The following is a 55,831-nucleotide window of genomic DNA, read 5'->3' on the forward strand; positions in this document are numbered from 1 at the left end:
GGCACTACCGGAAGAGGGGTTGGTAGTGCCGGCCGCTGGCCGGCAACCCAGGCGCCGCCGGGCAGCCCTGCGCCGTACGCGCTAGACTGTTGGTCTTTCTGCCCTTTTTCGCCCCAGACTCATGTCCGAGCACACCCCCGCCAGCCCCGAGACCCCCGCCGACAGCCACGAAAAGCGCGATTTCATCCGCCAGATCGTGCGCGAGGACCTGGCCAGCGGAAAGCACCAGGCGATCAAGACCCGCTTCCCGCCCGAGCCGAACGGCTACCTGCACATCGGCCACGCCAAGTCGATCTGCCTGAACTTCGGCATCGCCGGTGAGTTCAGCGGTGTCTGCAACCTGCGCTTCGACGACACCAACCCGGCCAAGGAAGACCCGGAATACGTGGCCGCGATCCAGGACGACGTGCGCTGGTTGGGCTTCGAGTGGAACGAGCTGCGCCACGCCTCGGACTACTTCCAGACCTACTACCTGGCCGCCGAGAAGCTGATCGAACAGGGCAAGGCCTATGTCTGCGACCTGTCGGCCGAGGAAGTGCGCGCCTACCGCGGCACCCTGACCGAGCCGGGCCGCCCGTCGCCGTGGCGCGACCGCAGCGTCGAGGAGAACCTGGACCTGTTCCGCCGCATGCGCGCCGGTGAGTTCCCGGATGGTGCGCGCACCCTGCGCGCCAAGATCGACATGGCCAGCGGCAACATCAACCTGCGCGATCCGGCCCTGTACCGCATCAAGCACGTCGAGCACCAGAACACCGGCAACGCGTGGCCGATCTACCCGATGTACGACTTCGCGCACGCGCTGGGCGATTCCATCGAAGGCATCACCCATTCGCTGTGCACGCTGGAGTTCGAAGACCACCGCCCGCTGTACGACTGGTGCGTGGACAACGTCGATTTCGCCCACGACGATGCGCTGACCCAGCCGCTGGTCGACGCCGGCCTGCCGCGCGAAGCCGCCAAGCCGCGCCAGATCGAGTTCTCGCGCCTGAACATCAACTACACGGTGATGAGCAAGCGCAAGTTGATGGCGCTGGTCACCGAACAGCTGGTGGACGGCTGGGAAGACCCGCGCATGCCGACCCTGCAGGGCCTGCGCCGCCGTGGCTATACCCCGGCCGCGATGCGCCTGTTCGCCGAACGCGTGGGCATCAGCAAGCAGAATTCGCTGATCGACTTCAGCGTGCTGGAAGGCGCGCTGCGCGAAGACCTGGACAGCGCCGCGCCGCGCCGCATGGCCGTGGTCGACCCGGTCAAGCTGGTGCTGAGCAACCTGCCCGAAGGCCACGAAGAGCAGCTGACCTTCAGCAACCATCCGAAGGACGAAAGCTTCGGCAGCCGCCAAGTGCCGTTCGCACGCGAAGTGTGGATCGATCGCGAGGACTTCGCCGAAGTGCCGCCGAAGGGCTGGAAGCGCCTGGTTCCGGGTGGCGAAGTACGCCTGCGCGGCGCCGGCATCATCCGCTGCGATGAAGTGATCAAGGATGCCGACGGCACCATCACCGAGCTGCGCGGCTGGCTGGATCCGGAATCGCGCCCGGGCATGGAAGGCGCCAACCGCAAGGTCAAGGGCACCATCCACTGGGTCAGCGCCGTGCATGGCGTGCCGGCCGAAATCCGCCTGTACGACCGCCTGTTCTCGGTGCCGAACCCGGACGACGAATCGGAAGGCAAGACCTACCGCGATTACCTCAACCCGGAATCGCGCCGCACCGTCACCGGCTATGTCGAGCCGGCCGCGGCCAGCGCCGCCCCGGAGCAGTCGTTCCAGTTCGAACGTACCGGCTACTTCGTTGCCGACCGCCGCGACCACGCCGAGGCCAAGCCGGTGTTCAACCGCAGCGTGACCCTGCGCGACACCTGGTCGGCCTGAGGACCTGCGCGGGCGCCAGCACGGCGCCCGCACGCCCGCGACGATGATCACCGCCCTGTCTGCCCTGCTCTGGTTCATCTCGCAGCATCCGCTGCTGACGTTCTTTGCAGCGATGGTGCTGGCCGGGCTGGTCTCGTGGTGGCGCCGCTTCCCGGGTTACGCCATCGTGGTGTTCCCGCTGGCGATGCTCAACATCTTCCTAGGCAGCTTCCTCAACGCCACCTTCCTCAATGCAGTGGGCGAGCGTGGTGAAGCGGTGATCGTCAAGGCCGAGGAAACCAACTCCACCCTCAACGAGCAGTACATCTGGCGCTACGAAGCGGTGCTGCGTACCGCCGAGGGCCGTGACGTGGAGGTCGTGTTCCATACCAACACCGCCTCACTGTGGCCACTGGAGAACGCGATCCGCATTCCGGCGCAGAACCAGCCGTTCGTGGTGAAGTACACCCCGGGCTTCCCGCGCAACTTCGTCATCCTCACCAACGAATCGCCGCACGGCATCGCCCAGGCCCGGGCCAGCGCACGCGAGCGGGTGGAGGTGGCGGCACGCAAGCTGCATTTCAGCCCGGGCAATGCAGAGTTCCGCGAAGACTATCGCCTCGAGCTGGACACCTGGCTGCGTGATCATGGCAACGATCCGCAGCAGCAGTCCGACGCGCAGCGCTATCGCGCCGAACGCGAAGCACTTGACCACTAGCACCAGGCCCGGCCTGGATGTTCCACCCGATCCATCCACAGGCCTGACATGACCACGACGTCCACCGCCCTTCTCCCGCTGCTGCAGCAGGTGCTGCAGGAAAACGGCATCGCCTGCCGCGTCGACGGCAGCGCACTGCTGCTGGACAGCGGCCTGCGACTGACCCCGCATGCGATGGCTGCGCACGAACGGGACAACGGTGGCTGGCAGACCTCTACCGTCATCGAGATCCAGCACCCGCTGCTGTTCGCCGATGGCCTGTTCGAGTACCAGCACGCCAATGGCGCCGATGAGCACGCTTCGCTGCTGTCCGGCCTGCAGACCTGGACCCGGGTGGACCTGGCAACCCTGCAGACCGCCGTCGGCGCCGCAGGCGCGCAGGGCCTGCCGATGATGGGCCTGTCCTATCCGGCCGAGGACGAGGGTGAGGATCACCAGCGCACCGTGGTGCTGGGACCACTGGCCCACTACCGCGCGCAGGAGGTGGATGAAACCACCTGCAGCGAAGACGACCACGGTTCCTGCCCCTGCTGCCTGTTCACCCGCAGCATCGATGCCTTCGACGAGCTGCTGAGGGCGCGTCAGTTCCTGGCCATCCGCCTGTTCGCCTCGCGCGATGCCGAGGGCTGGTGCGAGGCCGATTGCCGGGTCAACGGCCACGACTTCGCCGCCGCCCTTCCCCTGCTGCGCGCCTACGCGGCCAGCTGGCCAAAGGCCGGCCTGGAGTTCCGCAAGCAGTACGTGGTGATCCGCACCGGCTCGCCGGGCTGACCCCTCGCCACACCCGGTACAGGCCGGTGCGGCTACACTGCGCGCCGGTTTCCCAAGCAACCGCACTTTCTTCCATCCCACACGAGGCACCCCCGCGATGCTGTACGCGCAAGTCCACCTGACCCTTCCCGCCTGGATCCACGACCAGATCGACCTGGATCGTCGATATCCGGGCGATGAGGCCAAGGTCGCGCTGGCGATCGAGCTGTCGCGGCTGAACGTCGAGCACGCCAGTGGCGGCCCTTTCGGTGCGGTGGTGTTCGGCCCGGATGACAAGGTGATCGCTGCCGGCGTGAACCGGGTGATGCCGCACGCGACCTCGCTGGCACACGCCGAGAACATGGCCTACATGCTGGCCCAGCAGCGCCTGCAGACCCCGCGCCTGAACGCGGTGCTGTCGCCGGTCACCCTGGCCACCAGTTCGCAGCCGTGTTGCCAGTGCTACGGCGCCACGGTGTGGGCCGGCATCGACCGCCTGCTGATCGGCGCCAACTCGGCCGACGTCGAGGAGCTGACCCCGTTCGACGAAGGCCCGCTGCCGGCCGACTGGGTCGGTGAACTGAACAAGCGCGGCATCGAAGTGGTGCAGGGCCTGAACCGGGACGCCGCACGCAGCGTGCTGCGCGCCTATGGGGAAAGCGATGGCGCCCGTTACTGAGGCCGGCATCGGCCTGCTGTGCCTGTGCCGGCAGGGCTTCGAGCCCGAGCTGGCCGGCGAGCTGCAGTTCCGCGCGGGCGAAGCCGGTTTCGCCGGCTATGCGCGCACCCAGCGCAATGACGGCTATGTGCTTTTCATGTGCGACGAAGCCGCTGCATTGGCACCGCGCCTGCGCTGGCGCGAGCTGATCTTCGCGCGGCAGAAGCTGGTGGTGCTGGCCGAGCTGCCGCAGCTGGATCCGGCCGACCGCATCACGCCGATGCTGGAGGTGCTGGCCGATGCGCCGCGCTTCGGCGACCTGTGGGTGGAGCATCCCGACTCGGATGCGGGCAAGCCGCTGTCCGGCCTGGCACGTGCCTTCGGCAATGCACTGCGCCCGGCGCTGCGCAAGGCCGGCAAGCTGACCGACAAGCCGAACAACCACCTGCCACGCCTGCACGTGGTGTTCGTCGATGGCACCCACGCCTTCGTCTGCGTGGCCGACCCGGCCGACAGCGCGCCGTGGGCGCTGGGCATTCCGCGCCTGAAGCTGCTGCCCGAAGCGCCCTCGCGTTCGGCGCTGAAGCTGGACGAGGCGCTGTTGACCCTGCTGACGCCGGAAGAGCGCGAGGCACTGGCCAAGCCTGGCATGCGTGCGGCCGACCTCGGTGCTGCACCGGGCGGCTGGACCTGGGTGCTGACCCGCCAGCACATGCACGTACTGAGCATCGACAACGGCCCGCTGCGCCAGCACGTGCTGGACACTGGCCTGGTCGAGCACCTGCGCGCCGACGGCTTCCACTGGCACCCGGAGCAGCCGCTGGACTGGATGGTCTGCGACATGGTCGAGCAGCCGCGCCGCGTGGCCGAGCGCATGGCGACCTGGTTCCGCGAAGGCTGGTGCCGGCATGCGATCTTCAACCTGAAACTGCCGATGAAGAAGCGTTGGGACGAGACCCGGCTGTGCCTGGACCTGTTCCAGGACCAGGCCGGCAAGCCGCTGGTGGTGCGCGCCAAGCAGCTGTACCACGACCGCGAAGAGATCACCGTACTGGCTTCGCCGCTGCGCTGAGGCCATCGTGCCCGCCGGGCATGGCCCGGCGCTACCGAGGGATGCAACCATGCGATACCGCTCGACTCCACTACTGATCGCCTTGCTGGCGGCGGCGCCTGCCCTTGCCCAGCAGTTGCCGCATACACCGGCGCAGAGCCAACCGCTGGGCCCGACCGGTGGTACGATCCGCCAGCAACCGCTGGGCGCAGGCCGGGTCACCGGCAGCGTGGAGATAGCGCAGCCGGCCGGCGAGGCACAGGTGACGGTACGTTCGCTGGAGCCGAGCAGCGTGGTTGGCCAGTACCGCATCCGTTTCAGCGAGCTGGACGTGAACGGCGATGGCTTCATCAGCCGCGAAGAAGCACAGGCCAACCCGGCGTTGGCCGACGAGTTCAACGCGCTGGACCGCAAGCACCGCGGCAAGCTTGACCGTGCCGACCTGGCGGGTTGGCTGGTCGATTGATCCACTGTCGCGATCTTCATCCACGCATGGCGTGGATCTACTGACGCCGGGCACACGACCCTCTCTCGGTAGGTGCCAACCTAGGTTGGCACCTGCCAGAGCGGCCTGTACTCCGATCAGACGCCGGCGGCGCGCTTCCAGAACGCCTGCACCAGAGGCGGCCACTTGCCCACGCAGCCCAGCGCGCGGCCGCGGGCCAGGGTCAGGTGCATCTCGTCGTTGGAGAACAAGCGGTTGATCGCATCGAAGCTGTAGGCGGCGATGTGATTGTCGCTGCGACGTTCGCGGGCCCAGCGCTGCAGCCGCTGCGGTGACAGGCGCGGCTGGCCACGGCGCGCAGCCGAAGGCGCCAGCCACTGCTGCAGGGCGGCGACGTCGCGCAGCCCCAGGTTCACGCCCTGCCCCGCCAGCGGATGCACCACGTGCGCGGCATCGCCCAGTGCCAGCACGCGGCCGGCCACGTAGTGCCGGGCCAACTGCCGGCGCAGCGGGAACGCGGCGCGCGGGGACGCCAATCGCAGTTCACCCAGGCGGGCGGCGAAGGCGCGGGTCAGTTCGCGGTTGAATGCCGTCTCGTCCAGGGCCAGCACGCGAGCGGCCTCGTCTTCGGGCAGCGTCCAGACAATCGAGCTGCGGCGCTCGGCCACCGGCAGCAGCGCCAGCGGCCCGGTCGGCAGGAAGCGCTGCCAGGCCGTGGCCTGGTTCGGCAGCTCGCTGTCCACGTAGGCCACCACGCCACGCTGGTGGTAGTCATGCCGCTCGACCTCGATCCCGGCCAGCTGGCGCAGGGTCGATTCGGCGCCATCGGCGGCCACGGCCAATGCGGCTTCCAGGCGGCGCCCATCGTCCAGGCGCAGGCGAACACTCTCTTCATCCTGCTCCAGCGCTTCCACCCGCGCCGGGCAGTGCAGCTGCACGCCGGCCGCCGTCAGCGCGGCCCACAGGCGATCCTGCAGCAGGCCGTTCTCGACGATGTAGCCCAGTTCGCTGCGACCGAAACGATCGGCATCGAACAGCAGATCCTCACCGCCGGCCGCATCCCACACCTGCATGCGCCGGTACGGCCAAGCGCGGGCCTGCGCGATCGCCGGCCACACGCCGAGGCGCTGCAACAGCTGCACATTGTCGGCGGCAAAGGCGAACACCCGCAGGTCCGGCTGTGCGGCCTGCCACGGCGCTGGCTCGCGGCCTTCGACCAGTGCAACAGAGAGACCGGCATCGGCCAGCGCCAAGGCACAGGCCGCACCGACCACGCCGCCGCCGACGATCGCCACGTCCAGTCGCGCGCGCCGGTTCATGCGGCGTCTCCACGGCACAGGCGCGGCACCTCGCCGCGGAAGCCCATCGCGCCACCGACCAGCATCGACTGCACCGAGGCGCGCTGTGCGGCCACCAGGCCCAGGCTGCGCAGCGGCCGCAACAGCGGCGCCGGGTTGCTGGTCAGGCGTGCCAGCCCACCGGAGAACGCCACTGTCTGCCGGCGATCTTCCTCGCGGCGCGCGACATACGCCTGCAGCAGCGCATCGCTGCCGGCATCGTCGTTTGAATCCTCCAGCAGTTCAGCCAGGGTCAGCGCATCGCGCAGGCCCAGGTTGAAGCCCTGCGCACCCAACGGGTGGATGGTCTGTGCGGCATTGCCGAGCAGTACCGCGCGCTCTCCGGCCAGCGCGCGCGCCAGCACCTGGATCAGCGGGTAAGCACTGCGCGGGCCCGATTCCAGCAGGCGACCGGCACGCCAACCGATCGCATGCTGCAGCCGCTGCAGCCATGCCGCATCGTCCAGCGCCGTCACCGCATCCGCCTGATCGCGGGCAACGCCGTGCACGGTGCCGAAGTGGCGGTCGCCACGCGGCAGCAGCGCGGTCGGGCCGGTATCGGTGAAGCGCTCCCACGCCGTACCGTCGGGCGCGCGCTGGCTGCGCACGCGGGCGACAAACAGCGTCTGCTGGAAATCATGGCGGTCGACCTCGATGCCCAGCGCATCGCGCACGCCACTGGGGGTGCCATCGGCACCGACCACCAGCCGGGCCAGCAGCAGGCGTTCGCCCGCCTCGTCGGCCACCCGCACCTGGCGGTAGCCATCGACCACCTCGCCCAGGCCCAGGAATCGCATCGGCCGGTAACGGCGCAGTCGCGGCAGCTCCTGCAGCCGTGCCTCCAGGGCCTGGCCGAAATCGCGCGCCACCACCACCTGCCCGAACCACGGCCGGTCGTAGTCGGCGGCGTCGAGCTGGACCCGGCCGAAATCGCCGGCGCGGCTGACATGGATACGCCGGATCGGGCCCGGCGCCATCGCCAGCTTCTGCATCACGCCCAGCGCGGTCAACGCGTTGACGGTGGCCGCAGCGAAACTGAGATTGCGCTGGTCGAACACCGCCGGCAGTTCGCCGGCCGGGCTGGCCTCAAGCAGGCCCACGTCACGGCCCAGGCGCTCCAGGGCAATGGCCAGGCTGGCGCCGACCAGCCCGCCCCCGACGATCAGCACGTCATGTCGTTCACTCATGCGTTCATGATACGCGCTCGTCCCGTCTGTACGCCGAACGGCGGGCTCTGCGCCAAGCTGCGGGGCGGGCTAGAATGAAACCTGAATCCGCTCCGGGCCCGCCGCCATGTCCGACACCGTCAACCGCGCCTTCGTCCTGTCCGTGCTGGTCCTGCTGCTGGCGGCGACGCGCGTCAACCACTTCGCGGCGATCCCCGATGCTTCCTGGGCGGTGTTTTTCATCGGCGGCTTCTACCTGGCGCGCTGGACACGCTGGGCGTTCCCGCTGCTGATGGTGTTCGCGGTGCTGGTCGACTGGATCGTGATCCGCAGCAGTGGCCTGGATTTCTGGCAGCACTACTGCGTCTCGCCGGGCTACTGGTTGCTGCTGCCGGCCTATTTCTCACTGTGGGCCGGCGGCATGCTGCTGGGCCGCAACTACCAGAGCGCACGCTGGCCAGTCCTGGCCAAGGGCGCCCTGCTGCTGGTCGCTTCGGTGGCGGTCTGCCACCTGCTGGCGCAGGGAGGCTTCTACTGGACCAGCCGCAACGTGGCCGAACCGACCCTGGCTGGCTGGGCGCAGAACTATGTGCAGTGGTTCGGGCCCTACCTGCGCACCACGGCGATCTATGTGGCGCTGGCCGCCGCCCTGCAGCTGGCCGTGGAGCAGGTGTTGAAGCTCCAGCAGGCCCGCCGCGACATCCGCCACTGAGCCGCCGCATGGGTCATCGCCTCTCGCGTATCTATACCCGCACCGGCGACGATGGCAGCACCGGCCTCGGCGACGGCCAGCGCGTGGCCAAGGATGACGCCCGGGTCGCGTCCTACGGCACCGTCGACGAGGCCAATGCCGCACTCGGCCTGTTGCTGGCAGCCCCACTGCCCGACGACGTGCGCGCCCTGGTCGTGCACCTGCAGCACCAGCTGTTCGACCTCGGCGCCGAGCTCTGCATCCCCGGCCACGCCGCGATCCACGCGGCCGATGTCTCGGCGCTGGAGCAGCAGCTGGACCACTACAACGGCGGCCTGCCGATGCTGAAGGAGTTCATCCTTCCGGCCGGCGGCGAGGCGGCCGCACGCTGCCACCTGGCACGCACCATCGTCCGCCGCGCCGAGCGCGAGACGGTCACCCTGGCGCGCCACGAAAGCGTTCGCAGCGAGGCACTGCAATACCTCAACCGGTTGTCGGACCTGCTGTTCGTGCTGGCGCGGGTACTGGCCCGCGCCGATGGCCAGGGCGAGGCGCTGTGGCAACCACAGCACCGCCAGCGCTGAGTCGGCACGATGCTGGTCTATACCCATCCGTCCTGCCTGCTGCATGACCCCGGTCCCGGCCATCCTGAATGTCCGCAACGCCTGCAATCGGTGCTTGATGCGCTGCATGCGGCCTTTCCCGGCCAGCTCGAATGGCGTGAAGCGCCGCCGGCCAAGTTCGGCGAACTGACCCGCGTCCACGACAGTGCGCTGCTCGACCTGGTGCTGCAGCCGCAGACCGCGCCGCTGCGGCAGCTGGACATGGACACCTGGACCTCACCGGGTTCGGCCAGTGCCGCGGTGCATGCGGCCGGCGCCGGCGTGGCCGCGGTCGATGCGGTGATGCTGGGCCAGGACCCGCTGGCGTTCTGCGCGGTACGCCCACCCGGCCACCATGCCACCAGCAGCGCCGCGATGGGCTTCTGCCTGCTCAACAACATCGCCATCGCCGCCGCCTACGCCCGTGACCGCCACGGCCTGGAACGGATCGCGGTGGTCGACTTCGACGTGCACCACGGCAACGGCACCCAGGACATCTTCCAGCACGACGCCCGGGTCTCGTACTACAGCACCCACCAGGCTGGCCTGTTCCCCAATTCCGGGCTGCGCCGTGACCGCGGCGCCGGTAACCTGATGAACATCCTGCTGCCCCCCGGCAGCGGCGGTTTCCGCTTCCGCAATGTCTGGGCCGACGAGATGCTGCCGGCCATCGATGACTTCCGCCCGCAGCTGCTGCTGATCTCGGCCGGCTTCGACGCCCATCTTCGCGACCCGCAGGCCGACCTGATGCTGGAAACCGACGATTTCGCCTGGATCACCCGCGAGCTGCATGCGTTGGCACGGCGCCACGCGGCGGGCCGGGTGGTCTCGATGCTGGAGGGTGGCTACGACCTGCAAGCCCTTGCCGAGTGCAGCGTGGCCCATGTCCAGGCGCTGATCTCACCGGCAGCCGGCGGTGCTGCCGGATGAACCCGAACCGGCAGGCTTCGACGCCCTTCATTGCCCCTATGCAAGGGATGGGGCAAGCTACCGTTCGTTTTCGCCCGAATCCGAACCGCGTGCGCCGAGCCCTCCGCCTGCTTCCCCTGCCCCTGAGCATCGCCATCAGCCTACCGGTGATGGCCGATGAAAAGCCGCTCAACTGGGGCCTGTGCCCGGCCACCGACGTCATTCCTGCGTTCACCGACGCCCCGACCCCGCTTCCCGGCCAGGACAAGGCCAGCGCCGCCGCCGCGCGCGAGCAGCAGCCGACCGACATCGAGGGTGACCAGCTGCTGGGCACCACCACCGTGCCGCAATACGAGGGCAACGTGGCGCTGCGCCGTGGCGACCAGTTCGTCGGCACCGACAAGCTCAGCTTCGATACCGAAACCGGCAACTACATCGCCGACGGCAACGTGCGCTACCAGGACGGGTCGATCCGGATGGTCGCCAAGCGTGCCGAGGGCAACCAGGAAAGCGACACCCACAAGATCACCGACATCAAGTACCAGCTGGTGTCGCGCCGCGGCAACGGCGACGCCGAGTCGGTCGACCTGCAGGGTGCGGTCGGCCAGATGCACCGCTCCACCTACACCACCTGCGACCCCTCGCAGCCGGTGTGGAAGCTGTCGGCGCCGCAGATCGAAGTGGACAACGACGAAGGCTTCGGCACCGCGCGCAACGCCGTGCTGCGCATCGGCAAGGTGCCGGTGCTGTGGGCACCGTACTTCAAGTTCCCGATCGACGACCGCCGCAAGACCGGCCTGCTGTTCCCGCAGCTGGGCATGTCCGGGCGCAACGGCGTGGACTATGCGCAGCCGATCTACTTCAACCTGGCGCCGAACTACGACGATACGCTGACCCCGCGCTACATGAGCCGGCGCGGCATCCTGCTCGACAACGAGTTCCGCTACCTCTACAACGGCGGCCGGGGCGAGGTGTTGACCTCTTTCATCCCCAACGACAAGCTGCGTGATCGTGATCGCGGCCGGGTGATGTTCGCCGGTTATCACAACGTGGACAGCCACTGGCAGGCCCGCGCCAACCTGGCCTGGGTCAGCGACGAGCGCTATGTCGAGGACTTCGCCAACCGCCTGGTCGGCGTGACCGCGTCGAACCTGCAGAGCACGGTCGGCCTGTACGGCACCGGCAAGAACTGGACGGCCGGGATCATGGCCGACCGCTGGCAGCTGACCGACTACACCCTCGACGAGCGCGCGCTGCCCTACAACCGCCAGCCGCGCCTGTACTTCAACTGGGACAAGCCGGTCCGTTCATGGCTGGAAACGGGCATCTACGCCGAAGCCGTGCGCTTCACCCACGACGACATCAACTTCAAGAACGCCGTCGGCACCGGCGACGATCTGCAGTACACGCGGACGGGCCAGCAGCTCACCTCCGGCGTTGGTGTCAGCGGTGGTTCGCGACTGGACGTGAAGCCGTATGTGTCGTTCCCGATCAGCGGCGCGGCCTGGTATGTGACCCCGACCCTGGCCTACCGTTACACCGCCTACCAGCTTGACCGCGGGCTGGTCGACGGCGTCAACGGCATCCAGGCCCAGATCCTGCGCTCGCAGGACATCGACCCGACCACGGCCACGCCCGAGCAGCTGCGCGGCAATACCTCGCCCAGCCGCAGCCTGCCGATCGGCAGCATCGACGCTGGCCTGTTCTTCGACCGCGAAACCAGCATCCGCGGAAAGACGTTCCTGCAGACCCTGGAGCCGCGCCTGTTCTACCTGCGCACGCCGTACCGCAACCAGGACGAGCTGCCGATCTTCGATACGCGTGACTTCACCTTCAGCTGGGGCCAGCTGTTCCGCGATTCGCGCTATACCGGCGCCGACCGCCAGAACGACGCCAACCAGCTGACCCTGGCGCTGAGTACCCGCTTCATCGACCAGACCACCGGCAAGGAGCGCTTCTCTGCCTCGATCGGCCAGATCCAGTACTTCGATGAGTCGCGAGTGACCGTCACCCCCGGCGGTGAACCGGTGGAGAAGGGCAAGTCGGCCTGGATCGCCGACGGCAACTACATGATCAACGACCGCTGGACCCTGGGCGCCACCTACCAGTGGGATCCGAAGTACAAGCGCGAGGATCTGGCCAGCGTCCGCGCCCGCTACCTGATGCCCAACGATGGCGTGGTCAACCTGAGCTACCGTTACCGCATCAATGCCGGCGCCCTGCCCGGTGCGAACAAGCACGATCGGACCCTGCTGGAGCAGGCCGACCTGTCGTTCCTGTACCCGCTGAATGCGCGCTGGAGCCTGGTCGGCCGCTATTACTACTCGCTGCAGGACAAGGAACCGCTGGAAATCATCGCCGGCGTCCAGTGGGACAGCTGCTGCCTGGCCGTGCGTGCGGTCGCCCGCCGCTACGTGCGCAACCGCGAAGGCCAAATGAACAATGCCATCCAGGTGGAGTTCGTCCTGAAGGGCCTGAGCTCCATCGGCCAGGACACGGACCGTACGCTGCGCCGTGCTATCCTCGGCTACAACCGCGACGACCTCTATCTGGTGCCGCCCAGCAACACCGGGGCGACCCGGGATGACTACGATCCGAATCTGATCCCATGACCAAGCGCTTCCCCGTTCTTCTCGCCTCACTGCTGGCGGTGTCCAGCGTGTCCGCCCCCCTGCAGGTCCTTGCCCAGCAGGCGCAGGCGCTTGACCGCATTGCCGCTGTCGTCGATGAGGACGTCATCCTGCAGAGCGAACTCCAGCGTGCAATCGCCAACATCAAGGCGCAGTACGCCGGCCGTGAGAACCAGCTGCCGCCGGAAGACGTCCTGAGCCGCCAGGTGCTCGAGCGCCTGGTGCTGGTCAAGCTGCAGGTGGCCCGCGCGCAGAGCAGCGGCATCCGCGTCGGCGACCAGGAGCTGAACCAGGCGATGAATACCATCGCCCAGCAGAACGGTTCGAACCTGGACGCCCTGCGCCAGCGCCTGGCCCATGACGGCATCGATTTCAACGATTTCCGTGCGTCGGTGCGTGACGAGATCACCGTGCAGCGCCTGCGCCAGAGCTTTGCGCAGAGCCGCATCAGTGTCAGCGAGGGCGAAGTCGATGCCGCGCTGAAGCAGCAGGCCACGGCCGGCAACCAGTACCATCTGGCGCACATCCTGGTCGCCGTGCCCGACGGCGCCAATGCCGACCAGATCGCCACCGGCCAGAAGAAGGCCGACGGCGTGAAGTCGCTGCTGGACAAGGGCGAGCTGGACTTCAATGCGGCCGCCGTACGCTATTCGGACAGCCCCAACGCGCTGGAAGGCGGCGACCTGGGCTGGCGCAGCCTGGATGAAATCCCGCAGGCGTTCGCGCAGATGATGGAAAAGATGAAGCCGGGCGAAGTGGTCGGCCCGATCCGCGGCCCCAGCGGCTTCCAGCTGCTGAAGCTGGTGGAAGTGCGCGATGCCAGCGCGGCTGCCGGCGCCAGCACCGTTACCGAGTACCACGGCCGCCACATCCTGGTGCGCGTGGACGACCACCAGACCGACGCAGCCGCCAAGGCCAAGATCGATACCCTGCGTGCCCGCATCGCCGGTGGCGCGGACTTCGAGACCGTTGCCAAGGAGTCCTCCGAGGACAACAACAGCAAGGGCCAGGGCGGCGATCTGGGCTGGTTCCCGGCCGACGCGTTCGGTCCGGCGTTTGGCCAGCAGGTTTCCGGCCTCCAGGATGGCGGCGTCAGCCAGCCGTTCCGTACCGATGCCGGTTGGCACATCGTGCAGCGCGTGGCCACCCGCCAGACCGACGTGACCAACGATAACCAGCGCGCCCAGGTCCGCGAGACCATCGGCCGCCGCAAGCTGGAGGACGAGTACAACCGCTTCCTGCAGGAACTGCGCGGCGAAGCCTACGTCAGCTTCCGCAGCGGCGACCGCGCGGAAAACACCGCCACGCCGCCGCAGTCCTGACCGATGCGCCCCGAGCTCGCTCTGGTACCGGGCGAGCCCGCCGGGATCGGTCCGGAACTGTGTGTCCGCCTGGTCCAGCAGCCGCGTGAAGATTGCCGGCTGCTGGCATTCGCCGACCCGGATACCCTGCGCGCGGCTGCGGCCGCGCTGAACCTGCCCCTGCAATTGCTGCCCGAGGACGCCGAAGCGCGCGTCCCCGGAGATCTGCGCCTGCGCGTGGTCGCCAATGCCGTGCCCAGCCGGTTTGGCCAGGCCGAGCCGGGCAATGCCCACGCCGTCATCGGCGCCCTGCTCGGCGCCGGCCAGGCCTGCCTGTCCGGTGAACTGCACGGCGTGGTGACCGGCCCGGTGCACAAGGCGGTCATCAACGAAGGCGGCATCGCCTACAGCGGCACCACCGAACTGCTGGCCGACCAGGCCGGGGTGAGCGTGGTGATGATGCTGGCCAACCCCATCGTGCGCGTGGCCCTGGCCACCACCCACCTGCCCCTGCGCGCGGTGGCCGATGCGATCACCGCCCCCGGCCTGGAACACACCCTGCGCACCGTGCACGCCGCGCTGCGCCGCGAGTTCGGCCTGCCTGCGCCGCGCATCGCCGTACTTGGCCTGAACCCACACGCCGGTGAAGACGGCCACCTGGGCCGCGAGGAGCTGGACCTGATCATCCCGCTGCTGCAGCGCCTGCGCGCAGACGGCATGGACCTGGTCGGGCCGCTGCCGGCCGACACCGCCTTCCTGCCGGCCAAGCTGGCCGGCTTCGACACCGTGCTGGCCATGTACCACGACCAGGGCCTGCCGGTGCTGAAGTACTCGGGCTTCGAACAGGCGGTGAACCTGACCCTGGGCCTGCCCTATCCGCGCGTGGCGGTCGACCATGGCACCGCGCTGGATCTGGCCGGCCGCGGCATCGCCGATCCCTCCAGCCTGCAGGCGGCAACGGCGCTGTGTGCGCAGCTTGCGCGGCAACGTACACTGAGCGCATGAATTCCCCGCATTCCCCCTCCGGCCCGGTGTTCACCGCACCGGCCAAGAAGCAGCTTGGCCAGCATTTCCTGGCCGATCGCCACTACATCGACAAGATCGTGATGGCGGTCAACCCGAAAGACGGCGACCGCCTGGTCGAGATTGGTCCTGGCCAGGGCGCGATCACGCTGCCGCTGCTGCGCGTGCATCCGAAGCTGACGGTGATCGAGTTCGACCGCGACCTGATCGCGCCGCTCACTGCCGCCGCCGAACCGCTGGGCGAGCTGACCATCGTCCACCGCGACGTGCTGCGCGTGGACTTCACCGAGCTGGCCGACGGCCAGCCGATCCGCCTGGTCGGCAACCTGCCCTACAACATCTCCTCGCCGATCCTGTTCCATGCGCTGGACCATGCCGCGGTGATCCGCGACATGCACTTCATGCTGCAGAAGGAAGTGGTCGACCGCATGGCGGCTGGTCCGGGCAGCAAAGTCTACGGCCGCCTCAGCGTGATGCTGCAGGCGTACTGCCAGGTGACCTCGCTGTTCGTGGTGCCGCCGGGTGCCTTCCGGCCGCCGCCGAAGGTCGATTCGGCCGTGGTGCGGTTGGTGCCGCGCGACCCGGCCAGCATCAACATCGCCGATCACAAGCGCTTCGCCGACGTGGTCAAGGCCGCCTTCGGCCAGCGCCGCAAGACCCTGCGCAATGCCCTGAACAATGTGGTGTCCGCCGAGCAGTTCCTTGCCGCCGGCGTGCGTCCCGATGCCCGCGCCGAACAGCTGGACGTGGCCGAATTCATCGCTTTGGCCAATGCCTCCTGATTACACTGCCGGTATGGAAAACGCTGACGTTTATGCCATCTCCGTCGAAGTCGCGCCGCGCTTCCTCGACGATCAATCCGCGCCGGAAGACGGTCGCTATGCGTTCGCCTATACGATCCGCATCCACAACCAGGGGCGGGTCGCCGCACGCCTGGTCGCACGCCACTGGCGCATCACCGATGCCAACGGTCGCGTCGAGCATGTCGATGGTGACGGGGTGATCGGCGAGCAGCCGCGCCTGCGTCCCGGTGAAGACTTCCATTACACGTCCGGTGTCATGCTGGGGACCGATCACGGGACCATGCAGGGCCACTACGACATGGTCGCCGACGACGGCACCGAATTTGCCGCGCCGGTCGCACCCTTCGTGCTGGCCATCCCGCGCACCCTGCACTGACACGGAGGCCGAACGATGAGTGTGTGGGCGATCGGCGACCTGCAGGGCTGCTACGACGTTACCCAGCGATTGCTGGAGAAGATCCGCTTCGATCCGGCGCAGGACACCCTGTGGTTCTGCGGCGACCTGGTCAACCGCGGCGGCCAGTCGCTGGAAACGCTGCGGCTGGTGCATTCGCTGCGCGAGCACAGCGTGGTGGTGCTGGGTAACCATGACCTGTCGCTGCTGGCCGTCGGTGCGCGCACCGAAGAGGAACAGCGCAAGGTCAACCCGGACCTGCTGCGCATCGTGCAGGCCGAAGACCGCGACGAACTGCTCGAATGGCTGCGCCTGCAGAAGCTGGTGCACGTGGATCGCGAGCTGGGCTGGATGATGGTGCACGCCGGCCTGGCCCCGAAGTGGACCACGCAGATGGCCGAGAAGCATGCCGCGGAAGTCGAGGTGCAGCTGCACGGTGCCGGCTACCGCAAGCTGTTCCGCAACATGTATGGCGACAAGCCCAGCTGGGCACCGAACCTGTCCGGCTATGACCGCTCGCGCGCGATCATCAACGTGCTTACCCGCATGCGCTATTGCACCCCGCGCGGGCGCATCGGCATCGAGGACAAGGGCACGCCGGGCACGCAGGAACAGGGGTTGTACCCCTGGTTCGAAGTGCCAGGCCGCGTCGAACGCGATCTGAAGGTCGTCTGCGGCCATTGGTCCGCACTGGGCCTGACCATCACCCAGGGCGTGCATGCCATCGACACCGGCGCGGTATGGGGCGGCAAGCTGACCGCACTGCAGCTGGATACCGATGAGCTGCGCGTGGTGCAGGTGCCCGGCCGCGATGTTCCGGCTCCGGTGCCCAATGCGCGCCCGCTGGCGCGCCCGGCGCATGAGCGACCGGCCGCGGCTTCGCAGGGCAAGGAACAGGGCAGCGGCAGCGCCCCTGCAGCCAACCCGGGCAGCCGTGGACCGCGCCGTCGTCGCCGTCGCGGCGGTGGCGGTGCGGGTGGTTCCCCGGGCCCAGGCAACAACGGCGCCCCGCCGCAGGCATGATGCGCGCGGGCCGGGCACCAAGGACGGTGCTGCTGCTGGCGCTGGCGCTGGCCAGCGGCTGCCAGCCCGGTTCCGCCCCTGCCCCCGGCGCCGCGGAAAACACCGCATCTTCGCCGGCACACCCGCAGGCGCCTTCGCCGCCCCTGGTGACCGCCGCACGCGCGCAGATCGGCGTGACCACCCGCTACGACCCGGCCTACCGGGTGCTGGCCTATCCCGGTGGCGATGTCCCGCTGGACCGTGGTGTCTGCACTGACGTGGTGGTGCGTGCCCTGCGCAACCAGGGCCTGGACCTGCAGGCCCGCGTGCATGAAGACATGCGCGGCAATTTCAGCGCCTATCCCGCCATCTGGGGCCTGTCCCGACCGGATCGCAACATCGATCATCGCCGCGTGCCGAACCTGATGCGCTGGTTCGAGCGGCAGGGCTGGCAGCAACCGGTCACCGCCCTCGCCACCGACTACGCGGCCGGCGACATCGTGGCCTGGAAGCTCAACGGCAACGGCCTGCTGCACGTCGGCATCGTCTCCGACCGGCGGCTGGCCGATGGCACGCCGCTGGTGCTGCACAACATCGCGCGCGGCACCCGCGAAGAGAACCTGCTGTTCCAGCACGCGATCATCGGGCATTACCGGATGCCGTAGCAGCAGTCCCGGTAGAGTCGACTGTTAGTCGACTGCTCCTGGCCCCCCTGAAAACCCCGCGCTGCGCGCGATAGTCGACTCTACCCCGTCGGTGTTTTCGTTGGCATTTCCGAGGTCAGCGGCGCACGTAGTGCACGAAGCGGAACGCGTAGGCGTGGCGCGCGTCAGCCGGGTGCGGTTCGCTGTTCACTTCCTGCCAGTCGTGCGCATCCACCTCGGGGAAATGGGTGTCGGCCGGCACTTCGGCATCAACCCAGGTCAGGTACAGGTCACTGGCCTGGTCGAGCAGCTGGCGGAAGATCTCGCCACCGCCGATGATGCACAGCTCGCTGGCGCCCTCGCCTTCGGCAATCGCCTTGGCCTCGTCCAGCGAGGCCACCGCGCGCATGCCTTCAAACGGCACCTGGCCGCTGCGGGTCAGCACCAGGTTGGTCCGCCCCGGCAGCACACGGCCGATCGATTCGGCGGTCTTGCGCCCCATCAGGATCGGCTTGCCGAGGGTCAGTGCCTTGAAGTGCTTGAAGTCATCCGGCAGATGCCAGGGCATGGCATTGCCCTGGCCGATGCCGCGGTTGCGGTCCAGCGCGACGATCATCGACAGCGTCATCGTGCTCACACCGCCACCGGTGCCTTGATCGCCGGATGCGGGTCGTAGCCGTCGATGCGGATATCGTCGAACTGGAAACCGAACAGGTCGGTCACGTCCGGGTTCAACCACAGCGTCGGCAGCGCGCGCGGTTCACGTGACAGCTGTTCGCGGGCCTGTTCGAAATGGTTCGAATACAGGTGCGCATCGCCCAGCGTATGCACGAAATCGCCCACGCCCAGGCCGGTGGCCTGCGCCACCATGTGGGTCAGCAGCGCGTAGCTGGCGATGTTGAACGGCACGCCGAGGAAGATGTCGCCACTGCGCTGGTACAGCTGGCAGCTGAGCTTGCCGTCCACCACGTAGAACTGGAACAGGTTGTGGCACGGCATCAGCGCCATCTGCGACAGCTCACCCACGTTCCAGGCACTGACCACCAGCCGGCGCGAATCGGGGTTGCGCTTGATCTCGTCCACCAGCCACTGCATCTGGTCGATCGCACCGCCATCGGCCGTGGCCCAGCTGCGCCACTGCTTGCCGTACACCGGGCCGAGATCGCCATTGGCATCGGCCCATTCGTCCCAGATGCGGACCTGGTTGTCCTTCAGGTAGCCGATGTTGGTGTCGCCCTTCAGGAACCACAGCAGCTCGTGGATGATCGAGCGCAGGTGCAGCTTCTTGGTGGTGACCAGCGGGAAGCCGTCGTTGAGGTTGAAGCGCATCTGCCAGCCGAACACGCTGCGGGTGCCGGTGCCGGTGCGGTCGCTCTTTTCGGCGCCGTGCTCAAGCACATGCGAGAGCAGGTCCAGGTAGGGCTTCATGCCTTGCCCTCAGTAGCCACCATCGGCTGCGGCTGCAGCACCGGCGCGCGGCGCGACATCACCAGCAGCACCAAGCCGAAGGCGATCAACGGCACGCACAGGATCTGGCCCTTGGTCAGCCAGCCGAAGGCCACGTAGATGCCGTTGTCCGGCATGCGCACGAACTCCACCGCGAAGCGGAAGATGCCGTACAGCAGCGCGAACAGGCCACCGATGAGGTAACGATGGCGGGGCTTGGCCGATACCGTCCACAGCACCACGAACATCACCAAGCCTTCCAGGAAGGCTTCGTACAGCTGCGACGGATGGCGCGCGAACTGGTTCAGCGCGCCGCTGGCGAACTGCGCCTGCAGCGTCGCGTGGTCGAGCTGGTTCAGCGGCGCCGGCAGGCCGGACGGGAACACCACGCCCCAGCTTCCATCGGTGTACTTGCCCCACAGTTCGGCGCCGATGAAGTTGCCGATGCGGCCGAAGCCCAGGCCCAGCGGCACCAGCGGCGCCATGAAATCCATGGTGTCGAAGAAGTGCAGCGCGTGCTTGCGCGACCACCACCAGCAGGCCGCGATCACGCCCAGCAGGCCGCCGTGGAAACTCATGCCGCCATCCCACACCTTGAACAGCAGCAGCGGGTTGTGCAGGAAATCGCCCAGCGCGTAGAACAGCATGTAGCCGATGCGCCCGCCCAGCACCACGCCGAGCATGGCGTAGAACAGCAGGTCGGAGAAGCCGTTGGCATCGACGCCCGGCAGGCGCCCGTCGGCGATGCGCTTGCGGCCCAGCAGCCAGGCCGCGGTGAAGCCGAGCAGGTACATGATGCCGTACCAATGCACCTTGATCGGCCCCAGCGAGAGGGCGATGGGGTCGATGTCGTGGAAATAGATCATGGAAGACGCCTGGCAGGAGTACGGACATTTTAGCGTCCCGGCCCGGCCCCGCGCCGGCATCGGCACGGGTCGGCCAGCACATCGCAGAACGGGGTTCAGCCCAGGATCTGCGGGGTGTCCGGCAACGCGTCATCCTCGGACCGCGCCGCCGCCGGAAAGTGCCCTTCGATCAGGCTCGACACTTCATCGATGGCGCCCTGCAGCGCCGCCACCGGGTTGGCCCCGCGCAGGCCCTCGCGCAGATGGGTGCAGACCCGCTGCCATTGCGCCGGGCTGACCCTGCCGTGCAGGCCACGATCGGCGACGATCTCGATGGCGTGGTCGGCCAGCAGCAGGTAGATCAGCACGCCGTTGTTGTGGGTGGTATCCCAGGTGCGCAGGCGGGCGAAGGCATGTTCGGCGGCCTGGCGTGGGGTGACCTTGCACCACAGCGCGTGCAGCGGCAGATCGGCCTCCACCGCGAACATCACCTGGCCGCCGTGGCGCTGCTCACCTGCCGCGATGGCCTCGGTGATCGCCTGCAGCGTGGCCGGCGGGAACGCGCGCCGTACCGACGGCGAGAACAGATGGCGGCACAGACGTTGGATCATCACCAGCCTCCCGATGCGCCGCCGCCGCCGGAACGGCCACCGCCGCCGCCCCAACCGCCGCCGCCAAAGCCACCGCCTCCACCGAAGCCGCCTCCGCCGCCCCAGCTGCCACCGCCCCAGCCACCGCCACCGGCAAAGCGGCCCGGGTGCCCGGAGAGCATGGCGACGATCAGGCCGACGATGCCGGCCAGGCCGCTGGCCAGCAGCGTGGAGGTGAACAGGAACGCCGCCAACGCCGCGCCGGCGCCGCCAAGCAGGCCGCGCAGCGGGCGCGGCACGCGCGAGAACACCCCGCGCAGGATGCTGCCGGCGAACACACCGATGAACAGCGCCAGGAACCAGGTGTCGCCCCCACCGTCGGGTTCGCGCCCGCGATGGCCGCTGACCGGCGCCGGCAGATCTTCGCCATCGATCAGCTTGACCAGCATGCCGGTAGCGTCGGTGATGCCACCGGCATAGTCACCGCTGCGGAAGCGCGGCACCAGGTATTCCTGGATGACCCGGTTGGCGATGGCATCGGGAATCGCGCCCTCCAGGCCGTAGCCGGGTTCGATGCGCACACGCCGGTCATCCTTGGCCACCACCAGCAGCACGCCGTCATCCACGCCCTTGCGGCCGATCTGCCACTGGTCGAAGACCCGCGTGGTGTACTGCGCGATGTCTTCCGGCTGGGTAGTGGGCACGACCAGCACCTGCAGCTGGCTGCCCTTGCGTTGCTGCAACTCAACGGCCTGCTGCACCAGTGCCTGCTGCTGCGTGGCATCCAGCGTGCCGGTGGTGTCCACCACCGGCGAATCCAGCGCCGGAATCGGCGCCAGCGGCTGTGCCTGCGACGCCAGCGGCAGCCACAGCAGCAGGGCCAGCAGCGCAGTGGCCAGGCGCATCGGTCAGTGGCCCGGCTGCGGTGCCGGCTGCTGCTGCGGCGCGTTGCCGAAATCAACCGCCGGCGCGTTGGAGATCTGCGCCTCGTTGTCCACCGTGAAGTTCGGCTTGGTCTTGTAGCCGAAGATCTTGGCGGTGATCACCTGCGGGAACGAGCGGATGTAGGTGTTGTAGTCCTGCACCTGCTGGATGTAGCGGCCACGGGCCACGGTGACCCGGTTCTCGGTGCCTTCCAGCTGCGCCTGCAGGTCGCGGAAGTTCTGGTCGGACTTCAGCTGCGGATAGTTCTCGGTGACCACCAGTAGCCGCGACAGCGCGCTGCCGAGTTCACCCTGGGCCTGCTGGAACTGCTTGAGCGAAGCTTCATCGTCAGCGTTGACGTTGATCTGGCCGACCCTGGAGCGCGCGTTGGTGACTTCGGTCAGCACGCGCTCTTCCTGGCTGGCGAAGCCCTTCACGGTCTGCACCAGGTTGGGCACCAGGTCGGCGCGGCGCTTGTACTGGTTGATGACTTCCGACCAGCTGGCCTTGACCGCTTCATCCTTCTGCTGGATGGCGTTGTAGCCGCAGCCGGAGAGCAGGGAGGCCAGCAGCATCAGGGGCAGGATACGAGTGAACAGGCGCATGGCGGAGGTTCCGGGTGGACGTGGCGCCGAGCATGCCATGGTTCGGGTGAAAGGCCGGCCATCGGGCGCCGCCCCCTCCGCGCCATCCATGGCGCGGATACCCCCGCCACGCCCACCCGCCCGGCCTCATACGGTTTCCCGGCACCGCGGGAAAGATCAAAAAAAAGCAAAAGCAAAAGCCCATGCTCCAGGCATTCGTGCCGACCAACGGTCGGCACCCACCATCAGCAGCAGGTTCCAACAGATCACAGGAACCTGTCGAAGGCGGGGTGGGTCCGGTTGAGGGGGCGTGAGCCGCATGGATGCGGCGACCGAGCTTACATGGACGTACTTGCAGCGTCCCCCTCAACCGGACCCACCCCGCCAACCCACGGAATGCAGGCTTTTGCCGTTGACGTTGACGTTGATTGCAGCAGGTGCAGGGCTGCAAGCCCTGCCGGAATCCAACACTCCTCAGCAAGCCTCAACCACCGCAGCGCGCGGACGCCCCAGCCACGCCAGCAACAACCCCGATGCCGCCAGCAACCCACCGGCCACCGGCACCGCCGCATACCCCAGCCCCGAGCTGATCACCGCGCCACCCAGCGCTGCACCCACCGCATTGCCCAGGTTGAACGCACCGACATTGATCGACGACGCCAGCCCCGGCGCCTCGCTGGCAGCCTCCATCACCCGGATCTGCAGCGGCGGCACGATCGCGAAGGTCGCTGCGCCGAACAGCAGTACACCCAGCGCCGCCGTGGCGTGGCTCATGAAGGCCAGCGGCAACACGAACATCAGCACGGCAAGGACCGCCAGCAGGATCCGGGTGGCGCCATCCAGCGACCAGTCGGCCATGCGCCCGCCGATGCCGTTGCCGAAGGTGAAGCCGATGCCGATCAGCGCCAGCGACATCGCAATGAACGTATTGGAGGCACCGGTCAACTCGGTCAGCACCGGCGCCACGTAGGTATAGAGCGTGAACATCGCACCGGCACCGAGCACCGTGGTGCCCATCGCCAGCAGCACCTGCGGCTGCAGGATCGCCTTCAGTTCCCGGCGCACGTCCGGACGGGGCCCGGGTGCCGACGCCGGCAGCGCGAAGCCCAGTGCGGTGATCGCGACCAGGCCCAGCACGGCGGTGCCGGCAAAGGAGAGGCGCCAGCCCAGCTGCTGGCCGACCCAGGTCGCCAGCGGCACGCCGCCGATGTTGGCAATGGTCAGGCCCATGAACATGGTCGCGACGGCCGCCGCCTGCTTGTCCTTCGGCACCAGGCTGGCGGCGACCACCGCACCGATGCCAAAGAACGCACCGTGGTTGAGGCTGGTGACCAGCCGCGACAGCAACAGCAGGCCGTAGTTCGGGGCCAGCGCCGACAGCAGGTTGCCGACCACGAAGATCGACATCAGCAGCATCAGCGCGGTGCGCCTGCCGAACCGCCCCATCAGTAGGGTCATCACCGGCGCGCCCAGCATCACGCCCACGGCATAGGCCGTGATCAGCATGCCGGCGGTGGGAATGTTCACGCCGACGCCGTCGGCAATGACCGGGAGCAGGCCCATCGGGGCGAACTCGGTGGTACCGATGGCGAAGGCGCCGACGGCAAGGGCCAGCAGGGCGGCTCGGGAATTCATGGCGGGTTCCTGCGTGGGGCAGGCCTTGGGAAGAGAGCGCGTAGCCTGCGCGCATCGTCCTGCCGGATTAAGCCCCGCGGCGGGGAAACACTGTTGCCCGAGGTTCACAAGTCGTGCGATCGCCGCTTCTGCAGATCCCTGCCCTGCAACGCAGAACCCCCGGCAGTGCCGGGGGTTCAGGATCACGCGCTTACCAGTTGCCGGCGCCCGGCACGTTGTGGTCGCGCGCGCGCCGACGCATCAGCAGGTTCAGCCACTCCACCAGCACCGAGAAACCCATCGCGGCGTAGATGTAGGGCTTGGGCACATGCAGGTCCAGGCCATCCAGGATCAGCACCGCGCCGATCATCAGGATGAAGGCCAGCGCCAGCATCTTCACGGTCGGGTTGGCGTCGATGAAGCGGCCCAGCGGGTTGGCGGCCAGCAGCATCACCATCACCGACAACAGGATGGCGGCGACCATCACCGGGATGTGGTCGGCGATGCCGACGGCGGTGATCACCGAGTCCAGCGAGAACACGATGTCGATCACCGCAATCTGGGCGATCACGTAGCCGAACACGGCCGAGGCCTTGGTGGTGCTGGGATCTTCATCCTCGCCGCCGCTGATCAGTTCCTTGATCTCCATGCAGCCCTTGATGATCAGGAACAGGCCACCAACGATCAGCACCAGGTCGCGGATGGAGATGCCCATGCCGGCCACGGTGAACAGGTTGGCGGCCATGTGCGCCAGATAGGCCAGCGACACCAGCAGCGCGATACGCGTGATGCACGCCACGGCGATGCCGAGCTTGCGCGCGAACGGGCGACGCTCTTCCGGCAGCTTGCTGACCGCGATGGAAATGAACACCAGGTTGTCGATGCCGAGCACGATTTCCAGCGCACTCAGGGTGAACAGGGTCACCCAGGCATTGGGGTCGGCGAGGAACTCAAAGGACATGGAAACTCTTCAAGGCAGTGGGGGAATGGGGTTTCAGGCGTAACTGCCGGCCAGCGCGTGCGGAACCACGACCAGCGCCCAGCACAGCAGGACGTTCATCATCAGCACGAACACTGCCGCCGAGCCCATGTCCTTGGCGCGGCCGGCCAGTTCATGGATCTCGCTGCCGTAGCGTTCGATCACCGCCTCGATGGCCGAGTTGGCCAGTTCCATCGCCAGCACCAGCAGCATCGAGCCGATCAGCAGCGCGCGTTCGACCGGGGTCTGGCCCAGCCAGATCGCGACCGGCGTCAGCACGATCAGCAGGTAGACCTCCAGCCGGAACGAGGACTCGTGCAGCCAGGCGGCGCGCAGGCCCTGCCAGGACCAGCGGGCGGCCTGGAAGATGCGGCGCGGGCCGCGGGGCAGATGACCGAACTGATCAGCCACGGGTGGAACATCCAGCAACAGGAGCGCGGCGCAGCGACCGCTCAGACGCACGGCAGGGAATCATGGGCGCACAGGAATAGGCAGATGGCCGTCATTTTGCCACAAGGCCGCCAGCCATACCCCCGGCGGCCCGGCCGAATGGCCTGTCAACGGCAAGCACCTTGCCGCCAGCAACTCCTATGATGAACGCCCCTTCTCTGCTTGGAGCGCCTGATGTCCCGTCGCCCTACCTGCCTGCTGATGCTGGGCCTGCTGACCGCCGCACCGCTGGCCCAGGCCCTGAGCCCGGCCAAGCCGCCCCAGGTACCCGAACAGGTCTCGAACGTGGCCTGGGCCGGCGACATGGCCCGCTTCGCCAGTGCCGACCAGGCCAACCCGCCACCGCGCGGCGGCGTCGAATTCATCGGCAGCTCGTCCATCCGCTTCTGGGAGAGCCTGGCCCAGGACTTCCCCGGCCAGCCGGTGTTCAACCGCGGCTTCGGGGGTTCGGAAGTGCGCGACAGCACCTGGTATGCCGGCCAGATCGTGGTGCCGTATGCGCCATGCAAGGTGTTCTTCTATGCCGGCGACAACGATCTCAACAGCGGCCGCAGCGCCGTGCAGGTGCGTGACGATGTGGTCGCCTTCGTACAGCGTGTGCATCGCGACCTGCCGAAGACCAAGGTGGAGTACCTGTCGATCAAGCCGAGCCCGTCGCGCGCGCACCTGCTGCCGGCGATCAACGAGGCCAACGCGCTGATCAAGGCCGCCCTGGCCAAGCTGCCCAACACCGGTTTCACCGACATCTACACGCCGATGCTGGGTAAGGACGGCCAGCCGGATGCGACGCTGTTCCGCGAGGACATGCTGCACATGACCGCGGCCGGCTATGCGATCTGGACCAGGGCGGTGGCGCCGAAGGTCAACTGCAACTGAGGCAGGCGGGCGCCGGGCATGGCCCGGCGCTACCGCATGACCATCCACGCATGGCGTGGATCTACTGAATTCATCCACGCATGGCGTGGATCTACCGAATTCATCCACGCATGGCGTGGATCTACTGTGGATCGCGGGAAACTGTCGAAGGCGGCGCGGTGTGCTCGCGTTTGATGTTGATGTTGCCTCGGCAGGTGCCGGGCGCAGCCGGGCAAAAGCCCTCTACCGGAAGATCACCGTGGCCTCGGTGCCCTGCCCCGGTTCGCTGGCCAGGCTGACCTTCCAGCCGAAGCGGTCGCACAGCCGGCGCACGATCGACAGGCCCAGCCCGGTGCCCTGCGGGCGGCTGGGTTCGGCGCGGTAGAACGGCTCGAACGCGCGCGCCAGCGCCTCGGCCGACATGCCGATGCCGGTGTCGCGCACCACCACCCGGTCATTGAGCACATGCACGTCGATGCGCCCCTCGTCGGTGTAGCTGCAGGCATTGCGCACCAGGTTGCTGAGCACGACCTGCAGCACCCGCGGCGGCGCATGCAGCTGCACCGGGCCATCACTGTGCAGGTGCACCGCTACCGGGCGTGCCCCCAACAGCTCGTTGGCGTTGTCCACTTCATAACGGACGATGTCGTTGACGTCGAACAGCTCGACCTGCGGCTCGACATCGGCCTCGCGGGCCAGGATCAGGAACGCATCGATCACCGCTTCCATGTCACGCCCGGCGCGCTGGATGCGTTGCAGGCTGCGGCGCAGGCGCGGCTCCAGGGTTTCATCGCCCAGCGCCATGTCACTGGCTACGCGGATGACGGTCAGCGGTGTGCGCAGTTCGTGGCTGGCATCGCGGGTGAAATTGCGTTCGCGCGCCACATGCGCGCTGACCCGGTTGGCCAGCGAATGCAGCGCGGCGGCCAGCTGCCGGGTCTCGCCCTGCATGTCGGCGGGCAGCTTGTTCGGCTCCAGATCGGCCGCCTCCGGGTGCCCCGGGTCCCAGCGCGACACGCGCCGCGCCAGCCAGTTCACCGGCGATACCAGCCGCTTCGATGCACGGTAGGTCACCCAGCTGGCGCCATACACCGCCAGCAGGGTCAACAGCACCGGCACGATGCCGAACCAGAACGCCAGCATTTCCGCACGCGAACGCAGGAACACCAGGTACAGGCGGCCGGATGGCCGCACGTCCACCAGCACCAGCTGGTCGTCCTTGGGCAGTTCGTGGAAGCCGGGCTCCAGGTTGCGCAGGTTGGCCGGCAACGACAACGCCGACTGCCCGCTTTCCAGCAGGTAGCCGCGGATGTTCTGGGTATTGGGCGGTGGCTGCACCGGCGACGCCTCGTGCAGCGTCCAGAAGTACGCCGCCTCCTCGCGCAGGGCAGCGCCCACCAGGCTGTGCTTGATCACCAGCGATACCAGCCAGGCACCCAGCAGGATACCCAGGCTGGCCAGCACTGCCTGCAGGATGAAAGCGATACGGATCTTGCGCGGCAGGCCGTGCGGCATTGCGGGGTCCCGATCAGAGCGCTGCGATTATAGGCAGCGCACTGCGCCGTGGGGGTGCACGGGCGATGACCGTCGGCAACACCGGCCGGTCATCCCCTGCCCTCGTACGTGGCCATCACCCGGCCGGGCCTGCTGCTGCACCGGCGCGGGCCCTGCTCAGGCCATCGGCTGGGCGATGTCGGCAATGCGGTAGCCGGCGCTCTGCACGGTATGCAGCAGCGGACGGTCGAACGGCTTGTCGATGATCTTGCGCAGGTTGTACAGGTGGCTGCGCAACGTGTCCGAATCCGGCAGGCCATTGCCCCAGATCTCGCGCTCGATCTCCTGACGGGTGACCACACGCGGCGATTCGCGCATCAGGATGGTCAACAGGCGCAGGCCGATCGGCGAAAGCTGCAGCTCGGTACCGGCACGGGTGGCACGCATGCTGACCGGATCGAGCACCAGATCGGCGACCTTGAGCACTTCCGAGCCGACCTGGCGACGTTCGCGGCGGATCAGCGCGCGCAGGCGGGCTTCCAGTTCCTGGATCGCGAACGGCTTGGTCAGGTAGTCATCGGCGCCGAACCCGAGGCCGGTGAGCTTGTCGTCCAGCGTATCGCGTGCCGTGAGCATCAGCACCGGAGTGGACTTGCGCGCATCGTTGCGCAGGCGACGGCATACTTCGATGCCATCCAGGCGCGGCAACATCAAGTCGAGCACCACGACGTCATAGCTGTTTTCCGCCGCAAGGCGGTAGCCATCCAGGCCGTCCTGTGCATAGTCGACTTCGAAGCCGCGACCTTCCAGGTATTCCCCGATCATCTCGGAGATGTTGCGGTTGTCTTCGACCACCAGCACCAAGCCGGAGGTCTCCTTCGTCTGACGCATGTGATTCCCTCTAACTTCAGCTTTGTGAAACATGCCGTATCGACGGTGGACGTGATGTGAAGTTCCGTCAAGAGGAAATCAAACGGTTCAGAGCAGCGGCCTGAGCAGTGGCCAGACGTTGTCCAGAACCTTTGGCTGCGCCTGCGCGGTCGGGTGCAGGCCGTCGGCCTGCATCATGCCCGGCTGCAGGGCCACGCCCTCCAGCAGGAATGGCAGCAGCGGCACCTTGTACTGCGTGGCAAGTGCCTTGTAGGCCGCAGCCAGGCGCTGGCGGTAGGCCGGTCCGTAGTTGGGCGGCACGTCGATGCCCAGCAGCAGCACCTTGGCACCCGCCTTCTGGCTGGCCTGCACCATCTTTTCCAGGTTGCCCTGCACCTGCGCCGGGGTCAGCCCGCGCAGCGCGTCGTTGCCGCCCAGCGCAATCACCACCACGGTCGGCTTTTCCTTGGCCAGCAGGGCTGGAAGGCGGGTCAGCGCACCGGCGGTGGTCTCCCCGCTCATGCTGGCGTTGACGATGCGTGCCGGCGTTTTCGACTGCTGCCTGACCCGTTGCTGCAGCAGGCTGACCCAGCCGGCGTCGGCAGGGATATTGTGGGCAGCACTGAGGCTGTCGCCGAGGACCAGCACGGTGCCGGCCGGACCTTTGGCACAAGCCAGCCCCGGCAGCAGCAGGAACGCTAGCAGCAGCACCATCATCGCGCCGGCTCGCCGGCTCCATTCCGTCTTGCGCATCTGGAGTCTCCTCATCGACAGCCTGTCCCCCCGCAGCGCGCCCGTCGCCATCGCCGTCGACCAGGTCGGCAAATCCGTGCAGGGCCCGGAGGGTGAAGTCCACATACTGGACAACATCACCCTCACCGTCCATGAAGGCACCAGCGTGGCCATCGTTGGCGCCTCCGGCTCCGGCAAGACCACCCTGCTCGGCCTGCTGGCCGGGCTGGACCTGCCCAGTCGCGGCAGCATCCATTTGGCCGGGCAGGATCTGGGCGCGCTGGATGAGGAGGCACGGGCGCAGCTGCGTGCACGCGAGGTGGGTTTCGTGTTCCAGAGCTTCCACCTGCTGCCGGCGCTGACCGCCGCCGAGAACGTGGCGCTGCCGCTGGAGCTGGCCGGGCGCGAGGACCGCGCGCGGGTCGATGAGGTGCTGGCCCAGGTCGGCCTGGCCCATCGTGCGCGCCATTACCCGCGCCAGCTGTCCGGCGGCGAACAGCAGCGCGTCGCACTGGCCCGCGCCTTCGTCACCCGTCCACGCATCCTGTTCGCCGACGAACCCACCGGCTCGCTCGACCACGCCACCGGCCAGCACATCAGCGACCTGCTGTTTGAACTCAATGCCGGCAGCGGTACTACCCTGGTACTGGTCACCCACGACCTGCGCCTGGCCCAGCGCTGCCAGTTCATCCACCGCATCGACGACGGCCGGCTGCTGCCGGTCGAACGTGGGGCCCAGGCATGAACCTGCTGCGGCATGCGTGGCGCGCGCTGCGCCGCGAGGCGCTGGCCGGCGACCTGCTGACCCTGTTCGCGGCGCTGGTGCTGGGCGTGGCGGTGATGACCGCGGTCGGCACGCTGGTGAACCGGGTCAACCTGGCACTGACCGGCAGCGCGGCGGAGATGCTCGGCGGTGACCTGGGCATCGCCGGGCGCGACGATCCACCAGCCGCCTTCGCTGAAGAAGCGCAGCGACGCGGGCTGGCCCACACCCGCATCGCCGGCTTCGGCAGCGTGCTGTTCCATGGCGATGCCAGCCAGATGGCCAGCATCAAGGCGGTGCAGGCGGGCTATCCGCTGCGTGGCACGCTGCGGGTGCGCAGCACGCCCGGGGGGGCATTGATCACCGACGCCGGCATGCCGCCCCAGGGCCAGGCCTACGCCGATCCGCGCCTGCTGCAGGCGCTGGGGCTGAAGGTCGGCGATCACCTCGAATTCGGCGTCGGCACGCTGCACATCAGCGGCATCATCGAGGCCGAGCCGGATAGCGGCGGCGACCTGCTCACGCTCTCTCCAACCCTGCTGGTCAACCGCGCCGATGTGGAAGGCACCGGCCTGCTGGGCCCGGGCAGCCGCATCAACTACCGGCTGATGTTCGCCGGGCCGGCAGACCAGATCGCGGCGTTTCGGCAATGGCTGTTGCCACAGGCCAAGGGCCTGCGCCTGCTGAGCGTGGACGACACCCAGCGCGGTGTGCGCCAGGCCTTCGACCTGGCCGGTCGCTTCCTGGGCTTGAGTGCGCTGCTGGCGGTGCTGCTGGCCGGCGTCGCCACCGCGCTGGCGGCCAACCGCTTCGCCCTGCGCCGCATCGACCAGGTGGCGGTCCTGCGCTGCCTGGGCGCGCGCCAGCGCGACATCCTGCTCGGCCTGGCACTGCAGCTGCTGATGCTGGCGGTGCCGGCCTGTGCACTTGGCATCGGGCTGGGCATGGCCGCGCAGGAGGGCCTGGTGCAGGTGCTCGGCAGCCTGGTGCCGCAGCGCCTGCCGCTGCCGGAAGCGATGCCCGCACTGACCGGCGCCGGCATCGGCCTGTTGCTGCTGTTCGGCTTCGGCCTGCCCCCGCTGCTGCGCCTGCGCGGGGTGCCGCCGATGCGCGTGCTCAACCGCTCCTTCGCCGCGCTGCCACCGGCATCGCTGCTGGCCTATGTCGCGGCACTGGCGGCCAGCCTGCTGCTGGCGGTGCAGGTCACCGGGGATCTCAAGCTTGCTCTGTGGGTGCTGGGTGGCCTGGCCGCGCTGGCGGTGGCGGCCGGTGTGGTCGGCTTCGTGCTGCTGCAGCTGCTGCGCGGCCTGCAGCACCGCCTGCATGGCAACTGGCGGCTGGGCCTGGCCGCGCTGACCCGGCGCCGCATGCTGGCGGTGATGCAGCTGGTCGGGCTGTCGCTGTCGCTGTGCGCGTTGCTGCTGCTGGCGGTGACCGGTCCCGGCCTGCTGCAGCAATGGCGCGAGCGGCTGCCAGCGGACACGCCCAACTACTTCCTGATCAACATCCAGCCGGAACAGCGCGACAGCGTGCTGGCGGCGCTGCAGGGGCTCGGCGCCAACGACGCCAGCATCGAGCCGATGGCCACCGGCCGCCTGATCGCGATCAATGGCAAGCCACCGCTGCGCGTGGATCGCAGCCCGGCCGAAGGCGGCCAACCCGCCCAGGGCGAAGCGCAGCGCGACGACGATGATGAAAACCGGCCGTTGAACTTCAGCTGGCGCAGCACGTTCCCGCCCGCCAACACGCTGGTCAACGGCACGTTCTGGACGGCCGACAGCACGGCGCCGGAAGCATCGGTGGAGATCGGCTGGGCCAAGCGCTACGGGGTTCATCCCGGCGACCGCATCAGCATTGCCGTCGGTGAGCAGGAGCGCGAATTCACCGTCACCAGCGTGCGCAAGGCCGACTGGAACACCTTCCGGCCCAACTTCTTCGTGCTGTTGAACCCGAATGCCGTCGGTGACACCCCGCACAACCTGCTGTCGGCGTTCCATCTGCCGGCCGGCAAGGCCGCGGGGCTGGGCGAACTGGTGCGCGCGCAGCCGAACCTGTCGCTGCTGGATGTGGATGCGGTGATCTCGCAGGTGCGCGATGTGATGGAGCGGGTGGCGCAGGCGGTGCAGCTGGTGATGGTGTTCAGCCTGCTGGCCGGCGTGCTGGTGCTGCTGGCCGCACTGCAGGCCACGGCCGGCGAGCGTCGTTACGACAGCGCGGTGCTGCGCACGCTGGGCGCGACCCGGCGCCAGCTGCGCGGTGCGGTGCTGGTGGAATTCGGCGCACTGGGCACATTGGCTGCGCTGCTGGCGGTGCTTGCCGCTGCCGCCATCGGCGTGGCGGTCTCGCAGAAGGTCTTCGAGCTGGCCTTGCTGCCGCCGTGGCCGGGCCTGCTGCTGGGCGGGCTGGTTGGCGTCGGGCTGAGCCTGCTGGCCGGCTGGTGGGGTACTCGGCGCATCCTGCATGCGCCGCCGGCACTGGCCCTGCGCGAAGCCTGACGCGGCAGTGACACGCACGCGAGGGCGCCAGCGCTATGCTGCGCGCCCCACTCCACGAGATCGCCCGGATGCCCGGCACGTCGTTCGCCGCTTACCTCTATCCGGTGTTGCTGCTGCTTGGCAGCAACATCTTCATGACCTTCGCCTGGTACGGCCACCTGAAGTACAAGAGCGCGCCGTTGATGACGGTGATCCTGGTCAGCTGGGGCATCGCCTTCTTCGAGTACTGCCTGCAGGTGCCCGGCAACCGGCTGGGCAGCGCGGTGTACTCGGCGCCGCAGCTCAAGGGCATGCAGGAAGTGATCACGCTGCTGGTGTTCGCGGTGTTCTCCGCGTTCTACCTGGGCCAGCCGCTGAAGTGGAACCACTACGCCGCGTTCGGGCTGATCGTGCTGGCGGCGTTCCTGATGTTCAAGGAATAGGCGCATCCACGCATGGCGTGGATCTACTGAAGATCCATGCCACGCGGGGATGCGGTTGCGGCCCTGCGTTACTGGGCCTTTTCCACGTACTTGGCGAAGACTTCGTCGATCTGCTTGTCCTTCACCTTCTTGCCGGACTGGATCTCTTCGGCCTGGGTGAACAGCGGAATGATCATCGCCATGCCGTCGATCTTGGTCTTCAGGTGCACGCCCGGGGCCTGGCCAAGGAAGCCGTCCCAGCGCTGGCGCACCTTGGCCCAGTAACCGGCGGTGGCCTGCCAGTAGTTGCGGGCCGGGGTGAAGTCGATCTCGGTGGTCTTCACGTAGTCGTTGAAGCCGAACTCGCGCGCGATCTCCACCTGGGTGCCGTCGGTATTGCGCTGCACCTTGGTGTTGAACTGCTCGTGGGTCCAGCCGTTCGGGGTCAGCGTGTGGCGGTTGATCACGGCCAGCGCGTTGTAGTCGCTGCGCTTGGTGTACTCACGGCGCGGCAGCGGACGCCAGCTCAGGTCGCTGGTCCAGCTCGGCACATTGTTGGTGTAGGTCCACTTGCCGGTGCCGCAGTAGCGCGGTGCATCGCTCACTTCGTACACGCACTGGGTCCAGGCTCCCTGGTTGGTCGCTGCCGGAATGCTGCGCACCTGCCAGGTCTGGTCGGCGCTGAACTCGAAGCGGTTCGGCGCTTCATAGACCCAGTCCTGGCGCCAGTGCTTGGTAATGTGCCCGCTCTTCTCGTCCAGCAGCAGGTGCTGCAGCACGATGCGCTTCGGCGTGTCTTCCACCACGATGACCACTTCGTTGCCGCCGCTGCGCATCGCCGGCGCGCGCTCGTAGCCGGGCTTCAGCAGCACGGTCTCGTCGAAGGCGAAATCAACGGTGTACTCGCCCTGCATGGCCAGGATGCTGTCGTGGTCGCGGGCGATGTCGGAGGGCTGCGCGCTGGCCACGCCGCTGGCGGCGAGCAACAGCAGGGCGCTGGCTGTCTGGAACTTCATCGGGGTCTTCCTTCGGGGTTGCAGGTTTGTTGAGTGGCCATCCGTGGCCGACAGGCGTTCCATCAGGTTCAAAGACGGATCAGTGGCAGGTCGCCGGGCACGCGTTGCGCGGGCCGACGTGCGGCATCGGCACAGCAGCAATCATCGATCGCCAGCTCGCCTTCGGCGCCTTCCAGGCGTGCGATGCGGCGCGCGGTGGCGGCGCCCAGCGAGGACAGGGTCGACAGGCTGGCGGCCAGGGTGCGGCCCTCGTCGGCGGCATGCAGGCGCAACGCACACAACCGCCAGCGCTGGCCGCCGAGGTGGCCGGCCAGGCGTCGCCACAGGCGCTCGCCGACGCTGCCATCGCTGTCGTGCTGTGGGCCCGGCGGCAGCGCGGCCACCAGCCGGTCCCAGGCCAGGAAATCGCTGTCCGGCAGCAGGTACAGCCGCCACACGCAACGGCCGCGACCATCTAGGAAACACAGGCTTTCGCGCAGTCCCTCGCTGTCCACGCCCTGGCAGGCATGCACGCGCACGGCCTGGCGCCAGCCGCCCAGTTCGTTGCCATCGGCGTGGTACAGGCACAACACGGTGCCGAGCGTAGCCAGCTGTGCCGGGGTCGGCCAGGCCGCACCGTTCGGTGCGGCGATGGAGTCGTTCCTGCGTGCGGACAATGCTCGGCTCATGAGGTCACCAGGAAACGGCAAGGCTGGCGGAGAAGGTGCGGCCCGGGCTGGTATAGCGGTCCAGCACACGGCTGGTCGGCAGCAGCGTCGAACCGACGTTGGACCAATCGATGTAGCGCTTGTCAGCCAGGTTGAACACGCCGACGTTGAAGGTCGCGCCCGGAGCGAAGTTCCAGTGCGCCATCAGGTCGGTCACGCCGTAGCCCGCCGGGCGATAGGCCGTGGTGCTGGCCAGCCGGTCCTTGCGCTTGACGAAGGTGCCGGCCAGTTCAACGCCCCAGGTATCGGTGTCGTACATCAGGCCGACGGTGCCACGCAGCGGGTCGACCGAGTCCAGCGGCGTGTCTTCGGTCTTGTTGTCGCCACGCGACCAGGCCACCGCACTACGCAGCGCCCAGCCCTGCAGGGTCGGGCTGATCTGCCCGAAGTCGACACCGGCCTTCAGCTCGGCGCCGTAGATGCGCGCATCGGCGATGTTGCGCGACTGGAACACCATCAGGCCCTGTGCATTGGTGCCAACCAGCGACTGCGACTCGATGAAGTCCTTGTACTCGTTGTAGTAGCCGCTGACGCTGACATAGGCGGCCGGCGACAGGAAACGCAGGCCCAGCTCCATGCCATCACTGGTTTCCGGCTTCAGGTCCGGATTGGGAATGGCGGTATAGCCGAAGGCGAAGTTGGTGAAGCCGAGGTTGACGTCGTTGTACGGCGGCGAGCGGAAACCGTGCGAATAGCCGGCGAACAGCGACCATTCGTCGGTGAAGCGATAGACCATGCCCAGCTTCGGCGAGACGCTGGTCTTGGTCAGCTTGGCCACCGGCACGCCAGGATTGTCCTCGGCGAAGATGGTGTCCACCTCCGGCTTCAGCTCGTAGCGGTCAACGCGAACGCCCGGCACCAGCGACAGCTTGCCGCCGGCCATGCGCATCTCGTCCTGCGCGTAGAGGCCCAGCTCGGTGGTCTTGCTGATCGGGAAATCGCGCACCGGGAACGCATCGGGCAGGATGGTGGTGCTGGTCTGGCCGTTGGCCAGTACCTGGAAACCATCGCGCTTCTGGCGGATCTCGGTGCGGGCGCCCTCGAAGCCGTAGGTCAGCGCGTGCTCGACGCTGCCGGTGCTGAAGGCCTTGTTGAACTGCGCCTGCAGGCCGTACACGCGCTGGTCGAAATTGAACTCGCGGTGGCGACGGCTGCGGTTGGCGCGATCCTCGTCGGTCACCTGGGTGGTCTCGCTGTGCTGGGTGTAGACCTGCCAGTGCAGGCTGTCAGCGAAGGCCTTGTCCAGCGCATCCATTTCATGTGCGAACGACACACGGGTGCGGTTCTGCTTGTCACGCGCCTTCATGCCGGTGGTGGTGGTGCGGTCGATCGACGACAGCACGTTGGTCTCGGTCTTGTCTTCGTTGCCTTCCACGGTCAGGCGGAAGCGCTGGTCCTCGCTCGGCGCGTAGACCAGCTTGGCCAGTCCGCTGCGACCGTCGCGGTCCTGCGGGTTAGGCGCGGTACGGGTGTTGTCGAGGCTGCGCACGTCACCCTTGTTGTCGGTTTCCTGGCCCTGGCGATGGTTGATGTTGACCATTCCGCTCCAGTGCTCGCCGCCGAAGGCGGTGGTGACGCCGCCAAGCAGCCCCTTCCACTCGCCGTCATAGCCGAACTTCAGTCCGACGTAGCTGTCCTTGCCGTCCTTCAGGTAGTCGGCCGGGTCCTTGGTGACGAACGCGACGACACCACCGAGCGCGTCCGAGCCGTACAGCGAGCTGGCGGGGCCGCGCACGATCTCCACGCGCTTGAGCGTGTCCAGATCGGTGAAGTTGCGGTTGGCATTGGAGAACGAGCCGATGTTGAAACTGGTGGGCATCGCGATGCCATCGGTCTGCACGCGCACGCGGTTGCCGTCCAGGCCACGGATACGGATGCTGCCGAGGCCGAAGCGCGCGGCGCTGCGGCCGACCGACAGGCCCGGCTCGTAGCGCAGCAGATCCTTGATGTCCTGCACCAGGTGCCGATCCATCTGCTCGCGGTCGATCACATCGACCGTGGCGGCCACATCACTCACCGCACGCTCGGTGCGGGTGGCGGTGACCTGCACGCGATCGAATTCGCGCGCATCGGGCGCGGCGCTGGCAGCGGTGGCAGCGTGGGCGGACAGCGGCAGGGCCATCCAGACAGCAAGGCAAAGGGCGGTATGGCGGGTCATCGGTTTCGTTCGGTCAGGCAAGGGAACCCCCGGTTACCGGTACACCCGGAGGGTGCACGCGGTAGACCGAGGGGGAGAGAGCGGGAGCGGACGGGTCGCCCACCCTGTCGGCGCTGCCGGCAGGAGGGAGGGAGGCGGGCGACCAGACCGCGATTACTTGGTCAGGATCAGCTTGTCGTTGCTGGTGTGCCGCAGGCGGTAGAAGCGGTCGCCGTGCTGGATCAGGATTTCACGACGGCCCTTGAGCAGGGCTTCGCTGTCGATGACCTCTTCCGGCGGAACGACGCGGACCGGACGATCGCGGAGGGTCAGCGTTTCGGGGCGCAGCAGTACAGGTTGAGCATTCATGAGCATCTGGACTCGTGCGAGGGACGAGTTAAATGATAATGATTCTCAGTTGACAATCAACAACCATTCTCACTTTCATTGATGAGATTAATGATCGAATTCGTAAATTCGATAGATAACATCAATCAAATGGCGACACGGGGCGCGAGCCCGAGCCGGCCTGATCGAGGCCCCCAGGCCCGGTCGGCCCCGGGATTCAGGCGAAGGCGGCTTCGACCTGGGCCCAGCCGGCCGCGTCGACCTGCTCCAGCACCTCCAGCGCCTGCAGGTTCTGCAGCAGCTGGCTGACCCGGCTGGCGCCGAGGATCACGCTGGAGACGTTCGGGTTGCGCAGGCACCAGGCAATGGCCAGGGTGGCCGGGGCATGGCCCAGCGCGCGCGCCACCTCGCTGAAACGGCGCACCTGGGCCAGGCGCACGGCCGCGTTCTGGCCCAGCACCAGATCCTGCAGCCAACCCATGCCCTCGCGCCCCAGCCGGGCATCGGCCGGGATGCCCTGGTCGTACTTGCCGCTGAGCAGGCCCGAGGCCAGCGGCGAGAAGATGGTGGTGCCCAGGCCGGCGTGCGCGTACAGCGGCGCGTACTCGACCTCGACCCGCTCGCGGTGCAGCAGGTTGTACTGCGGTTGTTCCATCGAGGGCCCCTGCCAGTTGTGGCGCGCGGCAATGTCCACCGCCTCCTCGATCTGCGCGGCCGACCATTCGGACGTGCCCCAGTACAGCACCTTGCCCTGCCGGACCAGGGTATCCATGGCGTGCACGGTCTCGGCGATGGGGGCGTCCGGATCCGGGCGGTGGCAGTAATAAAGATCCAGGTAGTCCACGCGCAGGCGCCTGAGCGCGGCATGGCAGGCATCGGTCACATGCTTGCGCGACAGGCCGCGCTGGGTCGGCCGCGGGTCCTTGGCGCTGCCGAAGAACACCTTGCTGGACACGCAGAAACCGTCGCGCGGCAAGCGCAGGTCGGCGATCACATCGCCCATCACCTGTTCGGCGCGGCCGTTGGCGTAGCCCTCGGCGTTGTCGAAGAAGTTGATGCCATGATCCCAGGCGGCGGCCACCAGGTTGCGGGCCTCGTCGCGCGGAACCTGGTCACCGAAGGTCACCCAGGCGCCGAAGGACAGGGCGGAAATCGGCAGGCCGGTGGAGCCCAGGCGACGATAGTGCATGCAAATCTCCTGCTGCGGGCCCGCATCCGGGCCGGGATCGAACCCCATTCTACCTGCCGCCGCCGGCCGCAAGCCCTTGCCGTTGCTGGCCTGATCGGTACCGATGGGCGCGCGCACGCTGCTTTTCCTTGCCCCGGCCCCGGCCCTGCACTAGGCTTCCCGTTTTTCGCGACGCCCCAGGGGAGTCACTCACATGGTCGAAGGTTTGGGCAGGATCGGCTTCGGCCTGTTCGGGTTGGCGGTGCTGATCGGCATCACCTGGTTGTTTTCCAATAACAAGCGCGCGGTTGACTGGAAGCTGGTTGCCACCGGTATCACCCTGCAGATCGCCTTTGCGGCGCTGGTGATCCTGGTGCCGGGCGGGCGCGATGTGTTCGACGCGCTGGGCCACGGCTTCGTCAAGGTGCTGAGCTTCGTCAACGAAGGCTCGGGTTTCATCTTCGGCTCGTTGATGGACACCAAGAACTACGGCTTCATCTTCGCCTTCCAGGTGCTGCCGACCATCATCTTCTTCTCGGCGCTGATGGGCGTGATGTACCACCTGAACATCATGCAGGCGATCGTGCGCGTGATGGCCTGGGCAATCACCAAGGTGATGCGCGTGTCCGGCGCGGAAACCACCAGCGTCTGCGCCAGCGTCTTCATCGGCCAGACCGAGGCGCCGCTCACCGTGCGCCCGTACATCGCCAAGATGACCCAGTCCGAACTGCTGACCATGATGATCGGTGGTATGGCGCACATCGCCGGCGGCGTGCTGGCCGCTTACGTGGGCATGCTCGGCGGTGGCGACCCGGTGCAGCAGGCGTTCTACGCCAAGCACCTGCTGGCGGCCAGCATCATGGCGGCACCGGCCACCCTGGTCGTGGCCAAGCTGCTGATTCCGGAAACCGGCACACCGCTGACCCGCGGCACGGTGAAGATGGAAGTGGAGAAGACCTCCAGCAACATCATCGATGCGGCCGCGGCCGGCGCCGGTGACGGCCTGAAGCTGGCGCTGAACATCGGCGCGATGCTGCTGGCCTTCATCGCCCTGATCGCGCTGCTGAACGCCCCGCTGACCTGGCTCGGCGACGTGACCGGCCTGGCGGCTGCGATCGGCAAGCCGACCAACCTGCCGACCATCTTCGGTTACGTGCTGGCCCCGATCGCCTGGGTGATCGGCACGCCGTGGGCCGATGCCACCACCGTCGGCTCGCTGATCGGCCAGAAGGTCGTGATCAACGAATTCGTCGCCTACACCGAGCTGTCGCAGATCGTGAACGGTCAGGTGGCCGGCGTGAGCCTGTCCGACGAGGGCCGCCTGATCGCCACCTACGCGCTGTGCGGCTTCGCCAACTTCAGCTCGATCGCGATCCAGATCGGCGGTATCGGTGGCCTGGCCCCGGAACGTCGCCACGACCTGGCCAAGTTCGGCCTGCGCGCGGTGCTGGGCGGTACCATTGCCACCTTCATGACGGCGACCATCGCCGGCGTGCTGACGCACTTCAGTTGAACCCTTGGTTGAGAAAAGATTCCCTATGAGCAGCAGTGTCGTTGTCGTCGGTTCCTTCAATGTCGATCACGTGTGGCGGTGCGAGTCGCTGCCGGCACCGGGTGCGACCATTGCCGGCCGCTACAGCACCGGCCCCGGTGGCAAGGGCTTCAACCAGGCCGTGGCGGCCTGCCGCGCCGGCGCCGACACGCACTTCGTGTGCGCGCTGGGCGATGACGCCGGTGGCGCCACCGCACGCGAACTGGCCGCGCACGATGGCTTCGGGCTGATCGCCGAAGCCAGCAGCGAGCCGACCGGCACCGCGGGCATCTACGTCGACGCCCGCGGCCGCAACACCATCGTGATCGGCCCGGGTGCCAATGCCGCGCTCAGCACCGACTTCCTGCACCAGCAGCAGGCGCTGCTGACCGGCGCCAAGGTGGTGCTGGTGCAGCTGGAATCGCCGGTGCCGACCATCGAGGCTGCGCTGGCCACCGCGCGCGAGGCCGGTGTCACTACCGTGCTCAACACCGCGCCGGCCGATGCTCCATCGACCATCGGCCTGCTCAAGCTGGCCGATGTGATCACCCCGAACGAGACCGAGTTCGCCGCCCTGCTCGGCCGCCACGTCGGTGAGCGCGTCGACGCCAACGACGTTGCCGCGCTGGACGGTGCCAGCCTGCACGCGCTGTGCCGCAAGCTGGTCGGCAACGGTACGGTGGTGGTGACCCTGGGCTCGGTGGGCGTGTTCGTCTCGCATGCCGAAGAGAACCTGCGCGGCGATACCCAGCCGTACTACCGCGTGGGTGCCGAACAGGTGCAGGCGATCGACACCACCGGTGCCGGCGATGCCTTCAACGGTGCGCTGGCTGCGTCGCTGGCGCAGGTGGCCGATGCCCCGTTCGCGCGCCACGTGCGCTTTGCCAACCAGTTCGCTGGCCGCTCGACCGAGAAGGAAGGCGCTGCAGCGGCGATGCCGCGCTTCACCCCGGCCGACGCAGAAGTGAAGTAGATCCACGCCATGCGTGGATGAACGAGCCCGGGCATGCAGATGCCCGGGCTTTTCTTTTGCGCATTGCGCAGTCCTGCGACTGCCTGTCGCATTGCCCGTCCCGCGGCCCTCGCCCACCATCCGCGCAGCTTCCTCGCACGGGCAGGACATGGACGGATTCCCCTGGTTGCTGGTCGCAGCCGCCGGCAGTGCCAGTGCGGCCCTGCTGCACATCGGCTGCATCGCCTTCGGCGCCCCCTGGTACAGATGCTTCGGTGCTGGCCCGCGCATGGTCCGGCTGGCTCAGGCCGGGCACTGGTGGCCGCCGCTGATGACCGCCGGCATCACCGCGGTGCTGGTGGCCTGGACCCTGTATGCCCTGGCCGCCGCCGGCTGGCATTCACCGTTGCCGGCCAGCCGCTGGGTGCTGACCGGCATCGCTGCATTATTGCTGCTGCGCGCGGCGATGGGCCTCGGGCTGGCGCTGTTCCGCCCCGGCTACAACGGCGTGCGCTTCTGGGCGGCCAGTTCGCTGGCCTGCCTGGGCCTGGGGCTGGCCTTCGCCCTGGGTACCCGCCAGGCCTGGCAGAGCCTGGGCTAGCCACCTACCATCGCCCGTCCTTGGGGGCGATGGAAGCAACCGTCAAGCATCTGTTGATGCCGGTACGGCATGAGCTGGGTGCGGATCGGCCTGAACCGGACCGCGCCCGACACGGCCGTACCGCCGCCCGCGCCCTACAATGGGCGCATGCAGATCGGCCCGTACACCATTGCCCCCAACGTCGTGCTGGCGCCCATGGCCGGCGTCACCGACAAGCCCTTCCGCCTGCTGTGCAAACGGCTGGGCGCGGGCTTGGCCGCCTCGGAAATGACCATCAGCGACCCGCGCTTCTGGAACACACGCAAGTCGATCCACCGCATGGACCATGACGGCGAACCGGCGCCGATCAGCGTGCAGATCGCCGGCACCGAGCCGCAGCAGCTGGCCGAGGCCGCGCGCTACAACGTGGACCACGGCGCGCAGATCATCGACATCAACATGGGTTGCCCGGCCAAGAAGGTGTGCAACGCCTGGGCGGGCTCGGCGCTGATGCGTGATGAGCAGCTGGTGGCGCGCATCCTTGAAGCCGTGGTCAACGCGGTGGATGTGCCGGTCACCCTGAAGATCCGCACCGGCTGGGACTGCGACCACCGCAACGGCCCGCTGATCGCGCGCATTGCCGAGGACAGTGGCATCGCCGCGCTGGCCGTGCATGGCCGCACCCGCGACCAGCACTACACCGGCCAGGCCGAGTACGGCACCATCGGCGAGATCAAGGCCGCGCTGCGCATCCCGGTGATTGCCAACGGCGATATCGATTCGCCGCAGAAGGCCGCCTTCGTGCTACGCCAGACCGGCGTGGATGCGGTGATGATCGGCCGCTCCGCGCAGGGCCGGCCGTGGATCTTCCGCGAGGTGGCGCACTACCTGGCCACCGGCGAAGAACTGCCACCGCCGTCGCTGGCCGAGGTGCGCGACATCCTGCTCGGCCACCTGCATGCGCTGCATGCGTTCTATGGCGAACCGCAGGGCGTGCGCATCGCGCGCAAACACCTGGGCTGGTACGCCAAGGACCGGCCGGAGAACGCCGCCTTCCGCGCAGTGGTCAACCGCGCTGAAGACCCGCAGAGCCAGATCGCGCTGACCACCGAGTACTTCGATCGCCTGATCGCCGGGGAACCGGCGATGCCTTCGGCGGCCTGACCAAACCCATCGTAGAGTCGAGCTTGCTCGACCGGCTTTCCCGAACAGTCGAGCAAGCTCGACTCTACGCGCCTTATCCTCGATCACGTTCGACGCCTCAGAGTCCCCTCTATGACCCCGCCGATCTCCTCCCCGACCTACCTGCACGGGTTTTCCGGCACCGAACAGCAGCGCCTGATGACCCAGGCCCGCCTGCTGGAATCGAGCATCTTCGGCCAGATCGACTACAGCGGCGCGCGACGCCTGCTGGAAGTCGGCAGTGGTGTCGGTGCGCAGACCGAGATCCTGCTGCGTCGCTTCCCCGAGCTGCACGTGACCGGCGTGGACCTGAGCGAAACGCAGCTGGCGACCGCGCGCGAAAACCTGGCGCGCACGCCATGGTGCAGTGACCGCTACACCCTGCAGCAGGCCGACGCCGGTGAGCTGCCGTTCGAGGCACGCAGCTTCGACGCGGCGTTCCTGTGCTGGGTGCTGGAGCACGTGCCGTCGCCGGCGCGCGTGCTCAGCGAAGTGCGCCGTGTGCTGGCGCCGGGTTCGCCGGTGTACATCACCGAGGTGATGAACGCCTCGTTCCTGCTCGATCCGTATTCACCCCACATCTGGCGTTACTGGATGGCCTTCAATGACTTCCAGTACGACCACGGCGGCGACCCGTTCGTCGGCGCCAAGCTGGGCAACCTGCTGTTGGCCGGCGGCTTCCGCGACGTGCATACCGAGATCAAGACCATCCACCTGGACAACCGTGAGCCGGCCCGTCGCAAGACGATGATCGCGTTCTGGGAGCAGCTGCTGCTGTCGGCCGCCGACCAGCTGCTGCAGGCCGGACTGGTGGACGAGGACACCGTGGAAGGCATGCGCCGTGAATTCCGCCTGGTGCAGAACGATCCCAATGCGGTGTTCTTCTACTCGTTCGTGCAGGGCCGCGCGACCGTGTATTGAGGCCGGCCCGGCTGCCCCGGCGGCGGCAGGGACAGGGGCAACCCGCTAGAATCGCGCAGTCCCGGCCTTGGAAGGGCGCGTGCCGGGGCCTCACTTCGTGCAGCGGTCGTGCATCGGTGGGCCTGTCGCGCACGGATGGACCTGACCTGCGAGCGCGAGATGAGTGACAGCGGCCAAATGCCTTTTCCTGCCCACGACCCGGGCCAGTCCGGCGGACTTCGCCCTGGCCAGGTTCGCCTGCTTGTCGCGATCGTCGCGCTGCTGTGCGTCCTCTATGTCGGCTTTGCCCTGACTCCGTCGTCCTACTCGCTGGCCTACGAGTACCTCGGCCTGGCGCCTCAGCATCCCCTGCTGGGCAGCGCGCGTTACGTCCGCACCGACGAATGGATGGTGTTCACGCCCTACATCCAGATCGCGGTCAACAACGACTTCGGCCCGGTCAATGCGCATTCGGCGTACCACGAGTCGCTGCGTACCTTCCAGGCGTTGCCACTGCTGGATTGGGGCCTGCTGTTCAAGCCCTACCACTGGGCCTTCTTCGTGCTGCCTGCGGCGAATGCCTATTCGTTCTTCTTCATGTTCATGGCCATGGCCTTCCTGTGCGGCTGGGCCGTGTTCCTGCGCCAGTTGCGGGTGCCGCCGCTGGCCGCGGTGCTGCTGTCGGCCACGCTGCTGTTCGCGCCGTTCGTGCAGGTGTGGTGGACCAGCAACGCTGGCGCCTTCGCGCTGGCGCCCTGGGCCGCCGTGGCGTGGCTGGGTATCAGCCAGCGCTGGCTGCGCATCGCGGCCAGCGCCTACGCACTGACCGCGTGGCTGCTCGCGGTGTCCTACCCGCCCTTCATCATTTCCTCGGTGCTGGTGCTGGCCGTGCTGGTGCTGGCGTTCCGCCGCGATGCCATCACCCTCGCACGCCTGGTCGACGCGGCGGTGGCCGGTGCGATCGCGCTGGCCGTGTTTGTCGGCTACTTCCACGACATCATCCCGATCGTGCGCAACACGGTGTATCCGGGCCAGCGGCAGAGTGGCGGGGGCGGCGTGGGGCTGGCCTCGCTGCTGGCGCATGTCTTTCCGAACCTGATGACGTATCGCTTCGCGCCGCTGCCGATGTTCAAGGCTTCCAACGATTGCGAGATCGCCGTGCTCGGCAGCCTGCTGCCGCTGTTCACCCTGGTGCTGGCCGATGGTGCGCGCTTGCGCGAATGGGCGCGGAGCCATCGCAGCACGTTGCTGATCCTGGCCACCGGCCTGCTGTTGATCGCCGGCTGGATCTTCCTGCCCGTGCCCGTCGTGGTCGGCCAGCTGACCGGGCTGTCGATGGTGCCGCCGGCGCGCGCCCTGCTCGCCTTCGGCCTTCTGCTCAATATTGGCTGCGCGATGATCCTGGTGCAGTGCGGCGTCCGGCTGCAGCGTTGGCGCCTGGTGTTGCTGGCTGTGCTGCTGATGGTGGGCAGCCTGGCCAAGTTCCTGTTCGGCGAAGGCCAGTTCAGCCGCCTGCACAGCGCCGCCGACGCCATTCCTTACCTGTGCCTGGCTGCGCTCGCCGTCGTCGCGCGGCGTCCGCAACTGTCGGGGCATGCCGCCAGCCTGGTGCTGGCCACGGCTGCGCTGGCCAACCTGTTGGGCAACGGCCTGTTCAATCCGGTGCAGCCGGCCGGCCCGATCTTTGCGATGGACCGTGCCGCGGTGCTGCATTCGATGCAGGCTCGCGGGGCGCACAGCAACGCCGAAGGCGTGCTGGTCGCTCCAGGTGGATTCGGGGGCCTTCTGCCCGGCGTCGGCATTCCCGCCGTGAACCACGTGCTGTACCTGCCACAGCTGGATTACTTCCGCCGGTACTTCCCTTCACTGCCCGACGACCAGTTCAATCTCATCTTCAACCGCTACCACCACATCACGGTCGCTGCCGACGGCGAAGCACCGCAGGTGCTGCAGGGTGATCTGGTCGAGGTGCCGGCAAAGGCCCTGCTGGCAGAGCCGGCCCCATGAAGCCGATCACGTCCCCCTCGCCGCCCGCTTCCACGGCGCCCCGCATCGCCGTGGTGATTCCCTGCTACAAGGTGACCCGCCACGTGCTGTCGGTGCTGGCCGCGATCGACCCGGTCGTGACCGCGATCTATTGCGTGGACGATGCCTGCCCCGATGGCAGCGGCCGGTTGATCCAGGCCGAAGCAGACGATCCGCGCATCACCGTGTTGTTCCACCCGCACAACCGCGGCGTCGGCGGGGCCATCAAGACCGGTTATCGCGCGGCCATCGCCGATGGCATGGACATCCTGGTCAAGGTCGATGGCGACGGGCAGATGGACCCGGCACTGCTGATGGACTTCGTCGGGCCCATCGCCGCCGGCCACGCCGACTACACCAAGGGTAACCGCTTCTGGAACCTGACCCACATCCGCCGCATGCCCCCGGTGCGACGGCTGGGCAACCTGCTGCTGTCCTTCATGACCAAGGCCTCATCCGGGTACTGGCAGGTATTCGACCCGACCAACGGCTACACCGCCATCCATGCCAAGGTCGCCAGCCACCTGAAGCTCGACGCGGTCAGCGACCGCTATTTCTTCGAGACCGACATGCTGTTCCGGCTGAACACCGTGCGTGCGGTGGTGCAGGACGTGGCGATGGATGCCCATTACGCCGACGAGACCAGCAACCTGCGCGTCGGCCGCATCCTGGGTGAGTTCACCTTCAAGCACCTGCGCAACACGCTCAAGCGCATTGCCTACAATTATTTCCTGCGTGACCTCAGCATCGCCTCGCTGGAGTTGATCGCCGGCAGCAGCCTGCTCGCCTTCGGCGGGCTGTTCGGGCTCTATCACTGGATCCGCTCGGCCCAGGCCGACGTCGCCACGCCGGTGGGCACGATCATGATCACCATGGTCGCGCTGATCTCCGGCCTGCAGTTCCTGTTGGCCTTCGTCGGCTTTGATATCGCCAATGTGCCGCGCCAGGTGCTGAACCGTTCGATCAAGATCAATCGCCTTCCGCAGTAGAGCCACGCCACGCGTGGCTGTTGTACGCGCCATCCACGCATGGCGTGGATCTACCCGATCAAGCCCAACGGCCATCCGCAGTAGAGCCACGCCATGCGTGGCTGTTGTACGCGCCATCCACGCATGGCGTGGATCTACCCGATCAAGCCCAACGGCCATCCGCAGTAGAGCCACGCACGCGTGGCTGTTGTACGCGCCATCCACGCATGGCGTGGATCTACCCGATCGAGCCCAACGGCCTTCCGCAGTAGAGCCACGCCACGCGTGGCTGTTGTCCGCGCCATCCACGCATGGGGTGGATCTACTGATCAATGCACGGCGGTGTTGTCGACCGCACCGGGCGGTGTCGCCGGCTCCTGCCAGATCCGCTGCCACATCGCGGCCAACCGGCGACCGACGTCAGCGCGCGCGGCAGGACTGCTGTAATCCACCCGCACCTGCTCGGGCCTGATCGCCCGCCACTGCCCATCAGCCTGTTCGGCCACGACGAAGTTGAACGTGTAATCCGGTTCCAGGCCCATGCGCAGATCACTCAGCACCAGGTGCCCGTCTACGACCTGTGCGCGCATGAAGCCACGGTTGAACCACTGCAGCTGCTGCACCGCCGGTACCGATTGCGCCTCCCGCAGCGCCTGCACGTTGGACGGATGACCCTCGAACCGCATCGGGCCATGATCGGCCACCAGCGAGCGGTCGCCGACCACGTAGCCATTCGGGGTCATCGCCACCACCCGCCACAGCAGGGTGGTGAACGGCATCGGCACCGAGAAGCGCGGTGCATCCCCCAGGCCCATCGCGGCCAGGCTTTGTTGTGCGACTCGATCGACCTGCGCCTTGGCGACCAGGCCCCAGCCCAGGTAGCCGCTGCTGATCAGCAGGGCCACGCCCAGCACCTTGCCTGCCCACGGCCGGGCGCGACCGAACCAGGCCAGCACGCAGCCCAGCAACAGCCACACCGTAGAGCCCGGGTCGATGATGAAGACGCTGGACCCCATCGCCGGGTGCGGTCGCAGCGGCCACCACAGCTGGGTGCCGTAGACAGTGAAGGCATCCAGCAGCGGATGGGTGACCAGCGCCAACTGCATCGCCCAGAACCAGCGCACCGGAGACTGCGCGACCCGACCGTTGCCGAAGCGCTTGAACAGCCACCAGAGCAGCGCCGCCAACCACGGCAGCACCAGCAGCGAATGGCTGAAGCTGCGGTGCTCGATCATGTTGGCCACCGGGTCGGCCGCAGTGAAGCCCAGCCACAGGGCATCGAGGTCCGGCAAGGTGCCGAGCGCGGCACCGGCCAGCAGGGCCGCGCGGCGATGGCCGGGCGGTGCGATGGCAGCGGCGACGGCGCCACCGAGCACGATCTGGGTCAGGGAATCCATGGACCGATGCTAACGGCTTGCGGGTGTGCCGTCTCTCTCCCGGACACCGCCTCTGTAGAGTCGACTGTCAGTCGACTATCGCGCGTAGCGCGGGGTTTCCGTAAACTGATGGAAGAGCAGTCGACTCACAGTCGACTCTACAGAAACGCGTTAGGCCGCCTGCGACATTCGCGCACCCGGCAGTTCCACCAGGGTCTGGCCGTTGTGGTCGAGCAGGCGCAGCGCGCCGTCATGGTCTTCGGCCAGCGCGGTCAGGCTCTCTACCCAGTCGCCATCGTTGGCGTAGACCAGGCCATCGCGTTCAACCAGCGCCGCGCGATGGATGTGGCCACAGACGATGCCGTCCAGGCCGCGCCGGCGCACGTCATCCAGCCCGGCCTGCACGAAGCGCTCGATATAGCGCTCGGCCGCCCCACTGCGCTTCTTCAGGAATTCCGACAGCGACCAGTAACGCATGCCCAGCCGGCGACGCACGGCGTTCAACGCCTGGTTGCCGGTCAGGATGCGGTAGTACAGCCAGTCGCCGAACTTTTCCTGCAACCCGCCGAAGTGGGTCACGCCGTCGTACTCGTCACCATGCGCGACCAGCAGGCGACGACCGTCGGCAGTCACGTGGATGGCGCGGCGGCGCACCTGCATCGCCGGCAGCATCAGCCCGCACACCTGGCGCAGCGAAGCATCGTGGTTGCCAGGAATGTAGATGATCTCGGTGCCGGCCCGGCGCAGCGCATGCAGGGCCTGGATGACTTCGCTGTGCGACTGCCGCCAGTTGGCGCGGCGATGGGCCATCCACCACAGATCGATGATGTCGCCGACCAGGTACAGTCGTTCGCAGCGCAGCTGCAAGAGGAACCGCGCCAGCTCGCTGGCATGGCAGTGGCGTGAACCCAGGTGCACGTCGGAGACGAACACTGCGCGCCGGTGCGGCGACAGGTTCGCCAGCGTGCTCATGCCGGCGTCCCCGCGTCGCGCAGGTAGCGTTTGCGCTTGTTGGGCCGGATCGCGCACAGGTCCACTTCGATCAGGCCGTCGATGGAATCGCTGAAATCCGGGTCGACGCCGAAGGCGAGGAAGCGTGCTCCGCCGGGTTCGCACAGATCGGTGTACTGCCGGTACAGCGTCGGCACGCCGGTGCCGAGTGCGGCCAGGTTGGCCTTCAGTACATCGAACGCGGCACCTGCATCCAGTTCGCCGAAACTCGGCGGTGCAGCGAAGTACTGGAACGGCCGGTTCGATTCGGCCAGGCCGGCGGAACCGCTGTAATAGCGCTGGTAATAGGCCACCAGCTGCTCGCGCGCATCGCGTGGCAGTGCGGCGCTGATCGACACCGCGCCGAACAGGTAGCGGATGCCCGGCCGGCACTGCAGGTAGGCGCCGATGCCCTGCCACAGGTAGTCCAGGCTGCGGCTGCCCCAGTAGTCGGGCACCACGAAGCTGCGGCCCAGTTCCAGGCCCTCGGCGATGTGGGTGATGGCATCGTCGGAGTAGCGGAACAGCGAGGCGCTGTAGAGCCCGGACAGGCCGTGCCGGGCCAGTGCCTGGGCGCCACGCATGATGCGGTAAGCGCCGGCGATGCGCTGTGCGGCGGCGTCCCAGATCACGATGTGCTCGTACTGCGGGTCGAAATCGTCGAGGTCGCGGCTGCGGCCAGTGCCCTCGCCCACCTGGCGGAAAGTCAGTTCACGCAGACGGCCCAGTTCCAGCAGCAACGGTGAATCGGCGCTGCAGGTCGCCAGCAGGATCTGCTTGCCATCGGCGGTCTGGCCGAGCTGGGTCGCTGCGGCGATGCCAGCGGCCACCTGCGAGGGCGGGACCGGCGCGGCCAGCGGCTCGGGGCCTGCAAGGGCAGCGGCACCGCCAGGGCCAGCCGCGCGGCCCAGCGCATACAGCGCGCGGCGCACGGCCAGCAGCTGCGCCCCCGGATCGCCCGCCTTGCCCAGCTGCATCGGCTCGCCGATGCTCAGCCGCAGCGGGCGGCCGCGGCGGGTGAACATCTCGCGTGCCAGCAGCGCGGTACCGGCCGGCTTGAACAGGGTCGAAGCGCCGTAGAACAGCGCCGAGTTGCGCGCCTCCACCCGCACCGGCAGCACTGGCGCGCCCGCAGCGCGGGCGAAGCGCACGAACCCGCGCTGCCAGCGACCGTCGCGGATGCCGCGCAGCGACAAGCGCGAGACCTCACCCGCCGGGAACACGATCACGCACTGCTCGGCGGCCAGCGCCTCTTCAACCGCATGCAGGCTGCCGCGCTGCGCCTTGCCGCCAAGGATGCGCACCGGCAGCAGCAGATCCTGCAACGGCGCGATCGCGCCCAGCAGGTCGTTGGCCACGATCCGCACGTCGCGGCGGATGCGGCCGACCGCGTCCAGCAGGGCCAGCGCGTCCAGGGCACCGGAGGGATGGTTGGCGACGATCAGCAGGCGGCCGGTGGCCGGGATCCTGGCCAGCGCGGCGGGGTCCACCTGGTACTGGCCGTCGATGAATTCCAGCCCGGCGGCGACGAAACCGAACCCGCGCAGGCCTGCGCTGCGCTGCAGGAAGGCTTCGATCTGGTCCAGCCGCGACCAGCGGCCGACGCTGCGCAGCAACGGCCGCGCCAGCTGGCCTCGGCGGCCATGGAACCAATCGGGGAAGCGTTGCTGAAGGCGCTGTTCGAGTTCCTGCATGGCGGTTCCATTCGTGCCCGGCGGCCGGTTTGGCCGACAGCCTGCGCCCGGCAGGCGGCAGCCATATGGCGGTTTCGGGGCAGAACGATGACCGCAGACCGGGCGTCGCAGGCGGCGCGGTCGGGGCCGCCAGGGTTCCGGCCCGTTGTCACGCTGGTGGAACACTGGGCACCGAGGCTGGGCCCCAATCCCCACCGGACGGCCCTTGCCGGGCCTACGCGGACTTAACCACCGGCAACCGGTACAGGTTCACAATGCACAGGCGGCGCACCCCGTGTATCATGCGCGCCCATCTTTCCATCCGAATCAAGGGATATACCGCCTGATGTCCAGCTATCTCTTCACCTCCGAGTCGGTCTCCGAAGGCCATCCGGACAAGGTTGCCGACCAGATCTCCGATGCGGTGCTGGACGCGATCCTGACCCAGGACCAGCGCGCCCGCGTGGCCTGCGAGACCATGGTCAAGACCGGCGTTGCCATTGTCGCCGGTGAAATCACCACCAGCGCCTGGATCGACCTGGAAGCGCTGACCCGCAAGGTCATCGTGGACATCGGCTATGACAGCTCCGACGTCGGCTTCGACGGCGCCACCTGTGGCGTGCTGAACCTGATCGGCAAGCAGTCGCCGCACATCGCCCAGGGCGTGGACCGCAAGAAGCCGGAAGAAATGGGCGCTGGCGACCAGGGCCTGATGTTCGGCTACGCCACCAACGAGACCGACAGCTACATGCCGGCCGCGATCCACCTGTCGCACCGCCTGGTCGAGCAGCAGGCCAAGATCCGCAAGAAGAAGAACTCGCCGCTGTCGTGGCTGCGTCCGGACGCCAAGAGCCAGGTCACCCTGCGCTATGAAAGCGGCGTGGTCTCGGCCATCGACGCCGTGGTGCTGTCGACCCAGCACGCCCCGGGCATCAAGCAGAAGGACCTCATCGAGGCCGTCCGCGAAGAGATCATCAAGCCGGTGCTGCCGGCCAAGTGGCTGCACAAGGGCACCAAGTTCCACATCAACCCGACCGGCAAGTTCGAGATCGGCGGCCCGGTGGGCGACTGCGGCCTGACCGGCCGCAAGATCATCGTCGACACCTACGGCGGCTGGGCCCGTCACGGTGGTGGCGCGTTCTCCGGCAAGGACCCGTCCAAGGTCGACCGTTCGGCGGCCTACGCGGCCCGCTACGTCGCCAAGAACGTGGTTGCCGCCGGCCTCGCCGACCGTTGCGAAGTGCAGGTTTCCTACGCCATCGGCGTGGCTGAGCCGACCTCGATCTCGGTCACCACCTTCGGCACCGGCAAGATCAGCGACGACAAGATCGAGAAGCTGATCCGCAAGCACTTCGACCTGCGCCCGTACGGCATCATCAAGATGCTGGACCTGGTGCACCCGATGTACCAGCAGACCGCGGCCTACGGTCACTTCGGCCGCAAGCCGAAGGAGTTCAGCTACCTCAACGGCGAAGGCGAGACCGTCAACGCCACGGCCTTCTCCTGGGAGAAGACCGACCGCGCCGCCGCCCTGCGCGCCGATGCGAAGCTGAAGTAAAGTCGGCTGATAAAGCCGACGGGTAGAGCCGACTGTTAGTCGGCTGACCTTCCAGAAGGGCCGCTCACGCGGCCCTTCTGCTTTCGGTAGAGCCGGCCGCTGGCCGGCTTTTTCATGGCTTCCGGAAACCATCGCGCGGTTGCCGGCCAGCGGCCGGCACGACCCGGTAACCGATACAATCCGGCGCATGTCGACCGAACTGAAAACCCACCAGCTGTCCATGACCGTGCTGATGTCGCCGGAGATGGCCAATTTCTCCGGCAAGGTCCACGGTGGCGCCATCCTGCGCCTGCTCGACCAGGTCGCCTATGCCTGCGCCAGCCGCTATGCCGGCAGTTACGTGGTCACGCTGTCGGTGGACCAGGTGATGTTCCGCCAGCCGATCGCGGTGGGCGAGCTGGTCACCTTCCTGGCCTCGGTGAACCATACCGGCACCTCGTCGATGGAGATCGGCATCAAGGTGGTGGCCGAAGACATCCTCAAGCGCAGCGTGCGCCACGCCAACAGCTGCTTCTTCACCATGGTGGCGGTGGACGAGGAAGGCCGGCCGACGCCGGTGCCGACCTTGCAACCGGCCACCTCCGACGAGAAGCGTCGCCAGGCCGCCGCGCAGATCCGCCGCCAGCTGCGCCAGGAAATGGAACAGCGGCATCTGGAATTGCTGGCGTCGAACCCGCCGTCGCCGGAGGAGTGAGGTAGTGCCGGCCGCTGGCCGGCAACCTCCTCATTGCCGGCCAGCGGCCGGCACTACCCTGTCAGGTGGATCACCCCGTGTTCTGCACGCCCTGCGAAACACCGTTCACGCACGCCACCAGCGCGCGCAGCAGATCGTCATCCTCGCGCCCGCTGGCCCGCCAGCGCTGCAGCAGGTCCACCTGCAGCACGCTGATCGGATCGACGTAGGGATTGCGCAGCCGGATCGACAGCGCCAGTCGCGCATCGTGGTCCAACAGTGTCTGTTGGTCCATCAATGCCAGCAGCCAGTGCCGGGTCAGTTCCAGTTCGCGCTGCACCTGCGGGAAGAAGCGCGCGTGCAGCTCGCCCGACAACTTCGAGAACTGCTCGGCGATGGTGATGTCACCCTTGGACAGCACCATCGCGATGTCATCCAGGAACGTGCGGAAGAACGGCCAGTCGCGTGCCATCGCGCGCAGGGTCTGCTCGTGGCCGGCATCGACTGCGGCCTGCAAGCCACTGCCCACGCCGTACCAGCCGGGAATGACCGCCCGCGCCTGGCTCCAGGCGAACACCCAGGGAATCGCACGCAGGTTGCCCAGTGCCGCGTCCTGCCCGAGCCGGCGCGATGGCCGCGAGCCCAGCGTCATCCGTTCGATCACGTCGATCGGCGTAGCAGTGCGGAAGTAGTCCATGAAGCCAGCCTGGCCGACGAAGCCGCGATACACCTCGCTGCTGGCCGAGGCCACCGCGTCCATCACCGGCCGCCAATCATCTTCGCGCGGCTCGGGTGCACGCGGGCGCAGGCTGGCACGCAGCACCGCGCCGGTGGCCTGTTCCAGCGAACGCAGCGCCAGCGCGCGGATGCCGTACTTGCGGTGGATCACCTCGCCCTGCTCGGTCACCCGCAGGCGGCCATCGATGCTGCCGCGCGGCGAGGCATCGACCGCGTGCGTGGTCTTGCCGCCACCGCGGCTGATCGAACCGCCACGGCCGTGGAAGAACGTCAGCCGGATGCCGGCCTCGGCTGCGACTTCGAGCAGCTCCACCTGCGCACGCTGCAGGCCCCAACGCGAAGCGGCGATGCCACCGTCCTTGCTGCTGTCCGAATAGCCGAGCATCACCATCTGCACGTCGTCGCGTGCTTGAAGGTGTGCGCGATAGATCGGGTCGGCCAGCAGGTCGCGCAAGGTCGCGGTGCCGCGCTTGAGGTCATCCACGGTCTCGAACAGGGGGGCGATGTCCAGGGGCACTGCCCCGCCCTCTTCCACCAGCCCACCACGGCGCGCCAATGCGAGCACCGCCAACACGTCGCTGCGGTCATGCGCCATCGAGATGATGTAGTTGCCCAGCGCATCACCGCCGTGGCGAGCGCGCGCATCGGCCAGCGCCGCGAACACCGCGTCCAGGCGCTGATTGCCTTCATCGTCACCCTTCGACAACGGCGCCTCACCACTGGCATGCGGTGCCAGCAGGCGCGCGCGGCCCACGGCATCCAGGCCGTCCCAGGCGGCGTCTCCGCCCAGCACCGTCGCCAGAGCGCGCGCATGCACGCTCGACTCCTGGCGCACATCGAGCCGTGCCAGATGGAAACCAAACGTCTTCACCCGCCACAGCAGGCGCTGCACGGCGAAGCCACCCGCATGCTCGCCGCGGTTGGCGCGCAGGCTGTCGAGGATCAGCTGCAGGTCATCAATCAGTTCATCGGGGCCGACATACGCACCCTCGCCGTCGTCCAGCGTGGCCTGCAGGCGCGCGCGCATGCGGTCGTTGAGCAGCCGGTACGGCATGTCGGCATGGCGCGGCCGTGACTGCACCTTTGGCAGCATCTGCTGGTAGTGCTGCACACGTGCCTGCAACGCATCGCTCACGCCCACCCGCTCGGTGGACTGGCTGAGCAGGCTGGCCAGCTGCAGCAGTTCCTTCTGGTAACGCCCCAGCACCGACTGCCGCTGCGCATCCAGCGTGTTGCGGATGGTGCTGGCATCCACGTTCGGATTGCCATCCATGTCGCCGCCCACCCAGGTACCGAAGCGCAGCAGGCGCGGCAGCGGCAGTTCTTCGCCGTAGGTGTCACGCAGCGCCTGTTGCAGTGATTCGTACAGCACCGGAATCACCCGGTACAGCACCTGCACCAGATAGAAGCCGACATGCTCACGTTCGTCATCGACGGTGGGACGCACCGGAGAGGAATCGGTGGTCTGCCACGACGCGGTCAGCGCCATGCGGAAGCGCGCGGCATCGGCCGCCGCTTCGCCCGGTGTGCGCTGGCCGTCGAGGTTGTCGACCAGGCTGGCCACCATCAGTTGCTCCTTTTCAAGCAGCGCGCGGCGCACAGCTTCGGTCGGATGCGCGGTGAACACCGGTTCGATATCGATGCGGGGCAGCCACTGCGCCAGTTCGTCCAGGCCCACGCCCTGCGCCTTCAGGTGTTGCAGCGCATCCTGCAGGCCATCGGGCTGCGCACCTGCGGTACCGGCGCGCTGGTAGTCACGGCGGCGCCGGATGCGATGCACGCGCTCGGCGATGTTGACCACCTGGAAGTAGGTGCTGAACGCACGCACCATGGTCTCGGCCTGCTGCGGCGTACGGCCGGCGAGGCCATCGGCCAGCTCCGACAGCGGCGCCTGGTTCTCGCGCCGGGCGATGGCGCGGGTGCGCACGTCTTCGACATCGTCGAGGAAGGCGGCAGAGACCTGTTCAACCAGCAGGTCGCCGACCAGCGCGCCGAGCCGGCGCACATCATCGCGAAGCGGAAGATCGGGAGAAGCGAATTCGATGCTGCTGCGGTACTCGTTCATCGGCGACGCACAGGCCTCGGTCAACGGATCCAGACCCCAAGCCTAAACCAGAACGGGCATCGTGCTGCGATGCAAAAATGGTTTCATCTGGTAGTGCCGGCCGCTGACCGGACCTGGTAGTGCCGGCCAGCGCTTCTTCTTCGCCTTGCCCTGCTCGGCCGGGCCGATGGTCTGCTCCAGCCAGCGCTCGCTTTCGGCCAGCATGGTCATGATCGATTCGCGTGCGCGG

52 protein-coding genes and 1 pseudogene (1 of these 53 running past the window's edge) are annotated in these 55,831 nt (G+C 67.7%); 29 read left to right on the forward strand and 24 right to left on the reverse strand.

Annotated elements, in window-relative coordinates; translation table 11 throughout:
• Positions 1-121 precede the first annotated feature (121 nt).
• The 6 genes from ACMZPQ_RS17780 (at position 122) to ACMZPQ_RS17805 (ending at position 5,492) form a co-directional block, all read left to right on the forward strand.
• Positions 122-1,870, forward strand: coding sequence for a glutamine--tRNA ligase/YqeY domain fusion protein (locus ACMZPQ_RS17780; RefSeq protein WP_053511385.1), 1,749 nt, complete (start codon positions 122-124; stop codon positions 1,868-1,870).
• Between the two features lie 43 nt (positions 1,871-1,913).
• Entirely contained in the window at positions 1,914-2,567 is a 654-nt protein-coding gene (locus ACMZPQ_RS17785) for a hypothetical protein (protein WP_197582588.1), read from the forward strand.
• Positions 2,568-2,615: 48 nt separating this feature from the next.
• Complete coding sequence (locus tag ACMZPQ_RS17790; RefSeq protein WP_197582587.1) at positions 2,616-3,338, forward strand: DUF6348 family protein; 723 nt, start codon at positions 2,616-2,618, stop codon at positions 3,336-3,338.
• A 97-nt stretch (positions 3,339-3,435) separates the two neighbouring features.
• Complete coding sequence (locus ACMZPQ_RS17795) at positions 3,436-3,996, forward strand: nucleoside deaminase (protein ID WP_004154307.1); 561 nt, start codon at positions 3,436-3,438, stop codon at positions 3,994-3,996.
• Positions 3,980-5,047, forward strand: a complete 1,068-nt coding sequence (gene rlmM / locus ACMZPQ_RS17800; protein WP_197582586.1) for a 23S rRNA (cytidine(2498)-2'-O)-methyltransferase RlmM — start codon at positions 3,980-3,982, stop codon at positions 5,045-5,047. The genes ACMZPQ_RS17795 and rlmM overlap by 17 nt, the downstream gene beginning before the upstream one ends.
• 49 nt (positions 5,048-5,096) lie before the next feature.
• The gene (locus ACMZPQ_RS17805; protein WP_197582585.1) at positions 5,097-5,492 is read left to right on the forward strand and encodes an EF-hand domain-containing protein; all 396 of its coding nucleotides are present in this window, start codon (positions 5,097-5,099) and stop codon (positions 5,490-5,492) included.
• A gap of 116 nt (positions 5,493-5,608) precedes the next feature.
• On the opposite strand, the gene ACMZPQ_RS17810 is transcribed toward ACMZPQ_RS17805, so the two are convergent.
• Entirely contained in the window at positions 5,609-6,790 is a 1,182-nt protein-coding gene (locus ACMZPQ_RS17810; protein ID WP_197582584.1) for a UbiH/UbiF family hydroxylase, read from the reverse strand.
• Positions 6,787-7,995 carry a 2-octaprenyl-6-methoxyphenyl hydroxylase gene (gene ubiH / locus ACMZPQ_RS17815; protein ID WP_197582583.1) on the reverse strand — a complete coding sequence of 403 codons (1,209 nt, stop codon included), beginning with the start codon at positions 7,993-7,995 and terminating at the stop codon, positions 6,787-6,789. The genes ACMZPQ_RS17810 and ubiH overlap by 4 nt, the downstream gene beginning before the upstream one ends.
• A gap of 106 nt (positions 7,996-8,101) precedes the next feature.
• Here ubiH and ACMZPQ_RS17820 point away from each other — a divergent pair, with 106 nt between their 5' ends.
• The 10 genes from ACMZPQ_RS17820 (at position 8,102) to ACMZPQ_RS17865 (ending at position 17,994) form a co-directional block, all read left to right on the forward strand.
• Entirely contained in the window at positions 8,102-8,686 is a 585-nt protein-coding gene (locus tag ACMZPQ_RS17820; protein ID WP_197582582.1) for a hypothetical protein, read from the forward strand.
• 8 nt (positions 8,687-8,694) lie between these two features.
• Entirely contained in the window at positions 8,695-9,249 is a 555-nt protein-coding gene (locus ACMZPQ_RS17825) for a cob(I)yrinic acid a,c-diamide adenosyltransferase (protein ID WP_197582581.1), read from the forward strand.
• A 9-nt stretch (positions 9,250-9,258) separates the two neighbouring features.
• Positions 9,259-10,197, forward strand: coding sequence for a histone deacetylase family protein (locus ACMZPQ_RS17830; protein ID WP_197582580.1), 939 nt, complete (start codon positions 9,259-9,261; stop codon positions 10,195-10,197).
• Positions 10,198-10,286: 89 nt separating this feature from the next.
• The gene (lptD, locus tag ACMZPQ_RS17835; RefSeq protein ID WP_197582579.1) at positions 10,287-12,788 is read left to right on the forward strand and encodes an LPS-assembly protein LptD; all 2,502 of its coding nucleotides are present in this window, start codon (positions 10,287-10,289) and stop codon (positions 12,786-12,788) included.
• Positions 12,785-14,128, forward strand: a complete 1,344-nt coding sequence (locus tag ACMZPQ_RS17840; protein WP_197582578.1) for a peptidylprolyl isomerase — start codon at positions 12,785-12,787, stop codon at positions 14,126-14,128. The genes lptD and ACMZPQ_RS17840 overlap by 4 nt, the downstream gene beginning before the upstream one ends.
• Positions 14,129-14,131: 3 nt before the next feature.
• Positions 14,132-15,112: a 4-hydroxythreonine-4-phosphate dehydrogenase PdxA gene (gene pdxA / locus ACMZPQ_RS17845; RefSeq protein WP_197582577.1), complete on the forward strand. Its 981-nt coding sequence runs from the start codon at positions 14,132-14,134 to the stop codon at positions 15,110-15,112.
• The gene (rsmA, locus tag ACMZPQ_RS17850) at positions 15,109-15,912 is read left to right on the forward strand and encodes a 16S rRNA (adenine(1518)-N(6)/adenine(1519)-N(6))-dimethyltransferase RsmA (RefSeq protein ID WP_197582576.1); all 804 of its coding nucleotides are present in this window, start codon (positions 15,109-15,111) and stop codon (positions 15,910-15,912) included. The genes pdxA and rsmA overlap by 4 nt, the downstream gene beginning before the upstream one ends.
• Before the next feature lie 13 nt (positions 15,913-15,925).
• Complete coding sequence (gene apaG, locus ACMZPQ_RS17855; RefSeq protein ID WP_197582575.1) at positions 15,926-16,309, forward strand: Co2+/Mg2+ efflux facilitator ApaG/CorD; 384 nt, start codon at positions 15,926-15,928, stop codon at positions 16,307-16,309.
• A 15-nt stretch (positions 16,310-16,324) separates the two neighbouring features.
• On the forward strand, positions 16,325-17,350 hold the full coding sequence (locus tag ACMZPQ_RS17860; protein WP_197582574.1) for a symmetrical bis(5'-nucleosyl)-tetraphosphatase: 1,026 nt from the start codon (positions 16,325-16,327) through the stop codon (positions 17,348-17,350).
• Positions 17,347-17,994 (forward strand): DUF1287 domain-containing protein, encoded by a 648-nt coding sequence (locus ACMZPQ_RS17865; RefSeq protein ID WP_197582573.1) that lies wholly within the window; start codon positions 17,347-17,349, stop codon positions 17,992-17,994. The genes ACMZPQ_RS17860 and ACMZPQ_RS17865 overlap by 4 nt, the downstream gene beginning before the upstream one ends.
• Positions 17,995-18,109: 115 nt before the next feature.
• Here the strand turns inward: ACMZPQ_RS17865 and ACMZPQ_RS17870 are convergent, their stop codons facing one another.
• The 9 genes from ACMZPQ_RS17870 to ACMZPQ_RS17910 all read right to left on the reverse strand — a co-directional run bounded on the left by ACMZPQ_RS17870 (position 18,110) and on the right by ACMZPQ_RS17910 (position 25,366).
• Positions 18,110-18,601, reverse strand: a complete 492-nt coding sequence (locus ACMZPQ_RS17870) for a dihydrofolate reductase (protein WP_197582589.1) — start codon at positions 18,599-18,601, stop codon at positions 18,110-18,112.
• 5 nt (positions 18,602-18,606) lie between these two features.
• Positions 18,607-19,401: a thymidylate synthase gene (locus tag ACMZPQ_RS17875; RefSeq protein ID WP_197582572.1), complete on the reverse strand. Its 795-nt coding sequence runs from the start codon at positions 19,399-19,401 to the stop codon at positions 18,607-18,609.
• On the reverse strand, positions 19,398-20,285 hold the full coding sequence (lgt, locus tag ACMZPQ_RS17880) for a prolipoprotein diacylglyceryl transferase (protein WP_197582571.1): 888 nt from the start codon (positions 20,283-20,285) through the stop codon (positions 19,398-19,400). The genes ACMZPQ_RS17875 and lgt overlap by 4 nt, the downstream gene beginning before the upstream one ends.
• Before the next feature lie 95 nt (positions 20,286-20,380).
• Entirely contained in the window at positions 20,381-20,875 is a 495-nt protein-coding gene (locus ACMZPQ_RS17885; RefSeq protein WP_197582570.1) for a TPM domain-containing protein, read from the reverse strand.
• Entirely contained in the window at positions 20,875-21,759 is an 885-nt protein-coding gene (locus tag ACMZPQ_RS17890) for a TPM domain-containing protein (RefSeq protein ID WP_197582569.1), read from the reverse strand. The genes ACMZPQ_RS17885 and ACMZPQ_RS17890 overlap by 1 nt, the downstream gene beginning before the upstream one ends.
• A gap of 3 nt (positions 21,760-21,762) precedes the next feature.
• Positions 21,763-22,383 carry a LemA family protein gene (locus tag ACMZPQ_RS17895; RefSeq protein ID WP_197582568.1) on the reverse strand — a complete coding sequence of 207 codons (621 nt, stop codon included), beginning with the start codon at positions 22,381-22,383 and terminating at the stop codon, positions 21,763-21,765.
• A gap of 453 nt (positions 22,384-22,836) precedes the next feature.
• Positions 22,837-23,997: an MFS transporter gene (locus ACMZPQ_RS17900; protein ID WP_197582567.1), complete on the reverse strand. Its 1,161-nt coding sequence runs from the start codon at positions 23,995-23,997 to the stop codon at positions 22,837-22,839.
• A 190-nt stretch (positions 23,998-24,187) separates the two neighbouring features.
• Entirely contained in the window at positions 24,188-24,937 is a 750-nt protein-coding gene (locus ACMZPQ_RS17905) for a TerC family protein (protein ID WP_197582566.1), read from the reverse strand.
• 33 nt (positions 24,938-24,970) lie between these two features.
• Positions 24,971-25,366, reverse strand: coding sequence for a diacylglycerol kinase (locus ACMZPQ_RS17910; RefSeq protein ID WP_197582565.1), 396 nt, complete (start codon positions 25,364-25,366; stop codon positions 24,971-24,973).
• Positions 25,367-25,579: 213 nt separating this feature from the next.
• On the opposite strand from ACMZPQ_RS17910, the gene ACMZPQ_RS17915 reads away from it, so the two are divergent.
• Positions 25,580-26,281 carry a GDSL-type esterase/lipase family protein gene (locus ACMZPQ_RS17915; RefSeq protein WP_197582564.1) on the forward strand — a complete coding sequence of 234 codons (702 nt, stop codon included), beginning with the start codon at positions 25,580-25,582 and terminating at the stop codon, positions 26,279-26,281.
• A gap of 222 nt (positions 26,282-26,503) precedes the next feature.
• Here the strand turns inward: ACMZPQ_RS17915 and ACMZPQ_RS17920 are convergent, their stop codons facing one another.
• The 3 genes from ACMZPQ_RS17920 to ACMZPQ_RS17930 all read right to left on the reverse strand — a co-directional run bounded on the left by ACMZPQ_RS17920 (position 26,504) and on the right by ACMZPQ_RS17930 (position 29,392).
• The gene (locus ACMZPQ_RS17920; protein ID WP_197582543.1) at positions 26,504-27,775 is read right to left on the reverse strand and encodes a sensor histidine kinase; all 1,272 of its coding nucleotides are present in this window, start codon (positions 27,773-27,775) and stop codon (positions 26,504-26,506) included.
• Positions 27,776-27,931: 156 nt separating this feature from the next.
• Positions 27,932-28,645, reverse strand: a complete 714-nt coding sequence (locus ACMZPQ_RS17925) for a response regulator transcription factor (RefSeq protein WP_002811889.1) — start codon at positions 28,643-28,645, stop codon at positions 27,932-27,934.
• 87 nt (positions 28,646-28,732) lie between these two features.
• A complete protein-coding gene (locus ACMZPQ_RS17930; protein ID WP_197582544.1) occupies positions 28,733-29,392 on the reverse strand; it encodes a GDSL-type esterase/lipase family protein in 660 nt (219 codons plus the stop codon).
• A gap of 61 nt (positions 29,393-29,453) precedes the next feature.
• Here ACMZPQ_RS17930 and ACMZPQ_RS17935 point away from each other — a divergent pair, with 61 nt between their 5' ends.
• From ACMZPQ_RS17935 to ACMZPQ_RS17945, 3 genes are all read left to right on the forward strand, one after another.
• Positions 29,454-30,101 (forward strand): ABC transporter ATP-binding protein, encoded by a 648-nt coding sequence (locus ACMZPQ_RS17935; protein WP_197582562.1) that lies wholly within the window; start codon positions 29,454-29,456, stop codon positions 30,099-30,101.
• Positions 30,098-32,614, forward strand: coding sequence for an ABC transporter permease (locus ACMZPQ_RS17940; RefSeq protein ID WP_197582545.1), 2,517 nt, complete (start codon positions 30,098-30,100; stop codon positions 32,612-32,614). Before ACMZPQ_RS17935 ends, ACMZPQ_RS17940 begins: the two co-directional genes overlap by 4 nt.
• Before the next feature lie 68 nt (positions 32,615-32,682).
• A complete protein-coding gene (locus ACMZPQ_RS17945; RefSeq protein ID WP_197582546.1) occupies positions 32,683-33,036 on the forward strand; it encodes a DMT family protein in 354 nt (117 codons plus the stop codon).
• Positions 33,037-33,104: 68 nt separating this feature from the next.
• Here the strand turns inward: ACMZPQ_RS17945 and ACMZPQ_RS17950 are convergent, their stop codons facing one another.
• The 5 genes from ACMZPQ_RS17950 to ACMZPQ_RS17970 all read right to left on the reverse strand — a co-directional run bounded on the left by ACMZPQ_RS17950 (position 33,105) and on the right by ACMZPQ_RS17970 (position 38,412).
• Complete coding sequence (locus ACMZPQ_RS17950) at positions 33,105-34,031, reverse strand: DUF6607 family protein (RefSeq protein ID WP_197582547.1); 927 nt, start codon at positions 34,029-34,031, stop codon at positions 33,105-33,107.
• 68 nt (positions 34,032-34,099) lie between these two features.
• A complete protein-coding gene (locus ACMZPQ_RS17955; protein ID WP_197582548.1) occupies positions 34,100-34,699 on the reverse strand; it encodes a Hemin transport protein in 600 nt (199 codons plus the stop codon).
• A 4-nt stretch (positions 34,700-34,703) separates the two neighbouring features.
• Positions 34,704-36,896 carry a TonB-dependent hemoglobin/transferrin/lactoferrin family receptor gene (locus ACMZPQ_RS17960; protein ID WP_414486124.1) on the reverse strand — a complete coding sequence of 731 codons (2,193 nt, stop codon included), beginning with the start codon at positions 36,894-36,896 and terminating at the stop codon, positions 34,704-34,706.
• A 153-nt stretch (positions 36,897-37,049) separates the two neighbouring features.
• Positions 37,050-37,244 carry a hemin uptake protein HemP gene (gene hemP / locus ACMZPQ_RS17965; RefSeq protein ID WP_005412278.1) on the reverse strand — a complete coding sequence of 65 codons (195 nt, stop codon included), beginning with the start codon at positions 37,242-37,244 and terminating at the stop codon, positions 37,050-37,052.
• Positions 37,245-37,440: 196 nt separating this feature from the next.
• Positions 37,441-38,412: an aldo/keto reductase gene (locus ACMZPQ_RS17970; RefSeq protein WP_197582549.1), complete on the reverse strand. Its 972-nt coding sequence runs from the start codon at positions 38,410-38,412 to the stop codon at positions 37,441-37,443.
• A gap of 193 nt (positions 38,413-38,605) precedes the next feature.
• Between ACMZPQ_RS17970 and ACMZPQ_RS17975 the strand changes: the two genes are divergently transcribed.
• From ACMZPQ_RS17975 to ACMZPQ_RS18005, 7 genes are all read left to right on the forward strand, one after another.
• Positions 38,606-39,904 (forward strand): nucleoside transporter C-terminal domain-containing protein, encoded by a 1,299-nt coding sequence (locus ACMZPQ_RS17975; RefSeq protein WP_197582550.1) that lies wholly within the window; start codon positions 38,606-38,608, stop codon positions 39,902-39,904.
• Between the two features lie 25 nt (positions 39,905-39,929).
• A complete protein-coding gene (locus ACMZPQ_RS17980) occupies positions 39,930-40,895 on the forward strand; it encodes a ribokinase (protein WP_049456910.1) in 966 nt (321 codons plus the stop codon).
• Positions 40,896-41,043: 148 nt separating this feature from the next.
• Entirely contained in the window at positions 41,044-41,475 is a 432-nt protein-coding gene (locus ACMZPQ_RS17985; RefSeq protein WP_197582551.1) for a hypothetical protein, read from the forward strand.
• Positions 41,476-41,622: 147 nt separating this feature from the next.
• Complete coding sequence (dusB, locus tag ACMZPQ_RS17990; protein WP_197582552.1) at positions 41,623-42,618, forward strand: tRNA dihydrouridine synthase DusB; 996 nt, start codon at positions 41,623-41,625, stop codon at positions 42,616-42,618.
• Between the two features lie 111 nt (positions 42,619-42,729).
• A complete protein-coding gene (locus ACMZPQ_RS17995; RefSeq protein ID WP_197582553.1) occupies positions 42,730-43,557 on the forward strand; it encodes a methyltransferase domain-containing protein in 828 nt (275 codons plus the stop codon).
• A gap of 177 nt (positions 43,558-43,734) precedes the next feature.
• A complete protein-coding gene (locus ACMZPQ_RS18000) occupies positions 43,735-45,543 on the forward strand; it encodes a DUF7657 domain-containing protein (RefSeq protein WP_312647142.1) in 1,809 nt (602 codons plus the stop codon).
• Entirely contained in the window at positions 45,540-46,550 is a 1,011-nt protein-coding gene (locus tag ACMZPQ_RS18005) for a glycosyltransferase (protein WP_197582556.1), read from the forward strand. Before ACMZPQ_RS18000 ends, ACMZPQ_RS18005 begins: the two co-directional genes overlap by 4 nt.
• A gap of 308 nt (positions 46,551-46,858) precedes the next feature.
• On the opposite strand, the gene ACMZPQ_RS18010 is transcribed toward ACMZPQ_RS18005, so the two are convergent.
• From ACMZPQ_RS18010 to olsF, 3 genes are all read right to left on the reverse strand, one after another.
• Positions 46,859-47,926 carry a metal-dependent hydrolase gene (locus ACMZPQ_RS18010; protein ID WP_197582557.1) on the reverse strand — a complete coding sequence of 356 codons (1,068 nt, stop codon included), beginning with the start codon at positions 47,924-47,926 and terminating at the stop codon, positions 46,859-46,861.
• A 150-nt stretch (positions 47,927-48,076) separates the two neighbouring features.
• Positions 48,077-48,877: a metallophosphoesterase gene (locus ACMZPQ_RS18015; protein WP_197582558.1), complete on the reverse strand. Its 801-nt coding sequence runs from the start codon at positions 48,875-48,877 to the stop codon at positions 48,077-48,079.
• Positions 48,874-50,589, reverse strand: a complete 1,716-nt coding sequence (gene olsF / locus ACMZPQ_RS18020) for a bifunctional ornithine lipid synthase OlsF (protein WP_197582559.1) — start codon at positions 50,587-50,589, stop codon at positions 48,874-48,876. The genes ACMZPQ_RS18015 and olsF overlap by 4 nt, the downstream gene beginning before the upstream one ends.
• Positions 50,590-50,914: 325 nt before the next feature.
• Between olsF and metK the strand changes: the two genes are divergently transcribed.
• Positions 50,915-52,126 carry a methionine adenosyltransferase gene (metK, locus tag ACMZPQ_RS18025; RefSeq protein WP_197582560.1) on the forward strand — a complete coding sequence of 404 codons (1,212 nt, stop codon included), beginning with the start codon at positions 50,915-50,917 and terminating at the stop codon, positions 52,124-52,126.
• A gap of 187 nt (positions 52,127-52,313) precedes the next feature.
• On the forward strand, positions 52,314-52,820 hold the full coding sequence (locus ACMZPQ_RS18030; RefSeq protein WP_312645970.1) for an acyl-CoA thioesterase: 507 nt from the start codon (positions 52,314-52,316) through the stop codon (positions 52,818-52,820).
• Between the two features lie 70 nt (positions 52,821-52,890).
• On the opposite strand, the gene ppc is transcribed toward ACMZPQ_RS18030, so the two are convergent.
• Both ppc and ACMZPQ_RS18040 read right to left on the reverse strand, forming a co-directional pair.
• Positions 52,891-55,602, reverse strand: coding sequence for a phosphoenolpyruvate carboxylase (gene ppc, locus ACMZPQ_RS18035; RefSeq protein ID WP_312645993.1), 2,712 nt, complete (start codon positions 55,600-55,602; stop codon positions 52,891-52,893).
• A gap of 129 nt (positions 55,603-55,731) precedes the next feature.
• A pseudogene (locus ACMZPQ_RS18040) lies at positions 55,732-55,831 on the reverse strand (S9 family peptidase); its annotated part runs 2,414 nt beyond the window's last position; the annotation flags it as partial.

Source organism: Stenotrophomonas maltophilia (assembly GCF_047497515.2).
In the GTDB taxonomy this organism is placed as follows: Bacteria; Pseudomonadota; Gammaproteobacteria; order Xanthomonadales; family Xanthomonadaceae; genus Stenotrophomonas.

Excerpts from the sequence above, each read along its gene's own strand:
- ACMZPQ_RS17955 (WP_197582548.1), bottom strand. The coding sequence starts at position 34,699 with ATGAGCCGAGCATTGTCCGCACGCAGGAACGACTCCATCGCCGCACCG.
- ppc (WP_312645993.1), bottom strand. The coding sequence starts at position 55,602 with ATGAACGAGTACCGCAGCAGCATCGAATTCGCTTCTCCCGATCTTCCG.
- ACMZPQ_RS17805 (WP_197582585.1), top strand. The coding sequence starts at position 5,097 with ATGCGATACCGCTCGACTCCACTACTGATCGCCTTGCTGGCGGCGGCG.
- ACMZPQ_RS17980 (WP_049456910.1), top strand. The coding sequence starts at position 39,930 with ATGAGCAGCAGTGTCGTTGTCGTCGGTTCCTTCAATGTCGATCACGTG.
- ACMZPQ_RS17970 (WP_197582549.1), bottom strand. The coding sequence starts at position 38,412 with ATGCACTATCGTCGCCTGGGCTCCACCGGCCTGCCGATTTCCGCCCTG.
- rsmA (WP_197582576.1), top strand. The coding sequence starts at position 15,109 with ATGAATTCCCCGCATTCCCCCTCCGGCCCGGTGTTCACCGCACCGGCC.
- ACMZPQ_RS17870 (WP_197582589.1), bottom strand. The coding sequence starts at position 18,601 with ATGACGCTGTCGATGATCGTCGCGCTGGACCGCAACCGCGGCATCGGC.
- olsF (WP_197582559.1), bottom strand. The coding sequence starts at position 50,589 with ATGCAGGAACTCGAACAGCGCCTTCAGCAACGCTTCCCCGATTGGTTC.
- ACMZPQ_RS17995 (WP_197582553.1), top strand. The coding sequence starts at position 42,730 with ATGACCCCGCCGATCTCCTCCCCGACCTACCTGCACGGGTTTTCCGGC.
- ACMZPQ_RS17890 (WP_197582569.1), bottom strand. The coding sequence starts at position 21,759 with ATGCGCCTGGCCACTGCGCTGCTGGCCCTGCTGCTGTGGCTGCCGCTG.
- ACMZPQ_RS17900 (WP_197582567.1), bottom strand. The coding sequence starts at position 23,997 with ATGAATTCCCGAGCCGCCCTGCTGGCCCTTGCCGTCGGCGCCTTCGCC.
- hemP (WP_005412278.1), bottom strand. The coding sequence starts at position 37,244 with ATGAATGCTCAACCTGTACTGCTGCGCCCCGAAACGCTGACCCTCCGC.
- ACMZPQ_RS17940 (WP_197582545.1), top strand. The coding sequence starts at position 30,098 with ATGAACCTGCTGCGGCATGCGTGGCGCGCGCTGCGCCGCGAGGCGCTG.
- ACMZPQ_RS17810 (WP_197582584.1), bottom strand. The coding sequence starts at position 6,790 with ATGAACCGGCGCGCGCGACTGGACGTGGCGATCGTCGGCGGCGGCGTG.
- ACMZPQ_RS17825 (WP_197582581.1), top strand. The coding sequence starts at position 8,695 with ATGGGTCATCGCCTCTCGCGTATCTATACCCGCACCGGCGACGATGGC.
- ACMZPQ_RS17780 (WP_053511385.1), top strand. The coding sequence starts at position 122 with ATGTCCGAGCACACCCCCGCCAGCCCCGAGACCCCCGCCGACAGCCAC.
- ACMZPQ_RS17790 (WP_197582587.1), top strand. The coding sequence starts at position 2,616 with ATGACCACGACGTCCACCGCCCTTCTCCCGCTGCTGCAGCAGGTGCTG.
- ubiH (WP_197582583.1), bottom strand. The coding sequence starts at position 7,995 with ATGAGTGAACGACATGACGTGCTGATCGTCGGGGGCGGGCTGGTCGGC.
- ACMZPQ_RS17950 (WP_197582547.1), bottom strand. The coding sequence starts at position 34,031 with ATGAAGTTCCAGACAGCCAGCGCCCTGCTGTTGCTCGCCGCCAGCGGC.
- ACMZPQ_RS17795 (WP_004154307.1), top strand. The coding sequence starts at position 3,436 with ATGCTGTACGCGCAAGTCCACCTGACCCTTCCCGCCTGGATCCACGAC.
- ACMZPQ_RS17895 (WP_197582568.1), bottom strand. The coding sequence starts at position 22,383 with ATGCGCCTGTTCACTCGTATCCTGCCCCTGATGCTGCTGGCCTCCCTG.
- ACMZPQ_RS17875 (WP_197582572.1), bottom strand. The coding sequence starts at position 19,401 with ATGAAGCCCTACCTGGACCTGCTCTCGCATGTGCTTGAGCACGGCGCC.
- metK (WP_197582560.1), top strand. The coding sequence starts at position 50,915 with ATGTCCAGCTATCTCTTCACCTCCGAGTCGGTCTCCGAAGGCCATCCG.
- ACMZPQ_RS18005 (WP_197582556.1), top strand. The coding sequence starts at position 45,540 with ATGAAGCCGATCACGTCCCCCTCGCCGCCCGCTTCCACGGCGCCCCGC.
- pdxA (WP_197582577.1), top strand. The coding sequence starts at position 14,132 with ATGCGCCCCGAGCTCGCTCTGGTACCGGGCGAGCCCGCCGGGATCGGT.
- apaG (WP_197582575.1), top strand. The coding sequence starts at position 15,926 with ATGGAAAACGCTGACGTTTATGCCATCTCCGTCGAAGTCGCGCCGCGC.
- ACMZPQ_RS18000 (WP_312647142.1), top strand. The coding sequence starts at position 43,735 with ATGCCTTTTCCTGCCCACGACCCGGGCCAGTCCGGCGGACTTCGCCCT.
- ACMZPQ_RS17960 (WP_414486124.1), bottom strand. The coding sequence starts at position 36,896 with ATGACCCGCCATACCGCCCTTTGCCTTGCTGTCTGGATGGCCCTGCCG.
- rlmM (WP_197582586.1), top strand. The coding sequence starts at position 3,980 with ATGGCGCCCGTTACTGAGGCCGGCATCGGCCTGCTGTGCCTGTGCCGG.
- dusB (WP_197582552.1), top strand. The coding sequence starts at position 41,623 with ATGCAGATCGGCCCGTACACCATTGCCCCCAACGTCGTGCTGGCGCCC.
- ACMZPQ_RS17915 (WP_197582564.1), top strand. The coding sequence starts at position 25,580 with ATGTCCCGTCGCCCTACCTGCCTGCTGATGCTGGGCCTGCTGACCGCC.
- ACMZPQ_RS17885 (WP_197582570.1), bottom strand. The coding sequence starts at position 20,875 with ATGATCCAACGTCTGTGCCGCCATCTGTTCTCGCCGTCGGTACGGCGC.
- ACMZPQ_RS17820 (WP_197582582.1), top strand. The coding sequence starts at position 8,102 with ATGTCCGACACCGTCAACCGCGCCTTCGTCCTGTCCGTGCTGGTCCTG.
- ACMZPQ_RS17840 (WP_197582578.1), top strand. The coding sequence starts at position 12,785 with ATGACCAAGCGCTTCCCCGTTCTTCTCGCCTCACTGCTGGCGGTGTCC.
- ACMZPQ_RS17905 (WP_197582566.1), bottom strand. The coding sequence starts at position 24,937 with ATGTCCTTTGAGTTCCTCGCCGACCCCAATGCCTGGGTGACCCTGTTC.
- ACMZPQ_RS17930 (WP_197582544.1), bottom strand. The coding sequence starts at position 29,392 with ATGAGGAGACTCCAGATGCGCAAGACGGAATGGAGCCGGCGAGCCGGC.
- ACMZPQ_RS17860 (WP_197582574.1), top strand. The coding sequence starts at position 16,325 with ATGAGTGTGTGGGCGATCGGCGACCTGCAGGGCTGCTACGACGTTACC.
- ACMZPQ_RS18030 (WP_312645970.1), top strand. The coding sequence starts at position 52,314 with ATGTCGACCGAACTGAAAACCCACCAGCTGTCCATGACCGTGCTGATG.
- ACMZPQ_RS17830 (WP_197582580.1), top strand. The coding sequence starts at position 9,259 with ATGCTGGTCTATACCCATCCGTCCTGCCTGCTGCATGACCCCGGTCCC.
- ACMZPQ_RS17925 (WP_002811889.1), bottom strand. The coding sequence starts at position 28,645 with ATGCGTCAGACGAAGGAGACCTCCGGCTTGGTGCTGGTGGTCGAAGAC.
- ACMZPQ_RS17785 (WP_197582588.1), top strand. The coding sequence starts at position 1,914 with ATGATCACCGCCCTGTCTGCCCTGCTCTGGTTCATCTCGCAGCATCCG.
- ACMZPQ_RS17975 (WP_197582550.1), top strand. The coding sequence starts at position 38,606 with ATGGTCGAAGGTTTGGGCAGGATCGGCTTCGGCCTGTTCGGGTTGGCG.
- ACMZPQ_RS17985 (WP_197582551.1), top strand. The coding sequence starts at position 41,044 with ATGGACGGATTCCCCTGGTTGCTGGTCGCAGCCGCCGGCAGTGCCAGT.
- ACMZPQ_RS17865 (WP_197582573.1), top strand. The coding sequence starts at position 17,347 with ATGATGCGCGCGGGCCGGGCACCAAGGACGGTGCTGCTGCTGGCGCTG.
- ACMZPQ_RS17920 (WP_197582543.1), bottom strand. The coding sequence starts at position 27,775 with ATGCCGCACGGCCTGCCGCGCAAGATCCGTATCGCTTTCATCCTGCAG.
- ACMZPQ_RS17945 (WP_197582546.1), top strand. The coding sequence starts at position 32,683 with ATGCCCGGCACGTCGTTCGCCGCTTACCTCTATCCGGTGTTGCTGCTG.
- ACMZPQ_RS18010 (WP_197582557.1), bottom strand. The coding sequence starts at position 47,926 with ATGGATTCCCTGACCCAGATCGTGCTCGGTGGCGCCGTCGCCGCTGCC.
- ACMZPQ_RS18015 (WP_197582558.1), bottom strand. The coding sequence starts at position 48,877 with ATGAGCACGCTGGCGAACCTGTCGCCGCACCGGCGCGCAGTGTTCGTC.
- lgt (WP_197582571.1), bottom strand. The coding sequence starts at position 20,285 with ATGATCTATTTCCACGACATCGACCCCATCGCCCTCTCGCTGGGGCCG.